The following is a 56922-nucleotide window of genomic DNA, read 5'->3' on the forward strand; positions in this document are numbered from 1 at the left end:
GAATTAATCCTGCGTTGCTGCCTGCCTTGTGGGTGGCCGGATGGCCGTGGAACGGGTGGCCGGATCATCGTGGAATCAGTGGCCGGATGTTCATGGAATGGGTGGCCGGATGCCCGTGGAATCCGCACACCTTTGTCCCAGCGTGTTTGTCCATGTCGGCGCCGATGTAGCTAGGTAGTTTCTTGGCAGCGTTGACCCATATGCTTTGGTGAGAACGTTCGATCAGGCCTCGCGCCTGGCTGTTGTATGGCAAGGCATGGGTCATGGTGCCTCCGAGGCGATCGACTACTTCGCGCACAGTATCGTTGGCAAAGCCTGAACCGTTGTCGACATAGAAGAATGCGAACATGCCGTGCTTCATCGCATCGCGCAAAGCGTCCATGACACCGATGGTGGACTCGGCTTCACCGACGGAAATACCGATGGCTTTGCGGGTGGCGACATCGAGGACAGTGGTTGCTTCCGGGCGGTATGGCTTTCCGGTGCGCGGGTTCAAAACCTCTGCATCGAACTTATGGCCGTCGGCGGTAAACACGTCGCATGGGAGCAGGTTTTTAGTGGTCCGGCGCTTGAAGGGTTGCAGGGCCTTGAGCTCCTGCGGGGAGCGACGGCCGCGCTCACGGGCCTCGGCGCTCAACTTATTAAGAAAGCGGCGGACGACATGAATACTCGGGCGGTCGGCTGGATGCTTGAGGGCGAACTCGGCATAAGCCGCTTCGACGCTGGGCTTGGTTGGCCGTTGATAGCAGCGCAGAAAGTCCGCTGCCCACTCCGGTACGTTCACGTCAGCCTTGCGGCGGGCCGGCGCCAAGCCAGCCTCGCCGTGCTGCTTGTAGTCGGCAAACCATCGTTTTAGTGTTCGCTCGGATAGATTGCGGTCGCTGGTTTTGCGGTCATTGGCACGCTTCAGGCGTTCAGCTAAGTAAGGGGAAAGCTCACCGGTCTTCGCCTGGGTAAGTAGCAGCGTGATGGCCTGGCGCTGCGAAGTAACTTTGCTCAGGTGCTCGATCTCTCGGATAAAAGCCAGGCGTGCGGCCATGACTGAGCGTTGCTTATCGTTCAAGCGTGACGACGAATGCGCGTCACGCTCTGCAATTTCTGACGTTTGGGAAGTGCCTATGGCTTTGGTTAGCAAAGCCTGCTTGGTCTCGGCTGGAAGGGAGGCGAAGGAGTATTCGCTGGCCTTGCTACCAATCCTACGCTGGTTGCTCCAGTCAGCACGCTGGGCGAAGCTGCGGATTGCACGGGGCGTGGTGGGCAGTCCTGGCAGGCCAGCTAGTTCCTGGGCGGTGTACCAAATATTCATAGGCACCTCTATCTGTGCCTGCCGGCCCAACCAGTTGGCAGGGCCGGCATGGGCAATCAGGCTGCTTGGTGGGCGGCTTGGAACAACGCTTCGGCGTCATCAACCAGCAGGAGAAGCGCACGGGATACCTGGGCAACATCGCGGCGCCCGCCATCCTCGCTAGTGCAGGTGCTGAGAACGGTCAACAGCTCCTGAACCGCGCCAAGTCGCCATTCGGCGGCGTCCATCAGCTCACGCTGCGGGGCGCTATCGTCCACATACAGCACAGGTTTGCCGCAGCCTTGAGAGCCGGACTCCAGAGGTTTGAAATTAGCCATGGGCCACCTCCTGAACATCCAGGGCGCGGGCCTTGTCCATCGCGGCGTTGTAGCGCTTCAGGCGAACGGAAAGGGACGAGTCTGCGCACAGAGCTGCAAGAGCAATGGCGCGGAATGCAGCGGCGTGGGTGGCGCTGGTGGACGGATTGCGGACATGTTTCATGGGTACGGCTCCTAACGTTGAGGAACCGCCACGTTCGTGACCAAACGAATAGGTGGCGGCTGTACGCGGGTTGGTCAACCGGGACGTTAGGCACCCGGCGCGCTCGAAAGCGCCCCACGCACAGCCACCATAAAACGAAGTTGCAGGCATGAAAAAAGCGCCAGCTTTCGGGACGGTGGCGCTCATGCGCCTAACGATGTTCGGGTGACCAAACCCGGCCGCTGAATTTGCAGCGACGCCTAAACTCTAGCGGGTTGTTTGGCACAGAGCAAGAGCTAACGTGACCAAGAGCACAGTAGAAGATGGATAGAAAAGAACGTTAAGGCGTTTCGTTTTGTTCTATCGGGCGGTTGTTTGGGGCTATTCGTATCTATCTGATTTTGCTTGATAGTTTAGAAACCGAAATTTCGCATTTCTAAATGCATGGAATTTCGTTTGGTAGGAGGAAGAAAACGAAATTGTCGGTAGCTCCGCTGGCGCTGGGAGGTGCTTTTTTACCGCGCTGTTGCAGCTCCCAAACAGGTGCACAAAAGGAAGTACGGACGCTCCACTGTCGAAGTAAAATCCATTTTAATACATTGGTTTACGGGCAATCGGAACTAGCGAAACGGAAGCACAAGGCAGTGCCGTTTGTATTCGAGTGAAGCGGAACTGAGTTAGGAGGTCTGAGTTTCTTTTAGGTAAGCTCGATTGATGGCCTTTAGCTGACAATTAATTTTTTAAAAACAATAAGTTATAGGTGGTAGAAAGAAAGGAAACTGGGCTCTGGAGCAGTTTCCTTTCCGGTTGGCAGAAAAGAACGTGTTTAGCACACATGGCGGTATGAATCGGATGCTTTGAAGAATCTGCTCACATCCGATTCCCACAAGACCTCTAGCTTGCAGTTTTCTGGGTAAACTCTATTAAAATCAGTTGGGTAGCTGGATTCGGATGAATCGGATGCGAACGCACGTAAACATCCGATTCATAGGCATCGAATCGGATGCCTCCAGGTTGTGGAGTCAGGCAGGATTGATGGCACAAAGGGAAAGAACTTGAACGGTTGGCAGGTTTCAAGTTTGATCAAGGTGGGCGTTCAATCTTCTCAAGGCATATCGACGGATAAGCCTTTAAATACAGTAGGATGAACGATCTTTGACGGCTCTTGAAAAACTTGAAAGCTCGGTCAATCTTCCTTTCAAGTTATGTGACTGTCCTTGAAAGGAGCTGGACGCAGGCAGGGCGATCCGTATGGTGCTTTCAGGCCTTTTAGTAGGTCAGGACGCAGTGCCAAAGAGCCTGCAAAACCCATGTTTTTAGACCGGTTTTTGCTATTTATTGATTTGCGGTTCTTTGGCATCAGTTTTGCCCACGATCAGGATGGGGGCTGCGCGCAAAGCCACGGTTTGCCTGGCTTGTCACGTATTGCCCTGCATAGTCCCACTTCTTCCCATCGACTCCTGTCCCGGTGCCAAAGCTGGCACTAACTCACAATTGTTTGGGTCTCGGTAAATATGCCGCTTGAGCGGCGTTCGACTCTCGTGCCCTTGGGCAGTGGTATTAGTGCAAGAGTTTGAAGGTGCGAAGTCGCTTGTTAAAGTGAAGCGAGCTACTAGCGATGGCTATAGGCAGTGCGGAGCTCACTGTTGCTAGTGAAATGGTCCGGGAATCGCTCAGGCTCCGGTACAGTCGTCGGATATACATGGTGTCATCGGGAGAGGTGCGTGTTGATGGGGGTTATGAAGTTCCTGATGATGAAAGCACCAATTATGCCCTATGCCCTCCCATCGGGCCGGTGCGCGATTTCGGCGGTTTGGTCATAGGTGGGGTCGTCAGCCTGCTGGGGAGGCAGCGTGATGGACTGAATGAAGAGTTCGGAAAGATAGCCGATGGTCTGTCTTATTTCTGAAAGCGGTAGAGGTTTGCTCACCGGATCCGCATTGAGGTCTGCATGTCTGGCTGTAGGGCCTGAGGAAATGTTGTTGCAGGTTTGTTTTAGACGAGAAAGTTTGTTGTTGGATATGGCCCGGGGCAACTCTGGGGCGACTGACTGAATGAGTTCGTAAATTTTATACAACCCTTCGTAGGACTCTGCATTTGGTTGTCCCCAGTAATCCAGCAAGGTGGCCAATATCGAGAGCTTGACCGCACTGATCCTGGAGAAATCAATCGATGCGGGCTCCGTCGGACCAAATCCGCTGAGCTTGGTGACTTTAAGGGCCACTCGCAGTGGAATGGCCAGAGACCTGTTGTTTTGCGCGTCGTATTCGACGTGGTGAGTCATTTCGATCAGGCCGGGATGTCCGGCGCTGACAGCAATACCGTTCATTCTGACAATTGCCTGAATGGCCATATCGAGTTGCTTTTCGAAATCCTCTTCGTGTTGTTCGTCGGGTAAGAATACCTCCCACTCGAGGTGCTCAGTCGACAGGCTCAATGACCACCAAGGCGTGATCTGAGGCAGGCACTCTAAGGAGGAGCGTGGCCCTTTGACGAGAAACGCCCAATTGCATATCTTCATGCGACACATACCTACTTGAGCTTAAGAGCTCACATGAAAAGGTTAAGAGTTTTTGACGTTGGGCTAATTTACCAGCGAATACCCGTATCGGGGCATAGGCTGGAGATGTCTACGATGCTGGGGGCAGTCCATTGAGCTCGCAAGGTGTCTAGAGAGTCCGAGGCGATTCAGTCCAGTTGTCGTATCTGGGGCGGGCCGACAGTCAGCTCACACTCAATGGTCATCGGATCGAGTTTGACGAAATCAACCTGCGTCTCGCGGCTTTGCTGGGGCCGGTGGAGGTGTTCACGGTCATGGCCCATCCGCCGGGTGCTGTTGCGCACCATCAGGGAGTGATTCAGTGCCTATCGGGCCGGTTGTTTAAGGACGGGTCATGACTCAACGGTTACTTCAACTTGATCAAGTGTCGTACAACCTGCCCGACGGGCGCGTTCTGTTCGATCAATTGACCCACACCTTCAGTACCAGGGCCACGGGCATCGTGGGCGCCAATGGCTGTGGCAAGTCGTTGCTTGGCCGACTCCTGACCGGGGAGCAACTGCCCACCAGCGGCATCGTTCGTCGCGAAGGGCAGGTTTACGCCGTGGCGCAGTTACTGGAGCCCGAGCGTTATCCTAGCGTTGCTGCACTGGCCGGTGTTGACCATATTCTGGCAACGCTGGATCGCATTGCCTTGGGCAGCGTTGACGATGACGACCATTCGCTAGCGGTTGACCAATGGGATTGCGCCACACGCCTTCAGGCGGAGCTGGAGAAGATCGGTCTGGGCCGTTTGAATGCAGACTCCCGTACCGACGCCCTCAGTGGAGGCGAGCGGCAGCGTGTGGCTCTGCTTGGGGCGTGGTTGTCTCGGGCCGACTGGCTCATTCTGGATGAACCCAGCAACCACCTAGATATCGATCAGCAACACAAGCTTGCGCAGCAGATTGATCGCTGGCCCAACGGCTTGGTGTTGATCAGCCACGACCGCGGACTTCTGGAGCACGTGAACGAAATTGTCGAGCTTTCGCCCATGGGGCTGTCGGTTTATGGCGGTAACTACAGTCAGTATGCTGCGGCACGCGAGCAGGAGCAGCAGTCGTTCCAGTCGGCATTGCAGGGGGAGCGGGCGCAGGCCAAGCGTGAGCAACGTGAGATGGTTGTGCAGATGGAGCGTCAGCAACGGCGCAATGCCCGCGGCGACCGCCAGGCCCGTGACGGCAATCAGACCAAGCTGCTCACCAACGCCCAGAAAGAGCGAAGTGAAAACAGTCAGGGAAAATTGCGCCTCAATCAACTGGTAGCCCGGGAACAGCAGCAACAACGGATTGCTGAGGCCCGTGCGCGGTGCGCGCCGGACGTTCAACGAATGATGTTGTCCCCGGAAAGCGTAGTGCCCAATGGCAAGTTGATTGTGCAACTCAACGACGTGATTCTCCCGTTCGGTTACGCGGCACCGATCAATCTGACGCTGACCGGGCCTATGCGCATGGCGATCTTGGGCGCCAACGGCAGCGGCAAATCGACCTTGTTGCGAGTGATCGCCGGCCAACTGCCGGTACACGAAGGCGAAGTCATCCGCAGTTGCCATGTTGGCTGGCTGGATCAACACGCCGGATTGCAGTACCCCGAACGCACGGCAGTGCAATGGCTCTACGGGAGTAATCCGGAGTTGCCCGAGGCCGAGGCGCGGACCCGCCTGGCTCAAATGGGAATTGATGCGAATCGTGCGATGCTCAAGACCTGCCAGCTAAGCGGTGGCGAACGGCTGAAAATAGCCTTGGCTACGCAGCTGTATGCACAACGCCCTCCGCAATTGCTGTTGCTGGACGAGCCGGATAACCATCTGGATCTGCCCAGCAGAATCGCGCTGGAGCAGATGCTGATTCAGTACCAAGGGGCATTGATCGTGGTGTCCCACGACGAAGTTTTCTTACAGGGTATTCGTCTGGACAGCGAATTTCATCTCAAAAGCTAGGGATGCTCCGATCAACTTGCCGCGTTGCGGCGGCAAGTCGAAACTTTCCCGACACTCATCGCTATCAGCCGAAACGGCCCGATATATATCGTGTTTTGCGGGCGCTTTCGCCCATACCCATCAGCCTTTTTCGAGCCATCCACAGGTTTGACAGAGCGAACAGCGTAGTCAACTGAGCTGTGTTTCTCACCAGACCGCGAAAGCGCACTTTCACGTCACCAAATTGCCGCTTTATCACCCGAAATGGATGCTCAAGCTTGGCTCGTGTCTGAGCTTTGCAGTACTCAATCTTGCGCTTGGCTTTGTAAAGCACACTGCGTTTATTCAACTTGGAATAGGTGCTGCGGCGCGCCGCGATTTGCCAGATCACCTCACGACTTTCATGTTCTTCACGCTTCTCGATACCGGTGTATCCAGCGTCCGCGTACACCGCATTTTCTTCGCCATGCAACAGCTCGGCCACCGTGTAAGCAGCCAGATCCCATCGGAAGTTGTATTTGGCCTTTGGATCATCGGCGAGTCAGTTTACTGGGCGCATGGCGATTCCTCGCCCGTCGTTCACCAGTCGGCTGATAGGTGAGTTGTGGTCATCAAATGAGCGGGGCCAGGCAAGTCAAAAGTTATGAGGAGGAGGGGCGGACAATGAGGCGTCTCGATCAATTCCTCGTCCTCGAATCAAGCGGGAGCGCGCACCGCGCCTGGGTACCTCTTGCGCAAGACGCAACGCGACGTTGCGTCCTGACCATATTCTCTCAAGATGCAGTGCCGCCTATGTTGTTGACCTGGAAAACATCAATGCGCGTGACCTTTTCTGAAGAGTCACCGCTGTCGAACCTCAGGAGTCTATGGCATGGGCGTTTCTACAAGAGATACAGCAGCGACGATACAAAAAGCGTCGATGACAAAGGGTCTCGTGCTTCTGTTTGCTTTTTGTTGCGGTGCCATCGTGGCCAACATCTATTACGCTCAACCGATTATCAGCTTGATCGCCCCGGATATCGGCATGTCGAGTGGAAGCGCGAGTTTCATCGTTTCGCTGACTCAGATTGGTTATGCGCTCGGATTGTTTTTCCTGGTGCCCTTGGCGGATCTGGTAGAAAACCGTCGGCTGATGATCGCGACAATTGTGATTACGATCTTCAGCCTGGTAGCCGCCGGTTTGTCCAAGCAGCCAAGTGTATTTCTAGCGGTGTCGGCACTCATCGGTTTCAGCTCAGTCTCCGTGCAGATGCTTATCCCGTTGGCGGCACATCTGACACCGGAAGAATCTCGCGGTCGGGTAGTTGGCGGGATTATGGGTGGCTTGCTGCTAGGGATTCTGCTTGCGCGGCCGCTGTCGAGTCTGGTTGCCGATCATTTGGGCTGGCGGGCGGTGTTTATCGGGGCCGCCGCCTTGATGCTCGTTATCTCCATCGTGATTGGCATGACCATGCCTAAATGGCAACCGACCCATCGCGCGTCGTATGGTCAATTGCTGATGTCCCTGGGACAACTGTTTTGTCGCGAGCCCGTGCTGCGTCAGCGCGCGCTTTATCAAGGGCTGATGTTTGCGGCGTTCAGTTTGTTCTGGACCGCTGTGCCGTTGATATTGAGTCGTGAGTTCGGCCTCACGCAAAGTCAGATTGCGATTTTCTCTCTGGTCGGCGCCATCGGTGCAATTGCCGCACCTATCAGTGGTCGACTCGCTGATGCAGGACATACTCGACGAGCGTCGCAGTTGGCCATGGTGCTGGGGGTATTGAGTTTCCTACCGGCCTTCATCAATCCCTTTTACGGTGTGATTGGATTAGCGGTCACCGGTATAGCGCTGGATTTTGCAGTGCAAATGAACATGGTGTTGGGTCAGCGAGCCGTCTACGCCTTGGGCATTGCTAACAGAGGCCGTCTGAATGCGTTGTACATGATCAGTATCTTTATCGGTGGTGCAATCGGTTCTTCGGTGGCCAGTTCGCTTTATGAACATGCCGGCTGGCTGGCGATTGCTGCGGTGGGAAGCGGATTGTCACTGGTCGCTTTGGTCGTCTTCTCGGTGGTTTCTCGTCGGACCCGAACTGGCGCAATGCTCAAGATGAACAACGGGTGAGTCAAGGAGTGTCATGGACAAGCTGCTCGCATTGAAGATGTTCGTCCAGGCTGTGGATTCGAAGGGCTTTTCTTCTGCCGCTCGACAGTTAGGCCTGGCGACGTCTTCTGTGACTCGGATGATCGATGGGCTTGAGGCGGAACTAGGCGCTGTCTTGCTTAATCGATCCACGCGTCAAATCTCATTATCAGATGCCGGGGCCGCCTACTACTTGAAGGCGCGGGAGGTGCTGAATGCTGTCGCCGAGGCGGATGCCTCGGTCACTGACCGCGGAGAACTCCCTGCGGGTCATCTTCGTATTTCCGTGCCTGTAGCGCTGGGGCGCCGTCTGATTGCGCCGCATATTGCCTCGCTGTTGAAGCGATACCCTCAACTTGTGTTGGACATGACGCTCTCCGATGACATCGTCGAATTACTGGGGGAACGCGTCGATCTGGCGATCCGATTGGGATCGGCAGCAGCCATGGATGGTGTCGTCAGTCGTCCCGTCGGTCATTTCAGACGCCGGGTTGTGGCCAGTGCCGAGTACCTGAATGCACATGGTTTTCCTGAACATCCCATGGACCTCATGCAACACGAGTGTCTGCGTTTTAGTTACGGCCCAAAGCAGCAGGTGTGGACTTTCTTAAAGGAAGGTGAGGAGACTCGAGTACCGATTGAGGGGCGCTTCAAAAGCAACAATGCGGAAGTTTTACGTGAGGTTGCGCTGGCGGGTGGCGGGGTGGCTCTGTTACCTGACTGGCTCGTCAACGACGATATTGGTAGCGGTGATTTGACGTCATTGTTCGAGTCCTTTGTTATCAATCCGAACGATGCCAGTTCGGCCATTTCTGCGTTGTATCTTCCCAATCATCGTGGCTCCAAACGCGTCAATGCGTTTATCGATTTCATCAGCGAATTGCTCGGGCCTGAAGGCTTGGCCGAGCGCTGATCGCCTCATTGCTGTTTTCGCATGTTTGATCCACGACGTAACGAACCTCTTTCGCCGTGTGGCACGGCAGATCCCGGAGATTTGAATGAGCACTGCGACATTGCATTACGTCTACGACCCGTTCTGTGGCTGGTGCTATGGGGCGGCGCCGATGATCACGGCGGCCACCGCTATTCCTGGCCTGGAAATTCAGGCCCATGGCGTGGGCATGCTCTCGGGGGACAAAAGCAAGTTGATGTCGGGTGAGTGGCGCGATTTTGTTCGTCCTCACGAAGCCCGGATTACGGCATTCAGCAAACAAACCTTCGCGGACGCCTATGTTCAAGGCGTACTGGAACATGAAAATGTCCAGTTGGACTCTTCACCACCGATTGCAGCGATGTTGACCGCTCAACAGCTGTCCGGACGTGGCATCGAAATGCTCAAACGCCTGCAAATTGCCTACTACCAAGAAGGTCAGGCCATTGCTGACCGAGGGGTAATCGCCGGCATTGCCAATGAGCTTGGGTTTGAACCCGAATCGTTTATGGCAACTTTTGATTTGATCACTGCAGACTCATTGCAAGACCACATCGAGCACAGCAACGAGATGCTTGAAGCTCTGAATGCGCGCGGCTTTCCGGCATTTGCGCTGGAGATCGACGGCCAAATGGAAGTGTTGGCCATGGGGCATTATTTAAGCCGACCTGCGTTGTTCAAGAAGGATATTGAAAGTCGTCTGGCCAAATAGGTGTGGTTCATAGCCAGTGCATTCTTTTGTTTTGTATGATGCCTTAATGAAGCTCCAGCGAGGCGTTATGCAAGACTCAAAAGATAGAGACGAGAACGAGTCGGGAAAATCAGCGAAATCAACAGACCCCGTCAAATCGACGACTCGACGCCTTTCGCCTGAGGTCAGGGAAAAGCAAATCGTGCAGAAAGCTATCGAGCATTTTGCGACGTGCGGATTCTCGGGCAGTACCCGTGAGCTGGCGCGACAACTGGATATTACCCAACCGTTACTCTATCGATATTTCCCCAGCAAAGAGGCACTGATAGACCGCGTGTACGACGAGGTATATCAGTGGGATTCCTCGTGGGAGGCGATGATCAAGGATCGCTCCGAACCCCTTCAGTCTCGCCTGGTTCATTTCTACACCTCATACGCTCGTGTGATTCTGCGGCGAGAGTGGATTCGTATCTTCGTATTCGCCGGGCTGACACGTGAAGGTATCAATGATCGGTATCTGGCTAAATTGCGTGAGCGGGTCTTCATCCCTGTCATTGCAGAAATCCGCCAGACTCATGGATTGGCGCCATCCTCAGGTGACACGATCAATGAAAAAGAGCTCGAGCTGATCTGGAGTCTGCATGCCAGTATTTTCTATATCGGTGTTCGCAAATGGATTTACGATCTTCCAGTGACTGAAGACATAGATGCGCTGATCGAGCAAATGGTCGATGCGTTCCTTAACGGCAGTCCCCACGTACTGCAGCAAGTCGATAACGATTTGGGTAAGAAGCCTCGCTTGAATTGATCGTTAGTTGCTGCATGAACTCCAGGCGCTCACGAGTGTGCGCCTGGCTACCGATTCAGACGTTTCGCCGGAGTCGGGTGGCTTACTTTTGGCGGAAGGGCATAACGTCGACACCGCCCGGATCGGTCATGACCCCAGCGCATCCTGCCAGCCACGTCGTGCCAGGGGCAGATCGAGCAAGCGCTTGCCGGTGGCATCGTTGATGGCATTGCCCAGTGCTGCGGCCATGGGGCCCTGGACGATTTCTGCGGCACCCAGAAATGGCTGATCCGGCTGATCAATCATATGGACCTCGACCTGTTGCGGTAAATCCGGAAAACGCATGATCGGATAGCCGCTCCAGTCGAAGCTGTGCATGCCGCTGGCGTCATAGAGGATTCGTTCATAGAGCGTCCAACTCGCGGACTGCACGATGCCCCCCTGGATCTGATTGAGCAGCCCGTCGGGGCTGACAATTTGCCCCACGTCGACGGCGGCGACTACGCGATCGATCATCACTTGCCCGGTCTGGCGCTGCACATGCAACTGCACGGCGATCGCGCAGTAACCCATGATGTTTTTGTAGCGGGCAAAGGCGAAGCCAATTCCGCTGCCGGGTCCCGTTGCTTTGTGCGGCCAGCGGAACTCAGCGGCCACGCGCTCCACCACCGCCCGTGCTCGCGGATCGCTCAAGTGATTCAGGCGAAATTGCACCGGGTCGATGGTGGCCCTAGCCGCCAGTTCATCGACGGTGCTCTCGATGGCGAACACGTTGATATGGGCACCGAGCGAACGCATGGCCGAGGTCCTGAATGGCATGGTCAGCACAAAGTTCATGTCGACCTTCAGGTTGGGTATCTCATACAACGGAACGGCATTACGGTCGCCGTCACCTTCGGGCTGAGCAATCGGGACTGAAGGGGCGGGGGTGAAGGGGTTGGCCAACAGCCACGCCGGCAACAGGCGCCCGGCATTGACGATACGTTCGTTGTGCGGGGTGCTCCAGAGTTCGTATTTCCAGTCACGAAGACGCCCACTGTCGTCCAGTCCCGCTTCCACCTCGGCAAGCATGGCCGAGCTGTACGGCTCCCAGAGGTTTTCCTGTTCGCGCATCCATTGCACCCGAATCGGCTTGCCGGGAATGGCCATGGCAATCAGCGCTGCATCGGCGGCGGCGTCATCGGCGCCATTGTGGCCATAGCAACCGGAACCTTCAGCGTGGATGCAACGCACCTGAGCCACTGGCAGGCCGACCATCTCGGCGATACCCGCGCGCAGAGGGTAGACACCTTGGGTATGGGTCCAGACGGTCAATGTTCCATCCTTGAACCAGGCCACTGCGCAGGAGGGCCCGATGGAGCCGTGCATCAGGTATTGCTTGGTCACCCGGGCCTTGTAAGCACGCGGCAGCGGTTGCGGGAGGTCACCCTTGGCGCTCACCGGATAGCGCCGCGCCGGTAATTCGGTGAGGAGTTGATGGATGTGTGTCGAGTCAGGCAGCGGGTTACCTTCTGTCCAGCGGGCCTTGGCGTAGCCTTCGCGCATCGCTTTGACCGCCAGCCATTCATCGGTGGCGACCACGGCGAGGTAGCTGCCATTGCGGACCAGTTTCACCTCGCCGGGAAGTTGCCTGAGGGCGGCCTCGTCGATCTCCAGAAGCTGACTGCCGCGCCGGGGCGGGCGTATCACCCGGGCGTGCAGCATATCGGGCAGCCGCATGTCCTGCACATAGGCCGCACCGCCGCTGACTTTGGCTGGGATGTCCAGCCGAGGCAACGATTTGCCGATCAGGGTGAAGCTGCCAGCTGGCTTGAAGGGCGAGTTGGCCGACGCAAAGCGATGCAGTTGAACCCCCACCACTGCCTGTGCGTAGGTCATGCTGCGGCCTTGTGTATCGTAGATCACCGCATCCCGCATGGTCAGGCTGTCGATGCTGCGCTGCCATTGCCGTGCTGCGGACTCGAGTAACAACTGCCGCACCTGGGCCGCGGCGTTGAACAGTGCAGTGCCGCTGTCGACGATCGTATGGCTGCCGGCGGTGTAACCTTCATTGGGTGTCAGTGCGGTGTCGGCAGTGAGAAAACGGATGAGCCCAGGTGACACTTCAAGGCGTTCGGCGGCGATCTGCAGGAGCGCAGTTTTAACACCCGTGCCCAGCTCCACTTTGCCGGTGTAGACGGTGATGCCATCTTTCGCATCGATGCGGATCCAGGCGTCCAGATAGGGCGTGGCCCGCAGGCTGCCGGGCAGATCAGGCGCCAGGATTGTCGTACCCAAGGTGTCCGCCTCGGTGTCAGCGAAGGCACGGGGAATACCTGGAAGCATCGCGAACCCCATCACCAAAGCCCCGTTTATCACGAAGGCGCGGCGGCTCAGATTGACGTTTTGCGTGGGGGTTTTCATACCTTGCCTCCCTGCGCGACAACCGACTTGATCGCGGCGAAGATCCGCACGTGGGTGCCGCAGCGGCATAAATTCGGTGCCATGTGGCGGCGGATCGTTTCATCGTCCGGATGAGGGTTGGCCTCCAGCAGCGCCTGCGCCCTCACGATCATTCCCGCGATGCAATAACCACACTGGGCGGCCTGTTCATCGATAAAGGCTTTCTGCAACGGCCCCGGTTGGTCGACGCTGCCCAGGCTCTCGACGGTGCGTACCGATTTGCCTGCCAACGCGCCGCACGGCGTCAGGCAGGAAAACACCGGCTTGTCGTTCACTAACACGGTGCACGCGCCGCACTGACCCAGGCCGCAGCCGTATTTGGCGCCATTGAGCCCCACCTGGTTGCGCAAGGCATATAGCAGGGGCATGTCGTCCGCGATGTCCAGTTCGTGAGTCTTGCCGTTGATGTCAAGTGTGATCACGGTTGCTGCTCCTGAGCCCGAATACTTTTGATTGTCTTGTCGAGATCCGTCCAGGATCGGTTTGCACAGCTTTCATTGCGCAAGTACTCGGCAAGTGCGGCCACATGGGTGTCGTCCAGGTTGTGGGCGAATGCAGGCATGTAGTGGCTGGAAGCGGCGCTGGACATCGGGATGCCCTGCAGGATGGTCTGGATCAAATTGCGTGGCGAGTCCGCCCTCACCGCCGAGGTGTTCGCCAGTGCCGGCCGCGATTCAATGACGCGCATCGGCGCCGCGCGGCCATGGCAACTCGCGCAGGCCCCCTCGAACAACGCGGCGCCCCGCAGCGCCGTGGCGCTGGGCTTGACCCCAGAGGTGCAGGGCGGCGATGGGGCATCCGATGAAGTTTTCTTGAGGTCAAGAATGTACTGCGCGATGGCATGCGCGTCTTCCGCCGGCAATTGCGCGATGCTCAGGCTGACCGGCAACATCGGGCCCGCCGCTGCGCCATGTCCTTCGGCGACCTCGCCCGTCAGATAGGCGACCAACTGGGTTTCATTCCAGGGGTGTTGTGCCTCGGTCATTCCGCGCAGGGCAGGAGCTGTCCAGCCGTCGACGACGCCACCGTTGAACAGTTCGCTGCCTTTCTCCCCACCAATCAGATTCAGGGGCGAATGGCACGACGAACAGTGCCCCGCGCCCTCGACCAGATAACGTCCGCGGTTCCATTGTGCTGATCGGTTGGGAAGTGGTTCCAGCGGATCCCCATGCAGGAACAGTAAGTTCCAGAAAGATACCAGCGGACGGAAGTTCATGGGGAAGACCATATGATTTTCCGGTGCGGTGTATTTGATCGGGTCCACGCTCATCAGGAAAGCATAGGCGTCGGCAATATCGGCATCGCTCAGCTTCCGGTAATGCACGTAGGGGAAGGCCGGATAGAGAAAGTGGCCGTCACGCGCGATGCCTTCACGCATGGCCCGTTCAAAGGCGTCCAGCGACCACTGACCGATACCGGACTGCGGGTCCGGGGTGATGTTGGTGGTGAAGAGGGTTCCGAAGGGCGTTACCAGCGGCAAACCGCCGGCCATGTAGGCGCCCCCTGGCCGTGTGTGACAGACCGCACAGTCGCCCGCTTCGACCACGCGGCGGCCTCTGTCCAGCGTCTCGCGATCAGCATTCAGGTGTTGGCTGGCAGTGGCAATTTCCGGCCTCCACATCATCCAGAACGCAAAGCCTAACCCCGCGACGCCGATTGCCAGAACGGCACCGATGATCGTCTTGCGCTTCATCGCCTTACCTCTCGAGCTGAATTAACGACAGATTTTTCAATCCGCCGCGTGCGATGGGCGGCGATTTTCCATGTCGTGAGCTTAGAGAGGGCGCTTGTGATGGAGTACCCCATCAAGGCGCAACGCTACATTGCGCCAGGCGCAACGGCGGCAGAATTAACAACCGTTAACTCGCGCAGGGTGCGCCGATGTCCAAAGATAGGCGCTCAAGGAGCGTAATGACGGAAGGGGTTTCATGGACAAGCTGCTCGCACTGAAAATATTCATCCAGTCAGTAGATTCCAAGGGCTTTTCGTCTGCCGCCAGGCAACTCAATCTGGCGACCTCGTCAGTGACCAGAATGATCGACCGGCTTGAGGATGACCTGGGTGCCGTGCTGCTGAATCGCTCTACCCGGCAAGTCACGTTGACCGATGCCGGTAGTGTGTACTACCTGAAAAGCCGGGATATTCTGAGCGCCATGGCTGACGCCGACGAGTCAGTTTCGGACCGCGGTGAAGTGCCCGCGGGACAGTTGCGTATCTCCGTGCCCGTGGCGTTTGGACAGCGTCTTATTGCCCCTCATATCGGCGCGCTTTTAGCGCGCTATCCCCTGCTCGTACTGGATATGACGCTATCGGACGACATCGTCGATCTGCTCGGCGAACGCATCGATCTATCGATCCGGCTGGGGTCGCCAGCGGCGATGGAAACGGTGGTCAGCCGCTGCATCGGCAACTTTCGCCGCCGCGTAGTCGCCAGCGCCGAGTACCTGAACGCTCGAGGATTTCCCGACCGGCCCATGGACCTCATGCAACACGAGTGCATGTGCTTCAACTATGGCGCGCCACAGCAGTTCTGGACATTTACAGAGCAGGGCCAAGAGCTGCGCGTGCCCGTCGAAGGGCAATTCAAGAGCAACAATGCCGAGGTCCTGCGCGAAGTGGTGCTGGCCGGATGCGGGGTGGCGCTGTTACCCGATTGGTTGGTCAATGATGACGTCGACAGTGGTCGACTCACTTCCTTGTTTGACGCTTTTGTCGTCAATCCGAACAGCGTCAGTTCAGCGATCTCGGCCTTGTACCTGCCCAATCATCGCGGCTCGAAACGTATCAATGCGTTCATTGATTTCCTCACCGAATTGCTCAAGTCGCAAACACAGCCGACGACGTGATCGGTGCATCGTTGCGTTTTGCGAAAAGCAACGTTGTGCAGCAGGTGGATTCTCTGTCGGCGCTCCGGCACCTACCTTGGGGAGGTGAAACATTCAACCACGGAGACCGTCATGAGTTTGCATTCATCCAAAATTCAGGTGACTTACGACTTCATCTGCCCATGGTGCTGGATCGGTGAGGAAAATCTTGAACGCGCGCTGGCCGCTTCGGGTTTTTCAACGGACCGCCCAATCAGTTTCCTGCCTTATCAGTTGAACCCGGACATGCCGGTTCGAGGCATGGATCGCAAAGCCTATCGCTCTGGCAAGTTCGGCAGCTGGGCGCGTAGCCAGGCCATGGACGCACAGGTCACCCACGCCGGTAAGGCCGTCGGCCTTGAGTTCGATTATGAGCGAGTCGAAAAAACGCCCAACACCCTGGCCGCGCATCGGTTGGTATGGCGCGAGCAACAGGCGGGTCGAGACGCTTCCTTGCTGGTCAAGGCCATTTTCAAGGCGTACTTCAGCGAAGGGCGGGATATCGGCGACCTCACTGTGCTGGCCGACATCGCTGCCGAAACCGGGCTGGACCGAGAGGTCATTGTCGACTTTCTCAAGGCCGACGAAGGCACCGCTGAAGTCTTGAAGCTCGAAGCCCAAACCAAGGCGTCCGGTGTGCGCTCGGTGCCGAGTATCCAGATCGCAGATGACGTGATCAGTGGCGCGCAGCCCATCGAAATAATGATCCAGATACTGAAGCGAAGCCAAGCCGCCTGAGGCGGTTTTTCAATCCCTATCCATTCAGGACATCATCATGACTCATCACTTGTTCAGCCCTCTCAAACTCGGCCAATTCACCCTCGATCACCGCGTCGTCATGGCGCCTCTGACTCGCTCGCGAGCGGGGCAACCTGGCAACGTACCGACATCGATGAACGTTGAGTACTACCGTCAGCGTGCCAGTGCTGCATTGATCATTACCGAGGCTACACAGATTTCGCAGCAGGGCCAGGGTTACGCCTGGACGCCCGGCATCCATAGCGACGAGCAGATTCAGGGCTGGAAGGCTGTCAGCGAGGCCGTACACGCAGAAGGCGGGCGCATTTTCCTGCAGCTCTGGCATGTGGGGCGAGTGTCGCACCCGGTGTTCCAGCCTAACGGCGGCTTGCCGGTGGCACCGACCGCGCAGCCAGTGCCCGGCAAGACCTTCATCCTGAATGAAGAGGGCGAGGGCGTATGGGGTGATGTACCTGTCCCTCAGGCGCTGGACATTCCTGGGATCGAAGCGATCGTTGGCGACTTCCGAAGGGCCGCTCGCAACGCGATTCTGGCCGGTATGGATGGTGTGGAAATTCACGCGGGCAATGGCTACCTGCTCGACCAATTCATCAACAGCGCCAGCAATCAGCGAAGTGATCGCTACGGGGGAAGTATCGAAAACCGTGCGCGGTTGCTGCTTGAAGTCGTGGAAGCCGTGACCGCGGAAGTAGGTGCCGAACGCGTTGCTGTCCGCCTGACACCGATGGGACGTTTCATGGGAATGGGCGATGACACCCCGGAACAAACCTTTGGCTACATCGCATCCCGGCTCAATCACTGGCATCTCGCTTACCTGCACCTGGTAGAACCGATGATGGTCGGCACAGTGCTCGATGACAGTAACGATCCACGCTGGGACGCGATCATCAAGCAACTGCGTACTGACTTCCACGGCGTTCTGATGTTGGCGGGTGGCTACTCCGGCGAAACGGCCGAACAGGCCATTGCGCAGGGCCGTGCAGACCTCATTGCGTTTGGTCGCCCGTTCATTGCCAACCCCGACTTACCGGCTCGCTTGCGTGGTCGCAACGAACTCAACGTGGCTGACGGCAACAGCTTTTTTGGCGGCGACGCCAAGGGGTACATCGACTATCCGGTGTTGGCATAACGCAACGGTAAACCGCAGCTGCGGGAATCACCCTGCAACGAGGAGAAAGGTAATGAAGAGTTCAGGCGTTCCAAAGGCCTTGGTCATTGGTGGTTCCCTGGGCGGGCTGTTCGCCGCCACGGCGTTACGCGCGATTGGTTGGCAGGTCGATATTTACGAGCGATCCCCTGCGGCGATGGATAGTCGTGGCGGGGGCATCGTTCTGCAAGCGGACGTCCTGCACCATTTTCGTTATGCGGGCATTCATCCGGCAGGTGCGCTCGGCGTCCGCTCCCACGATCGTCTCTATCTGGATCGAGAGGGTAGCGTCGTGCATAAAGAGCCGATGCCGCAAACCCAGACGTCCTGGAACACACTGTACAGCTCATTATTTTCTGCATTTGCTGCTGAGCATTATCACCGTGGCAAGACGTTGGTGGATCTGACTCAGAATGAACATCGGGTGACTGCGATTTTTGCCGACGGCAGCACTGCCGAGGCAGACCTGCTGATTGGCGCTGATGGCTCGGGTTCAACCGTGCGAAGCGTGGTGTTGCCTGGAACAGTACCCAGCTATTCGGGGTATGTGGTGTGGCGCGGGCTGGTCGATGAAGAGCAACTTCCAGACTTCGCCAAAATGCAGCTTTACGAGGACTTTGTTTTTCAACAAGACCCTGAATCGCTGATGCTGGAATACATGGTGCCGAGCGTGAATGGCTCCGTTAATCCGGGCGAGCGTCGGTTCAATTGGCTGTGGTATCTGAAAGCTGCGCAAGGGGCGGAACTGGACGCTGTGCTCACTGACAGCGATGGCCGTCGGCGTAGTCACTCCATTCCACCCGGAGCCTTGGCCACTGGGCAGGATGCTTACATACGGGGAATGGGGGAGCGGCAGGCGAACCCGGCTTTTCGGGAACTGATTCGCCAGACCCAAGATATTTTTGTGCAAGCGATCCTTGATCTCAAAGTTCCTCAGATGGTGTTTGGCCGTGTGCTGTTGACTGGCGATGCCGCTTTTGTGCCGCGTCCTCATACCGCCGGAAGCACGGCCAAGGCAGCCCGCAATGCACTGGCCCTGGCGCAAACAATCGACGACATCGGCGACCTCGATAAAGCCCTGCTTGCCTGGCAGCAACAACAACTTGCAGAAGGCATGCGTATGGCGGATTGGGGGGTGAGTATGGGCAATCGGATTATGGGGATCGCCCAAGCCTGATGGAGCGGCTCACATCGGACTTATTGGCGAGAGCCTTGCGTTGGCGGGATGAAAGTGGGCTGTGATCGTTGGGCTGTTGCAGTCTTTCTAGACTGAATATAAAAAGAGGAGATTAGCTTCAGATCGAAGCGGTCTCCTCTTTTTTAGCACCTGTAAACTTTGAAGTTTTAACCATTCTGGCAAGCGCCACCGAGTATTTTGTATTGCAGGTCGTGCGTTATACCCTTGTGATCCACATACACCATGTGCGCGTCCACTGGGCCACAAGCGTTGTTTGTGTCCTCGGCTGTAGTGATGTCGATGACCTTGGCGATATCCAGGTGTTCGGAATAATTGTACCGCTCAGGTTCAGGGGCAGAGGCATTGTTGTTGGCGCCATCATGGGCTGAAGCGTATACGCTAAACATCATGAGTGAGGCGAGCATTGCATATTTCATCAGGGTGTCTTCCAGTAAGAATGAGAGAGGGAACAAAATCTCTTTGTTTGCTTCTGGAGCTGATTATGCTGTCGCCAGGTTGTTTGTAGAAATGCTCAGGCGGGATACTGATTATTACCGAAAATGATGTTTATCCATGTTTGTCTACAGATGGGCCAATATAATTTGAGGGGTGTAGTGCTTGCTGTCGGCAATGCGGGTCGGTTGGTTTTTTATAGTCTTTTGACTGATTTATTTAAAGCTGTATGGGCCCATGGTTATGATTGATCAGTATTTGTTTATTCGGTTCGATCATCTTGGCTGGGGTCCCGAGCGAACGGCAGAGACGATCTGGTGAAGTCTTGAACGGTTCGCAAAAAAAGGCCGGTCAGGCCGGCCAAAGGGAAATCGAGAGTTTCGCCAACGCTATACGGGGAGTTTCAGGATTCTGGCCGCGTTGGCGCCGAGTACTGCCGCTTTCTCGCGCGGGCCCAAGCCTACGCTTTCGACAAAACGCACCGGCTGTTCATAGCCCATGTCGAAGCAGTAGTCGCTGCCCAGGACCAGATGGTCGATACCGACGTTGGCGATCAAATAGTCCAGCACCGGCCCGGAGTGCGACACGGTGTCGTAGCTGAATCGCGTCAAGTAGCTGCTCGGCTTCTGGGCCAGGCGTCGTGTCTCAGGGCGTGAGGTCTACCCGGCATCGAGACGTCCCACGAGTATTGGCAAAGCCCCACCGGCGTGAGGCAATGACACATGCAGTTGAGGGTATTGATCCAATACTCCGCCGAGGATCAGGTGTGACGCCGCGATAGCTGTATCGAACGGGTTGCCCAGCAAGTTGCTCAAGTAGTAGTTGCTCAGACGGTTGCCGCCGACCGTTTGTTGCGGGTGCAGGAATACTGGGAGTCCGAGCTGTTCTATACGGGCAAAGACGGGCGCGAAGCGCGGATTGTCCAGGTCCAGGCCGTTGATGTTTGTGCCCATGTACACCCCACGAACCCCAGGCAATTCGGCGGCGCGTTCCAGCTCGGCGATGGCATCGTCAGCCTCTAGCATCGGCAACGTGGCCAGCACCACAAAACGTTGTGGATGTTGGCGATGGACCATCGACGCAGCATCGTTCCAGGCACGTGCAGGCGGGCATTGAGTTGTCGATCTGCCCAGTACACCATTGGCACGCTAAGGGACAGCGCCTGTACGTCGACGCCGGAATGGTCCATATCGAGCAAACGCGCCTGCACGTCGATGAATTTCAACGGCAATGGCCCCAATCCTCCGGCCGGGGTGGAGAAGCTGAAAGTAGTCTCCTGGCGGGTATAACTTGCACCGAACGTTTTGCCCTCACTTCCCAGGAGGTGTAAGAACTCTTCAGGGTAGTAATGTGCATGGATGTCCACCGATCGCACCGGGACATCGGCACCTTTCTTGATCGGTGCCGCCGAGGCGGGTGATAAACGGGTCAGAGCGACCGGTTCTCGCCGTGGCATGTACCCGCTTCGAGACGCCGCTCTATTAATCGATCGATTATTTGATCAAATCTGATTATCATCCGATCAATAGGGAGATCGCAAGCCTCCTTAATCAATCAGGCCATTGAGCACAGCCATGCAAGACTCCCATTGCCTGGTCATGCACAGTCGCTACTTTTACCTTTCGATCTCGGAATCTGTGCATGGACAAGTTGCTGGCGCTGAAAATGTTTGTCGAAACGGTGCGCTGTGGGGGTTACTCATCTGCGGCGCGTAAGCTCGGCATCTCCACATCGTCTGTGACACGGCAGGTCGCGGGGCTGGAAAGTGAGTTGGGCGCCAGCCTGCTCAACCGCACCACGCGCAATACGAGCGTCACGGTGGCGGGGCAGCACTATTTCGATAAAGTCGTGGCGATCCTTGAGGCCATCGATGGCGCGGATGCCGTCGTTGCCGACCGTGGCAGCGAAGCTCAGGGGCGTTTGCGGGTCAGTGTCCCGGTGGAATTCGGCCGGCGAATCATCGCCCCGCACTTGGGGCGGTTGCTTGAACGCCATCCCGGTCTGGAAATCAGTCTCTCGCTGAGCGACGAGGTCAGTGACCTGCTCAGCGAACAAATCGATGTGTCAGTACGTCTTGGTTCATCGGTTGTCAGTGATGACATCGTCAGCAAGCGGCTGGGCTATTTCCAGCGTTGGGTGGTGGCGAGTCCCGAATACCTGACACGAACCGGACTGCCGCGACACCCTCGCGACTTGCTCGAGCACCCGTGCTTGCGTTTCGATTACCATACGGGCCACCACGACTGGACATTCCTGGGCGATGAGGACGTCATCCGCGTGAATGTGCAGGGACGGCTGCAAAGCAACAATGCCGACATTCTGCGCGAGGCTGCCTTGGCCGGTGGCGGGGTGACGCTATTGGCCGATTGGCTGGTACGTGAGGACGTCAGTGCAGGTCGGCTGACGCGGGTGCTGGAGCAATATGAAGTCAACCCAGGCAGTGCAAGCACCTGCATCAATGCGCTGTATCTGCCCAACCACCGTGGTTCCAGCCGCATCAGTGTATTCATCGCGTTTCTTCAGGAAATACTCGCGCCCTAAGCACGTCCTGCGTATCAGGCAAGATCGCGTTGCGCGTCGCTTTTGATCGAATTGACTGCCAGCCAATACCAGCGCTGCGTGCGAATACCCTCTTCCTCACCCGCAGGCCCACAACGTGTCCGGTTAGATCGGACACGATCCTGGGTAAAGGCAATGGAGCGATTTCGATGAACACACAAGAGAATGTCCAGACGGTGAAGTTTTTTTTGCAGCCATGGGCCGCGGTGAGAAGCCAGGGTTACTAAAAATCACGAGGGCACAATTTCCGAGCATTGTTGTGCTGGCTTCTTGTTCCTGAACGGTTGTTGCCAAGCGAGCTGTGCTTTGACTTCCGCCACGGCATCGAGGACTTTCTGTGCCCAGCGCTCATCCTCCGGATGCACGACAACAACGCGAAAACCGTGATCACGCCCTTCAGTCCGCACGCCTTCGGAATCGTCGACATGTAAGTCGATATCGAATGCCGGCGGAAATTTCGAGGGCGCGTTCGACAGGCCATGCACCGTCAGGGCACGGTTATGCAGCATGCTGTTGACCACACCGTCGACGCGGATGCCGTACAGCAATAGCCAACGCCTGATGTAGGACGGAGTGCGACCGGACGAGGTGTAGACCCAGATACTGCAGCCCTGGCGACGTAACTCTTGGGTCAGGGAGCGTGTGCCGATACGCAGTGGTTCACCCAGCCAACGGTGCACACAGGCCGGCAGCCGGCTTGGCTCGACTGCGCAGTGGTGGAGTTGGCAGGCCAGGGTGTCATCGATATCGAACGAAATGCGTATGCGCTGACGCCTGAATACGTGCATCGGGACGGCGCGCCGCATGGCGTGCCATACCCGGCTGCCGGAAGCTCGGCATTTAGCGAGCGTGGGATACCGGCTCATCGATGACCCTCCTGTAAAAGGGGCGAGGCCTTGTCGTTGAGAAGAAATTTCATTGAATCAGATGCCTGATCTTCCAGGAAGGCTGCATACTTTTTCTTGATCTTGGGCAATTCATACAACGCCTTGACGCCATGCTTGGCGGAGTTGCGTATGACCGATGACGGGTTAAAGTAGCCCTCGGCGTTTTTCAGCGTCAGCACGAATGGAGGCAGACCTGCGCGCATGAGCAAATAGCTGACGATGAGCGACCCACTGCGGTTATTGCCTTCAATAAACAACTGCGGCTTGCTGAGGATTCGCACGTAGACACCGGCTGCACGTTTCCAGACGGATTCGCTGCGATACGCACAGTACCAATTGAACAAGTCTTTTATCCCCCCCTCGACGTTGTTGAAGAAGTGTTCCTCGGTCGCCGCCAGATGTTGAGCGTATTCCCGTCGGCGTACCGGGTCCCGACCACAGAGCACGGTGGCGTTGATCTCCAGCATCAGGTTCAGTTGCTGAAGGTCGAACAGGTCTACGCCGCTTGCGACATAGCTGTCAATCAACGCATAACCTTCAAGTACATTGTGCAGCACTTCGTCAGTCAAGGGGTCGCGCGGCTCGGTAAAGTGCCTGCTGAGCTCGGAAAAGCGGCTCTGCACCTCGCGTAGCGCGCGTTCGATTGCAGGTAAATCAAGACGACGGGGTGCAGGCATTGGCAATCCTGGGAAACGGTAGATAAGCAGGTAAAACGACCGGATGCCCGCTAAAGCACCTTTGGCACTATAGCGGTATGCGGTCTTGACTGGACGTTTGCTGTTTAGCTGAACTTGCCGCTGATGTAATCCCCGGTCATTTGTTCGCGCGGGTTATCGAAAATCTGCGCCGTTGGGCCCATCTCAACCAAATAACCGGTGCGCGTGCCCTGGGAAATATCAACCGAGAAAAACGCCGTCGTGTCCGCAACACGGATGGCTTGCTGCATATTGTGGGTGACCAGGGCGATGGTGTAATCCTTCTTCAGCTCAACCATCAACTCCTCGACCCGGCGCGTCGCGATCGGGTCGAGTGCCGAACAGGGCTCATCCAGCAACAGCACTTCAGGTTCGGTCGCGATGGCGCGAGCGATACAAAGCCGTTGTTGCTGGCCGCCGGAGAGTGACAGGCCGCTGACCTTGAGCTTGTCCTTGACCTCATCCCACAGCGCCGCGCCTTGCAGGGCGTGCTTTACACGGTCTCCCAGGTCGCCTTTGTAGCGATTGAGGCGCAGGCCAAACGCAACGTTGTCGAAAATGCTCATCGAAAATGGGTTCGGCTGCTGAAAAACCATACCGATGTAACGCCGCACGACCACCGGGTCAACGCCCTTGCCATAGACGTCTTGCCCAAGGAAATGCACGTGCCCTTCAAACCGAAAGCCTTTCACCAGATCGTTCATCCGATTGAGGCTACGCAGCACGGTACTTTTGCCGCAGCCAGAAGGGCCGATGAAACCGGTGATCTTGTTTTTTTCGATCGGCACATGGCTGTCACGTACCGCCATGAAGTTGCCGTAGAAAATTTTGTCCAGCTTGCAGTCCATGACGACAGGCGCCTGGGTGACAAACGGAGCGGCTATTTGCGCAGTTGATACGTTCAAAATTCAGATGCTCCCGTTCTCAATACTTGGGCTTGCCGAAAATGCGGCTGACAATATTCACGACCAATACGATCATCACCAGCACCAGCGAGGCTGCCCATGCGAGCTCGAGTTGGTTGTCGAAGGGCATACCGGAGAAGTTGTAAATCAGCACGGCAAGCGATGCCGTCGGATTCATGACTGCCAGGCTGCCGTCGTGAAAAATCCAGTAGTTGCTGAACAGCGCGGTAAACAACAACGGCGCGGTTTCGCCCGCGGCGCGGGCCACGGCGAGCATGACGCCCGTCAGGATTGCCGGCATGCCGGTAGGCAATACGATTTTCCAGATGACCTGCGAGCGGGTACAGCCCATGCCGTAGGCCGCATCCTTCATGATTTTAGGCACCATCCTCATCGACTCTTCAGCCGTCAGCACGACGATGGGCAACATCAGTACCGCCAGTGCCACGCCACCCGCCGGTGCTGAATAGGTACCGGTGGTCATCACCACCAGCGCGTAGGCAAACACCCCGGCCAGAATGGATGGCAGGCCCGTAAGCATCTTGGCGGCAAAGCGCGCGGCGTTTGCCAGCTTGCTGTCTGGCCCCAGTTCAGCCAGAAAAATGGCCGCCATGATGCCGACCGGCACTGCGATTGCCGCCGCGATACCGACCATGACGAAGGTGCCTGCCATCGCGTTGCCGAAGCCACCGCCGGTCTCGAAACCGGTTGGCGGCAGTTCGGTGAATACCTCCAGGCTCAGGCGTGCCCCTCCGCGCGTGATCAGCATGTAGAGCACGGAAATCAGCGGCACGCTGGCCAGTAGAGCACCACCCCAGACCAGTGTGGTCAACACCAGGCTGCGCAGGGCGCGGCCTTCAAACTTGCGCTGCAGGCTTGGTAAAGCGGCTGTAGAGGAAGTGATGTCAGTCATCATTTAGTACCACGTTGGGCATAGACCATGATCATGGAACCGATGATGTTCACCAGGAGCGTGATAAACATCAGTACCAGTGCGGCGTACATCAATACTTCGATTTCGTTCGGCCCGGCTTCGGGGAAGTTCAGCGCCAACAAGGCCGCTAGCGTATTGGCCGGGGCAAACAGAGAAAGCGAGATGTTGTTCGCGTTGCCCACCAGCATGGCCAGCGCCATGGTTTCCCCCAGCGCGCGACCCAGGCCGAGGACCAGGGAGCCGAAAATACCGGTGGCAGCGGATGGCACCATCACCTTCAGAATCGCTTCCCAATGGGTCGTCCCCATGCCGTAGGCGGCTTGCTTGGTTTTCATCGGGACACCGGTGAGGGCGTCCTGCGACACGGCCGCAATGGTCGGCAGAATCATGATGGCCAGTACCAACGCCGCAGGAAGCAGCCCCGGCCCGCTCAAGGTCGTGCCAAAAAAAGGTATCCAGCCCAGTTCGCTGTTCAGCCACGCCGTAAGCGGGCGAATCGTCGGGATCACCACGTAAATCCCCCACAGGCCATAAACGACGCTGGGGATGGCCGCGAGTAATTCGACGATGGTTCGAAACACGGCTGCCAGCTTCGCCGGCAGGAAATCCTGGGTCAGGAAAATCGCCATGCTGACGCCGAAAAAGCCTGCGATCAGCAGTGCGATCAGGGCGCTGTAGAGCGTGCCCCAAATGGCCGGCAAAATGCCGTACTTGCCTTGGTTAACGTCCCAGACGCTGCCGAGAAGTACATCAAAACCGTGCTTTTCCATGCCTGGAAGGGCCTTGCGTCCCACCTCGAATACCAAGGCGAAGACCAACGCCAGAATCAGAATCACCCCTATTCGTGCGAGCGCACGGAAGGTGCGATCAACCAGGAAATCCTTTGCAGAGGGTGGTTGGCAGGCAGAATCCTGGTTAACCGGTACGACAAAAGGTGTGCTCATAGGCTAACTCCGGAACAAGGGGGAAACGCTCCCGGTATGGCTGAACGCGCATACCGAGAGAGGCCTCACGTGCGTTACTGGATGTTGGCGGACGCTTTGCGAACCTCATCCACAACCGATTTCGGCAGCGGGATGTAACCCATCGAGTCGGCGATTTTCTGCCCTTCGGTCAGGCTGTATTCGACCATTTCGCGCATCGCCTTGGCCTTGGCCGGGTTCTCGTTGTGCTTGCGGAAGATCATCCAGGTGTAGGACGTGATCGGGTAGGACTTGGCGCCGTCCGGATCCGGCAGCCAGGCCACCAGGCTTTCCGGCATTTTCACAGCCGCGAGGGCCTCGGCACCGCTTTCTGCGTTAGGGACAACGTACTTGCCGGCCTTGTTCTGCAGTTGGGCAAAGTCAACCTTGGCCAGCTTGGCGAAACCGTATTCGATATAGCCGATAGCGCCCGGAGTCTGGCGCACGGTCGCTGTCACACCATCGTTCTTCGGCGATTTGATGAATTTGTCGCTGGCAGGCCAGTTGACAGTGTTGCCTTCACCCAAATCTTTCTGGAACTGTGGGTTGATCGTCGCCAGATGCTTTGTGAATACCGCAGTGGTACCACTGGAGTCTGCACGCACGACAACGGTGATCGGCATATCAGGCAGTTTCAGGCCCGGGTTGGCAGCAACGATTTTCGGGTCGTTCCACTTGGTGATCTTGCCCAAGAAGATGTTGGAGTAAACGTCGCGTGGCAATTTAAGTTCTTTAGGATTGCCCGGCAGGTTAAAAGCCAACACGATTTCACCTGCCGTCATCGGCAGCAACTGCACGCCTTCGGCAACCTTGGCGATATCTTCGTCTTTCATTGCCGAGTCACTGGCGGCGAAATCGACGGTTTTGTTCAGGAAGTCCTGCACACCGGCGCCACTGCCCTTGGATTGATAATCCACAGTGACACCTGCGGTTTTCTTACTGAAATCCTTGAACCAGGTCAGGTAGATCGGTGCCGGGAAACTAGCGCCTGAGCCGCTCAGACGAACGCTTTCCTCAGCAAAAGCCATGGAACTTGCACAAAGAGAAACCGCAACGGCGAGTGCAGCAGACTTCATCAAATTTTTCATCGAAGGAACTCATTGTGATAACGGGCTCCCGAACTCTGCAGCACTTTCGTTAAGCTTTTATGAAAGTTGAATGGCGGGTCGCGCCAATCGCGCCAGGCGCTAGGGCCTGGCCGTTGTGCATTAGGTGGTCTAGCCTTGTTTCGCCCTTTGCTTTTTGGGGGAGGGGCTGAGGGGGCAAAGTCTGGGCCTTGCCCGCTCCTGACAGACGATCAGAAAGGGGAGTGATGGCCTCTGGCAAAGCCCAGGCCGCCGCACCTAGACCTTGAAACGCTCCACCAGCCGTTCCAGCTCATGTCCCAGCCGCGCCAGCTCGTTACTCGACGCGGCGGTTTCCTCGCAGGTGTTGGCCGTCTGGTCGGAGATGTCGCGAACGTTGATCACGCTGCGATTGATCTCCTCGGTGACGGCGCTTTGCTCTTCCGCCGCCGTCGCAATCTGCTGATTCATGGCCTGAATGATCGAGACCTTGCTGGTGATGTTCTCCAGCGCGCTGACGGCACGGTGAGTGCATTCCACGCTGCTTTCGCTCAGCAGCAGGCTGCTTTCCATGCCCGAGGCCACGGCTTGGGTGCCGCTTTGCACACCGGCGACCAGGCTCTCGATTTCTTCGGTGGAGCTTTGGGTGCGCAGGGCGAGGTTGCGCACTTCGTCGGCCACCACCGCAAAACCACGGCCGGCCTCTCCGGCGCGGGCGGCTTCAATCGCGGCGTTCAGCGCCAGCAGGTTGGTTTGCTGGGCGACGGCTTTGATCACATCCAGGACACCGCCGATTTTATCGCTCTGTTCCTGGAGGTAGCGCACAGCGTCTGCCGACTGGTTGAGTTCTGTCGCCAGGCGCTGGATCTGCTCGATGGCTTCACCCACGATCTGCTCGCCCTCGCTGGCTTGCTGATCGGCGGCCGACGCGGCGACGGAAGCTTCCTCGGCGTTGCGTGCGACGTTGTGGACGGTGGCAGTCATCTCGTTCATTGCGGTGGCGACATGATCCGTTTCGGCTTTCTGGGTGCTGATCCCCGAATTCGTTTGCTCGGTCACCGCCGACAGTTGTTCGGCCGCGCTGGCAACCTGAATGACGCCGGATCGAATGCCATCGATCAGCTCATGAAGGTTGAGCATCATCTGCTGAAGGCCCGACTGCAGTTGGCCCAGCTCATCGCGCCGGGTCACCGTCACATGCTCGGTCAAATCGCCCCGGGCAATGCGGTTCACCGCCTGGAGTGTGTGTTGCAGTGGATTGACGATTTGCCGTGTGATCACCCATGCGGCGAGCGCGCCCAGCAGCAGCGCCAGGGTCGCGACGAGGCTCAGCGAGGCCTTGGCGGACGCGGCATCGGTATCGCGTTTGGTGTTTTGCGATTCAATCAGCTTTTGTGTGGTGTCGAGCAACACGTCGCCCAACTGGCCCATCCGTTTAAACAAGGGCGCCTGGTCAATGTTGGGGGTGGCCAATTCATGCAGCAGTTGCCCGTACCCTTTGACTGCATTTTCCTGCTGTTGAATCAGGTTTTGATCCTGTGGGTCGACGAACGTATCCCCGATACTGTCCAAGTGGGCTGCGAGGCGATCCAGGGTTTGCTGCAGCGGTTGATAGGCATCCGGTTGGGTGCTCGTACCGATGCGTAGGCGAATGATTCGCAAGTCTTTGGTGTAATCGCTGACCTGAGCAATTTCCTCAACCTTGAGCCCGCGGTCGGTCAATGTCACCACTGCGTACCAGCCGGTCGCGGCCAGCAACAACGCAAGCCCCAGTACCAGGCCGAATCCCAAACTTAATTTAGCACTGACTCGGATATTGCTGATCCAGCCGAACATATGGACTCCAGTGAGTAACTCAGGTTGATTGATCCTCTATCACCTGAATGTCGACCATCCCTCCCAATGCTTTAGCACTAGTGTGACGGTCAGGCTGATCCAGATGGCAAATCGGGCCATGTATGAAAAATATCAGGATGCGAGGGAGATTGATTGGCGGTGCGACTGAAAGGATACAGCTCCACGTCTGTCGGGCGTTGGCGGAGTTGTCGGCTATTCAACTAAGGTGGCTTTTTCGACACGCGTAGTGCGGCTTTGTACTTTAGTCGAATATTCAGCTGGCCCGAGTTCTGGCGGGCGCTGTTTTCGGCGCGCGAACGACCGAAAAGAGTGCAGGGCCGTACTGATAAGTCTAAATCTTGATCGCTTTTTTCAGATAGGAAAACAGCTGGTCCTGGCAGGCCCTGTATTGATTTTCAAGGTGTTCGACTTCCCACATGCGAGCCAGCCATACCTCATCACAGGCCGCTTCCAAATGATTGACAGTTGTCATCCAGGCGGTTTGGGCGTTAGCCGTCGCTTGGAGTAATTGCAACAGCTCCTCATTTATCGGAAGGGTATTCGGTGAAGAGGGGATGGGCGACATTCAAAGTACCGGGAATCAATTTTAATAGTGGATGGTTTTTCTATTACACACTATAAAACGCTGTCCGCGAAAGGCAGTATTCGACTAATGGCTAACGGGTGAGGCGGTAAAGTTCAATTCCTTTGGGGCGCATATTCATGCGATTTATAATGTTGCGCGCGCACTTATAGTATTTTCTCGGATTAAGCCAGTGATTCGATTCAGTCGGTAAGTTGGATATTATTTAGCCTTTATCTAATAACGTGCCGCGCGGGTACTTGTATCTTGGCGGCCCGGGTGATCAACGGTTGCCACGATGGCCCGCGAATGCCCACGCCTGCCAGGCACGACCGAAGCGTGACGTTGAACCCTGACAGGCGTGTTTCACGCACGCCTGGAAAGTCGGGAATCCGCGCTCACGATCCAAGCGCTTTGACCAGCAGGGCCACCGCCACCAGCATCGACACGGCGGCAAATCCGCGTTGCAAGTGCGGGCCTGCCAGCCGCGCCGCGATCAGGCGCCCGCCGGCCATTCCAAACAAGGCGCCCACGGAGAACGGCAGGGCCACGGCCCACTGCAAATGCCCGGCCGCCGAGCTGGCGGCCACGCCGGCCATCGACACCAGCGCAATCACCGCCAGAGACGTCGCCAGCACCGACTGCGCGGTCAAATTGGTGTAGCGCTGCAGCGCCGGCACCATCACAAAGCCGCCACCCACGCCGAGCAACCCCGAAAGCCCGCCCGCGATCACGCCCGACACCGTGAGCGCCCAGGCGCACGGCGCCGTCCAGTTCAGCTTGCCGCGTTGGGCGTCCAATACGCAGGGCGGCGGTTTGGTCGCGACGGCGGCCTTCGACGCCGGGGACGGCGGCAACGACCGTTTGAATACCCGGAACGCCACGTACATCAGCACGCAGGCAAACAGGATCGTCAACGGACGATTCGGCGTGCGCTGCGCCAACCACAAGCCCAGGGGCGAGCAGATGATCCCGGCGGTGGCGATCAATAGCGCCGCTTTGTAGCGGACGGTGCCGTTTTTCAGGCCCATTACCGCGCCCAGCGTCGCGGCCAGGCCCACCGCCAACAACCCGATGGGCCCGGCCTCGGCCATGCTCAAGCCCGCCCCAAACACCAGCAGCGGCACCGCGAGTATGCCGCCGCCGGCGCCGGTCAGGGCCAGAATCACGCCGACTGTCAGCCCGAGCAGTAAGACGATGATCATCTCAGTCTCCTTGCGTTCAGCGCTGATTTCATTGGTCGGTCAACTCGGGTTTCGCCAGCCATTCGCGGCCCTTGAGCATACCCTTCCAATACAGCGGCGGAAGAATCCGCTCTTTGAGCAGCCACGCCAGCCGGGAAGGGCGGGTGCCGTCGATCAGCCATGACGGGAAGCTGGGGGCGACCTTGCCGCCATAGGTGAACTCCGCCAGGACGATCTTGCCGCGCTCCACCGTCAGCGGGCAGGAGCCGTAACCGTCGTACTGCGCGCAGCCGTTGGCCTTGCCCATGGCCGCCAGCACGTTATGCGCCACCACCGGCGCCTGCTTGCGCGCGGCGGCCGCGGTCTTGGCGTTGCTCGTGTTGGCCGCGTCGCCCAGCGCATGGATATTGGCAAAGGTTTTGTGACGCAGCGTGGCGGGGTCGACATCGATCCAGCCGGCCGCGTCAGCCAACGGGCTGACCCGAATGAAGTCCGGCGCGACCTGCGGTGGCACCACATGCAGCAAATCAAACTCACGGGTCAGCACACGGGGGCTGCCATCCGGGTTCACGCCGCTGAACGTGGCCGTCCGCGCCGGGCCATCGACGCGGGTGAGGGTGTTGCCGAAATTCAGGTCGATGCCGTAAGCGGTGACGTATTCCATCAGCGCGGGCACATAGTCGGGAACCCCGAACAGCACCGCGCCGGCGCTGTAGAACTCGATCTCGACGGCATCCAGCACACCGCTGCGTTTCCAGTGGTCGGCCGATAAGTACATGGCTTTTTGCGGCGCCCCGGCGCATTTGATCGGCATCGGCGGCTGCGTGAAAATCGCCCGGCCACCCCGCAGTTGCTGGACCTTTTCCCAGGTATAAGGCGCCAGGTGATACAGGTAATTGGAGGTCACGCCATTGCGGCCCAGGGTCTCCGACAACCCCTCGATGGCATGCCAATCGAGCTTCAGGCCGGGGCACACAATCAGTTGCTCGTATTTGACGACCCGGCAGCCATCCAGAATCACCGCATTTCGCTCAGGTTCGAAAGCCGCCACCGCCGCCTTGATCCAATGCACTCCGCGGGGCAGGGTGGTGCCCATGGTGTGCGCCGTTTGGCGCGCATCGAACACACCACCGCCGACCAGCGTCCAGCCGGGCTGGTAGTAATGCACATCGGCCGGGTCGACGATCGCAATGTCGAGCCCCGGCGCGCGGGCCAGCAGGCTGGAGGCGGTGGCGATACCCGCCGCGCCGGCGCCGATGATGACCACGGTATGTTGTGCTTCGGCCACTTCGACCGGCGTGCGGCCCTGGTTCGCGATCCGCCGGATCACGCCTTTCATATCGAAGCCGGCTTTTTTGGCGCTTTCGACGATGTGCGGCAGGTCGTGCTGACCTGCTTGCGACAGCGCCCACATCGTTGTCGAGCGCATCCCGGACCGGCAATAAGCCAACACCGGCTTGGGCAGCGTTTCCAGAAACTCGCCGAAGGCAATTCCCTGCTCGTCGGTGACTTTGCCCGACTCGGCGGGAAGGTAGTGCGCTTCGATGCCGACCGCGTCGGCGGCGCGTTTGATTTCGGCAAACAACGGTTGGTCACTGCCTTCGCCATCAGGGCGGTTGCAGATGACGGCACGAAAGCCGGCGGCTTTCAGTTCGGCCAATTGGCTGGGGAAAATCTGTTCTGATACTGATAAAGCAGGCGCAAGGCGGCGGATATCCATAAGTGTCTCCGTTATGGGTATTTTTCTTATGATTTTTTTAGGGTGGGGGAATGTCAGGCGACGTTGAGTGGAATTTTCAGGTAGCGAATCCCGTTCGATTCAGGCTCGGGCAAATGCCCGGCTCGCATGTTGACCTGGACCGAGGGCAGGATCAGGGTCGGCATGTCCATCGAGGCATCTCGCTTGGTACGCATCGCCACGAACTCCTCCTCACTGATGCCATTACGCACATGCACGTTCTGCTCGCGCTGTTCGGCAACGGTGCTGACAAATTGCACCTCGCGGCCACCCGGCTGGTAGTCGTGGCACATATACAGCAATGTATCCGCCGGCAGGCTCAACACTTTGTTGATTGACTGGAACAGCGTGCGCGCATTGCCGCCGGGGAAGTCACAGCGGGCGGTGCCGTAGTCGGGCATAAACAGCGTGTCGCCGACGAAGGCCGCCGTTTCGCTGCCATCGCTGACGACATAAGTCATGCACGCCGGCGTATGGCCGGGTGTATGCAGTGCGGTGCAATGCAGCGTGCCAATGCTGAACGACTCGTCGTTGACGAACAGGTGATCGAACTGACTGCCATCGCGGGGCATATCGCTACCGGCATTGAACAGCGTACCGAAGACCTTTTGTACCGTCGAAATCTGGCTGCCGATGCCGATCTTCCCGCCGAGCTTTTCTTTCAGGTAGGGCGCGGCGGTCAGGTGGTCGGCGTGGACGTGGGTCTCGAGAATCCACTCGACCTGCGCATTCAGCTCGCTCACCCGCGCGATCAGGCGGTCGGCGGACGTGGTGGCGGTGTGGCCGGATTTAGGGTCGTAATCCAATACGCTGTCGATGATCGCGCAGTGGAGGGTGGTCTCGTCCAGTACCAGATAGCTGACGGTGTTGGTAGCAGAGTCGAAGAAGCCTTCGACGTGAAGTTTGACGCGCATGAACTGTCTCCTTAGGGGGGGCTTTTTTTCGAGCCGCTTAGACTAAGGACTGACATAGCAATAAGTTTGCCAGGCCATGGTTTTGCCGAAATAGCCTAATATCCAATTGATTTTATTGGGCTTTGTGTTTCTGTATAGGGGTATTCAGGCCTGTATCTGGGGGATTCTTCTGCCATTGGCAGTGCCTTGACAGAGGTGGCAGTGCCACAACAGGATGGAAAAATGGATTCCAGGAGCCATGATGAAGACTTTTCTGCCTACCCCAGCCAACGCCGTCCCACACCCGGATCAAGTGCAGTCGCTTGTTTCGTTTCTGGAACACGAACCCAATCCGATGATCGTGCTCGATCCGGACTACAACATCCTGGCAGCCAACACGGCCTATCAGCGCCAGTTCGGCAGCGCTGACAAACCCTTTATCGGCCATAAGTGTTATCAGATCTCACACCATTACGACGTCCCTTGTGACCATGCGGGTGAGAATTGCCCGATGAAGAAGGCCCAGGAAAAGCGCGGGCCGGATCGTGTCTTGCACATCCACCACACGCCTCGGGGGCCTGAGCATGTCGACGTCGAATTACGGCCGATCCTCGACGAAAATGGGGCGATCACCGCTTATGTTGAGCGCCTGACGCTGGTGCGCAGCGCCTCGGCGCGGCCGAGCAACGAAGGGCTGGTCGGCTGTTCACCGGCCTTCAACCTTGCCCTGTCGGAACTGCAGCGGGTGGCGCCGTCCATGCTGCCGGTGCTGCTCCTGGGCGAGTCGGGTACCGGCAAGGAGCTGTTCGCGCGCGCCGTCCATGAAACCAGCGAACGGGCCAGCGGGCCGTTTGTCGTGGTGGATTGCTCGGGCTTGACCGAAACACTCTTTGAGAGCGAGCTGTTCGGCCATGAAAAAGGCGCCTTCACCGGCGCCATCAGCCGCAAGCCCGGCTTGGTCGAAACCGCCCAGGGCGGCACATTGTTCCTGGATGAGATTGGCGATGTGCCGTTGGCCATGCAGGTCAAACTGTTGCGCCTGATCGAATCGGGCACCTATCGCCGGGTCGGCAGTGTCGAGACCTTCCACGCCAATTTCAGGTTGATTGCCGCCACCCACAAGCCGCTGGAAAAAATGATGGAAAAAGGCGAGTTCAGGCAGGACCTGTACTACCGCATCAGCGCCTTCCCCATTCATTTGCCGCCCTTGCGCAACCGGGTAGAAGACATCGCCTTGCTGGTGAATTCATTCCTGCAACGGCGTGGTGCCGGCAAACGTCGACTGACCATCGATGCCGAAGCCCTGGCAGCCCTGCAGCAGTACTCATGGCCAGGCAATGTGCGTGAGTTACGCAACGTCCTGGAAAGGGCGAGCCTGTTCGCTGACGATGGGGTCATCCGCGCCATCCATTTACCCCAGGCCACCGTGGCGCCGCCACCTCAGGCTGCGCCTGCGCCTGCGGCTTCGACGCCGTTCGACGGCAGCACACTGGCGCAGGCCCTGGCCACATTCAAAGGCACCCGCAGTGAACTGGCCAAGCACCTGGGGATCAGCGACCGGACCTTGTACCGGCGCCTGAAGGAACAAGGCCTGGCCTAGCCCTCTACGACTGCCAGTGACTGCCAAGCTGCCAGACTGGCAGCGCATTGACCAGCAGCGGTGCGCCAGGGCTACCGCTAAAAAACCAATAACCAATTGTTTTATAACGATAAAAATAGAAGATCTGGCTTTGGCATGCCCTGTGCTTACTGCATAGACATGACTATTTCCGACAAACGCCTACTACGCCATCTACTCACCGCGGTGCTGATCAAGCTCGTGCTGCTGAGCGTGCTGTGGTGGCTGTTCATCCGGGATTCGCACGTCAGTGTCGACCCGAACATCGTCGGCAACCGTTTCGGTGTACCCACCTCGACTCAAGGGGCAAGCAAGTGATCTCAGAACAACTGGTGGATTTGTCACGGCTGCAGTTCGCAGCTACTGCGCTTTACCACTTTCTATTCGTACCGCTGACGGTTGGCATGGTCTGGCTGCTCGTCATCATGGAAAGCGTCTATGTGATGACCGGGAATGTCATCTGGAAGGACATGACGCGCTTCTGGGGCAAGTTATTCGGCATTAACTTCGCCCTGGGTGTGACAACCGGTATCACCATGGAATTCCAGTTCGGTACCAACTGGGCGTACTACTCCCACTACGTGGGCGACATCTTCGGTGCGCCGCTGGCCATCGAAGGCTTAATGGCGTTCTTCCTCGAATCGACCATGATCGGTCTGTTCTTCTTTGGCTGGGATCGCCTGAAGAAAGAGCACCACTTGCTGGTCACGCTGCTGATGGCCATCGGTACCAACCTGTCGGCGCTGTGGATTCTGATCGCCAATGGCTGGATGCAGAACCCGGTTGGCTCGGAATTCAGCTACATCACCATGCGCATGGAGATGGTCGATTTCTGGGCGGTGGTGTTCAACCCGGTGGCCCAGGCCAAGTTTGTGCACACGGTGTCGGCCGGTTATGTCACCGGTTCGATGTTCGTGCTGTCGATTTCCAGCTGGTACCTGCTCAAGCGTCGTGATGTCGAGTTTGCCAAACGCAGCTTCCGGGTGGCGGCGGCGTTCGGCCTGGCGTCGGTGCTGAGCGTGATCGTGCTGGGGGATGAATCGGGTTACACCGTGGGTGAGGCGCAGCAAACCAAGCTGGCGGCCATGGAAGCCATGTGGGAAACCAAACCCGCGCCGGCGGGCCTGACCTTGCTGGCCAGCATCAACGAAGCCGAGTCCAAGAATAACTGGGAAGTCGATGTGCCCTGGGTGATGGGCCTGATCGGCACACGCTCGATCAGCAAGCAGATCCCAGGCATTCATGACATCAAAGCGAAAAACCGCGCGCGCATCCTGCGTGGCATTACCGCCGTCAATGCGCTTGAAGCCCTGCGGGCCGATCGCACCGATAAGGCGGCGTTCGATACCTTCGAAGAGTACAAAGCGGACCTCGGCTTTGGCCTGCTGCTGAAAAAGTACGTTGAAGACGTCAACCAGGCCACGCCGGAGATCATCGACAAGGCGGTGAACGATACCGTACCGCACGTGACCCCGATGTTCTGGTCGTTCCGGGTCATGGTCGCGATGGGCTTCGCCATGCTGCTGCTGTTCGGTCTGGCTTTCTGGAGCACCTTGCAGTCGGCCTGCACACGCCGCCGCTGGCTGCTGCGTTGGGCCCTGTGCATGCTGCCTGCGCCTTGGCTGGCCTGTGAGTTGGGCTGGTTCGTCGCTGAATATGGCCGTCAACCCTGGACCATCTACGGCGTGCTGCCCACTCACATGAGTGTTTCCACCCTTAGCGTCAATAACATCTATGGCTCGCTGGCAGGATTCGTCGGTTTCTACACCGTGCTGCTGGTGGTTGAAATGTTCCTGATGGTCAAGTTCGCCCGCCAGGGGCCGGGTAGCCTCGGAACCGGCCGTTATGCCCACGATGCCAACATGAAGGAACTCCACCATGTTTGATTACGTCACCCTGAAACTTATCTGGTGGGCACTGGTCGGCGTACTGCTGATCGGCTTCGCCATCATGGACGGCCACGACATGGGCGTCGGCACCTTGCTGCCCTTCGTCGGCCGCTCGGACGTGGAACGCCGCGTCGCGATCAACACCGTGGGGCCGCACTGGGACGGCAACCAGGTGTGGTTCATCACCGCGGGCGGGGCGTTGTTCGCCGCGTGGCCGGTGGTGTACGCCACCGCGTTCAGCGGGTTCTATTGGGCGATGATTCTGGTCCTGTGGGCGCTGTTCTTCCGCCCGGTGGGGTTTGACTATCGCAGCAAGATTCACAATGCCAAATGGCGCAGCACCTGGGACTGGGGCCTGTTCATCGGCGGCGCCGTACCACCGCTGGTGTTCGGCATCGCGTTCGGCAACCTGCTGCAAGGCGTACCGTTCCACTTCAGTAACTTGCTGGTATCGACATACACCGGGAGTTTCTGGCAATTGCTGAACCCCTTCGCCCTGCTGACCGGTGTGGTGAGCAGTGCAATGATCACCCTGCAAGGCGGTACCTACCTGGCGCACCGCACTGAAGGCGTGATCCAGGCTCGCGCCATCAAGGGCGGGGTTGGCGCGGCGCTGGTGCTGATGTGTACATTCGTCATTGCCGGGGTGTGGTTGCAGTCGATCGACGGCTATCGCATTACCTCGGTGGTGGACATCGCCGGGCTGCCGGACATTCTCAACAAGACCGTGGTACGCGAAGCCGGCGCCTGGATGGCCAACTATGGTCATTATCCAGCGCTGTGGCTGCTGCCTGCGCTGGGCCTGGCGGGCGCAGCCGGTGCCGCATTGTTGATGCTGATGCGCCGTACGCTGGCTGCGTTTGTCGCCTCGTCGCTGGCAGTGGTCGGGGTGATCAGCACCGCTGGTGTGTCGATGTTCCCGTTCGTCATGCCGTCGTCGACCGTACCGGCGGCAAGCCTGACCGTGTGGGACAGCGTGGCCAGTCATCTGAGCCTGGCGATCATGTTCTGGGCCACGTTGATCTTCATGCCACTGATCGTGATCTACACCTCGTGGGCCTATCGTGTCATGCGCGGCAAGGTCACCGTGGCACAGATCAAAGCCAACGAACATTCGGCCTACTAACGCCATCAGAGGAGCAAAGACTATGTGGTATTTCGCCTGGATGCTGGGAGTCGGTTTCGCCTTGTTGCTGGCCATATTGAATGCGATGTGGGGCGAGAACGAAGCGGGGCGTGCCCTGAGCGACCGTGAGGAGCCGCGGCCATGATGCCGCGTGTCGCCGAGGCTCCGGCGCCCTCACGCATTCACCCGCTGAGCTTGCTTATCGCGATCGCGATCATGCTGGTGTGTACGCTCTATCCGCCCCTGATGGCCACCCCGGACGGCAAAGCTGATCATGGGCTGGCAATGGCCTTGTTCGCGGCGATGAGTGTGGCCTTTGTGCGGGGCGTGGGGTTCGTGCCGCGTGCGCGCGTGTGGCGCTGGCTGTTCTCGGGCTGGACCTGCTTTGCCGCGCTGGCACTGGCTGGCTGGTTGAAGTTCCTGCACTGAGAACGGACGATCCCGAGGCCACCGTGGCGGCTCTGTGCGGCGCCGGGATCGTCGAGTCAACCTGTCGGTTGATTGAGCCTTAGTGGTTATTTGCTAGAAAAAGCGCGGAAGTCTGTCCCTTTTTTTCACCTCGCCTGTCATTCCAGGTAAGTGAACAAAATCGAGAGCTTCCGCCCATGCCCGCCGTCCGCCCCTTGCTCAAACTGAGCCTGATGCTGAGCCTCAGCGCCAGCCCACTGTTTACCCCGATCAGCTATGCCGAAGACACCGCCATCCGCCGCAGCTACCAAGTGCCGGCCGGTAGCCTGGGTGCCGCGTTGACCCGTTTCGCCGGGTTGTCGGGGGTCAACCTGGCGGTGGACCCGGCGCTGGTCAGTGGCCGCGGTAGCAGTGGTTTATCCGGCGAGTACGCGGTGGAAGAAGGTTTTGCCCGCCTGCTGCAAGGTTCCGGCCTGCAACTGCAGCCGATGGGGGAGCAGGCCTACATGCTGGTGCCGGTGCCGCAGGGCAGCAGCCTGCAACTGGCGCCGACCGCCATCCTCGGGACCCGCAGCGAAGCCGACGGCGATATCTACGCCGGTGGGCAAGTGGCGCGACGCGGTTCGCAGGGCCTGCTGGGCTCGCGGGACTTCATGGACACGCCCTTCAGCATGACCACCTACACCCAGGCGGCAGTGAAGAACCAGCAGGCGCGGACCCTCGGCGACTTGATCGCCAGCGACCCGTCGGTGCGCGCCACCAACCCGGCCGGTGGGCGCTATGAACAGTTCACCATTCGCGGGTTCAGCCTGTTCAACAGTGATGTGGCCTACAACGGCCTGTACGGCGTGTTGCCGACCTACACCATCGACATGGAAATGGCCGACCGCGTCGACATCGTCAAAGGCCCCAGTCAATTGATCAACGGCATCTCGCCGCGCGGCAGTGTGGGCGGCGGGATCAACGTGGTGCCCAAGCGCGCCACCGACAAGGACATCAACTCGTTCACCGGCACCTGGGCCTCCGATAGCCAGGCTGGCGGCGCGGTGGACGTGGGCCGGCGCTTCGGCGAGGACAACAAGTTCGGCCTGCGCTTCAACGGCGTGAAACAGGCTGGCGACACCGAGTGGGACCATCAGCGTGTCGACCGTGAAATGGCCGTGCTGGGCCTGGACTTTCGCGGTGAGCGCCTGCGCCTTTCCAGCGATATCGGCCACACCGAGCGCGACACCAACGCCCCGCAGGAGCGCGTGCAGGTGGCCGCCGCGGCCCCGGTGCCGAGTGCCAGCGATGTACGCCGCAACTACGCGCAATCGTGGAGCAAGGCCAGCACCAACGACACATTCGGCACGCTCAATGCCGAGTTCGACCTCAGCGATAACCTGATGCTCTACGGCGGTGTCGGCGCGCGCAAAAGCAACCACGACTTCCTGCGTCACGCCGTTTCCGTCAGCAACAGTGCAGGGGATTTCAGCGTGCAGCCGCGCGACTTCAGCCGCGATGAAAATGTGCGTACCGCCACGGCAGGCGTGCGCAGCGGGTTCCATACTGGGCCGGTGAGCCATGAGGTCAACCTGGCGGCCAGCTACTTCTACATGGACTTCACCAACGGCGGCGCACGCTATGCGGCGCCGCCGAGCAATCTTTACAACCCGGTGCAAACACCGACGCCGTCCACCGCCATCCGCCAGGATGCGCAGGTATACACCGAGAATAAATTCAGCGGCGTGGCGTTGTCCGACACCCTGGGCTTTTTCGACGATCGCCTGCTGCTGACCCTCGGCGCACGCTGGCAGCGGGTGAAGGTGGATGACTGGACCAACAACGTCAAAGGCGACACCGCCTACGACGAAGAAAAAATCTCGCCGTCCGGCGGCATCCTGTTCAAGGCCACCGACGCGCTGTCGCTGTACGCCAACTACCTGGAAGGCCTGAGCCAGGGCAAGGTCGCGCCTTCCACCTCGGTCAACGAAGATGAAATCTTCCCGCCGTTCATCAGCCGCCAGGTGGAAGTCGGCGCCAAATACGACGCTGGTGCGTTCGCCGTGACCGCCGCGGTGTTCCGCATCAAGCAACCGGCCTATGAAACCAACGGCACCTCGCGGGTGTTCGGCCCCAACGGCAAGCGCCAGAACGACGGCGTGGAACTCAGCCTGTTCGGCGAACCGCTCAAGGGCCTGCGCCTGCTGGGCGGCGTGATGTACATCGACAGCGAATTGACCCACACCACCAACGGCACGTTCGACGGCAACCGCGCCCCGGCCACGCCCAAGTACAACGTCAACCTCGGCGCGGAATGGGACGTGCCACGCCTCGAAGGCCTGACCCTGACCACGCGCGGCATCTACTCCAGCTCGCAATACCTGGACCAGGCCAACGCCAAGGAAATCGACGCCTGGAACCGCATCGACGTGGGCGCGCGGTATGCGTTCAAGGTCGATGACAAACACATCACCCTGCGCGCGAATGTGGAAAACGTCGCCGATAAACGCTACTGGAGCTCGGCGGGTGCGTCGGACGACAGCGAACCGGGGCTGACCTTGTCGACGCCGCGGACTTACCTGTTGTCGGCGACGGTCGACTTCTGACTGGCCGATCGTCTGTGTTTGCTACCGCGCGGCAAACCCAGCGTTCAGCGGCAATGAAGATCAATAACAAGGTTGTTTGAAAGTTTGAGCTTGATGCGCGTCGAGGAAAAACTTCGGCGCCAGGCTCTGATTGGTGAAGTGGCTAATTGCAATTAGCTGAATCCTTGGGTGTCGGCTTGGAGGCTTTAAATCAAGGCTTTCGCGGCTGTTTAAAGGCGGTTGCAGGCTATTCTTTTCAGTTTGTTTCCCCGCTTCAGGAACTAGCGCTGGAACTTCCAGTCGATTAACCCAGTTAACTCCGACTGCGGCGTGGCGAACTAATGGCATTTTATTTTTATATCCAGTAGTTCCAAATAGCCATACTTTCTCGCAACTAGACACCCCACTATGTCGTCAATGCCCATCGATGCCTGCCATACGCAGATACCGCACACCGACCGCGTGTGCGCGTGGCTGATGCAGCACGCCGGGCTGAAAACCGTCGACCTGGAGCGCGCCCGACGCTTGTCCCTGGACGGCAGCGACCTGCTCGGCCTGCTCACGCGCCTGGGGCTGGTGTCCGAAGTCGAACTGGCGCGCGCCTGGGCCGAGTTGCTCGGCGCGCCGCTGTTACTCGCCGATGCCGCGCCGCCGTTACTCGACCCGTTGCCCGCGCTCACCGAGCGCTTCATGCGCCATTACCAAGTGGTGCCCATGGGCTGGGCCCACGGCGGGCTGCGCGTGCTCGCGGCCAACCCGGCGCAGCATTATCCCTTCCAGGCCCTGGCCTACGCCTGTGATGTGCCGGTGTGGCTGGCCATCGGCCCGCGCACTGAAGTCGAGACGCTGATCGAGCGCTATTACGGCCAGGGCCGTTCCGCCATGGGTACCCTGATCGAGAACCTCGATGAGCAGGGCGGCGCGCTGGAAGATATCGAACACCTCAAGGACATGGCTTCCGAAGCGCCGGTGATCCGCCTGGTCAACCTGATCCTGCAGCGGGCGGTGGAGCAGCGTGCGTCGGACATCCATATCGAACCCTTCGAAAACCAACTCAAGGTGCGCTACCGCATCGACGGCGTATTGCACGACGCCGAAGCGCCGCCGGCCAGTTCGTCGGCGCCGGTGATCTCGCGGGTGAAGATCATGGCGCGCCTGGACATCGCCGAGCGGCGCTTGCCCCAGGACGGGCGGATCATGCTGCGTATCCAGGGCAAGGCGCTGGACTTGCGGGTGTCCACGGTGCCGACCAGCTTCGGCGAGTCGGTGGTCATGCGCCTGCTCGACCGGCAAACCGTGCAGTTCGACTTCCCCAGCCTGGGCTTCGACGGCGAGCGCCTGGCCGCCTTCCTCGACGTGCTCGAACGGCCCCACGGCATCCTGCTGGTCACCGGGCCCACCGGCTCCGGCAAGACCACTACGCTCTACACCGCGCTGGCGCGGCTCAACAGCGCCGAGCGCAAGATCATCACCGTCGAAGATCCGGTGGAATACCAGCTCGAAGGCATCAACCAGATCCAGGTCAAGCCGGCCATCGGCCTGGACTTCGCTGGCGCGCTGCGCTCCATCGTGCGCCAGGACCCGGACGTGATCATGATCGGCGAGATCCGCGACCTGGAAACCTGCCGCATCGCGATCCAGTCGTCGCTCACCGGCCATCTCGTACTCTCCACCCTGCACACCAACAGCGCCGCCGCGAGCATCACGCGCCTGCTGGACATGGGCGTGGAAAGTTACCTGATCGCCTCGACCGTCAGCGGCATCCTCGCGCAGCGCCTGGTGCGGCGCCTGGACCCGGCGACCCGCGTGGCCTTCGAAGCGCCGCCGGAGTTGATCGAGGAACATGGCCTGCAACGTTTCACCGATGAGCGCCCGATCTTGCTCTACCGCCCCGGCGCCGAAGGCGGCTACCACGGCCGCAGCGCGATCACTGAATTGCTGGTGATGAACGACGAACTGCGCGGCCTGCTGATGCGCCACGCCGATGCCGCGACGCTGGAGCAGGCCGCCCGACGTGCGGGCCTGCGCACCTTGCATGAAGAAGGCCTGCGCCAGGCAGTGGCGGGCGTCACCTCGCTGGAAGAAGTGCTGCGCGTCACCCGTGGAGATGGCGCGTGAGTCTGTTCACCTTCCGTGCCCTTGACAGCCAGGGCGTGACCCAGCGCGGCACGCTGCAAGCCAAGGATCAGAGCGCCGCCATCGCGATCCTGCACAAGCGCGGCTGGCTGCTGTTGCAGATCGACGCCGCCGGCCGCCAGGGCCTGCGCCATGCCTTGCGGCGCGGGCCGTTGACGGGCGCGGCGTTGGTGAGTTTCACCCAGCAGTTGGCGACGTTGCTTGGCGCCGGTCAACCGCTGGAACGTTCCCTGGGCTTGCTGCTCAAGCAGCCCGGCCAGCCTCAAGTGCGTGTACTGATCGAGCGTATCCGTGACCACGTCAAGGCGGGTAAACCGTTATCCGCCGCGCTGGAAGAAGAGGGCAGCACCTTTTCCCCGCTGTACCTGAGCATGGTGCGTGCCGGTGAAGCCGGCGGCGCGCTGGAAAGCACCCTGCGCCAACTCAGCGACTACCTCGAACGCAGCCAGCGGCTGCGCGGCGAGGTGATCAATGCGCTGATCTATCCGGCGTTCCTGGTGGTCGGCGTGCTCGGCTCCCTGGCGTTGTTGCTGGCGTATGTGGTGCCGCAGTTCGTGCCGATCTTCCAGGACCTGGACGTGCCGATTCCGCTGATCACCGAAGTGATTCTGGCCCTCGGCCAATTCCTCGGCGCCTACGGCCTGCTGCTGTTGGCCGGGTCGAGCGTCGCGCTGGGCACCCTGGCGGCACGCCTGCGCGACCCCCGGCGCCGCGAACGCTACGACCGCCGCCTGCTCGGCCTGCGCGTGCTCGGCCCGCTGTTGCAGCGGGTCGAAGCGGCGCGCCTGACACGCACCCTGGGCACCTTGCTGAGCAACGGCGTGGCCTTGCTGCCTGCGTTGGTCATCGCCCGACAGGTCTGCACCAACCGCGCGTTGCAGGCCCAAGTGGCCGAGGCCGCCGAGTCGGTGAAAGGCGGCGGCACCCTGGCCAGTGCGTTTGGTGCGCAACCGCTGCTGCCCGACCTGGCCTTGCAAATGATTGACGTCGGCGAACAGGCCGGTGAGCTGGACAGCATGCTGCTCAAGGTCGCCGACATCTTCGACATCGAAGCCAGGCGCGGCATCGAGCGCCTGCTCGCCGCGCTGGTGCCGTCCCTCACCGTGGTCATGGCGCTGCTGGTGGCCGTGATCATGCTGGCGATCATGCTGCCGCTGATGAGCCTGACCAGCCATATATGAACCTTCAAGGAACCCGATCGATGAGAACTCAACGCCGTCAAAGCGGTTTCACCCTGCTGGAAATGCTCGCGGTAATCGTGCTGCTGGGCATTGTCGCGACCATCGTGGTGCGCCAGGTCGGTGGCAATGTGGACAAGGGCAAGTACGGCGCGGGCAAGGCGCAACTGGCCAGCCTGAGCATGAAAATCGACAGCTACGCCCTGGATGTCGGCTCACCGCCCAACAGCCTGCAGCAATTGGTGGACAAGCCCGGCAACGCCAGCAGTTGGGCCGGGCCGTATGCCAAGCTGTCGGAGCTGAAAGACCCGTTCGGCCATGCATTCGGCTATCGCTTCCCGGGCGAACACGGCGCCTTCGACCTGATCTTCTACGGCCAGGACGGCCAACCGGGCGGCGACGGCTACAGCGCCGACCTGGGCAACTGGGAATAACCCGCCGATGCCCCAACGCGGCTTTACCTTGCCGGAGATGCTGGTGGTCATCCTGTTGATCAGCCTCGCTGTCGGCTTGTTGGGGCTCGGTGTGCGCCAGGCCGTGCAGGCGGCGAACGAGCGCCGCGTGGTCGGGCAGATGGTCGACGCCCTGCGCGCCACGCGGGCCGCGGCGATTGTCGACGCGCGTGTGGCCAGGACCGAATTCGATCTGCAGCGCCTGACCTTCCAGGCCCCGGGCCGCGCCCTGCACGCCTGGCCGCCGCAGCTGCAGGTCACCGTGCATACCGCCGAACAGGTCGGCGCCGCCGTAGAGTTCTATCCCGACGGCAGTTCCACCGGCGGCCATCTGCTGCTGGCCAACGGCAGCCGGCGTTGGCGCATCGACATTGGCTGGCTGACCGGCAGCGTGCAGTCCAAGGCGCTGCCATGAAGCGCCAGGCCGGTTTCACGTTACTGGAAATGCTCGCCGCCCTGACGTTGATGGCGGTGTGCAGCACGGTGCTGCTGGTCGCCTTCGGCCAGAGCGCGCGCTCGTTGGCGCAAGCGGCTCACAGCGACCGCCTGACCCATGCCGCCCTGAGTGTGCTGGACCAGGAAGCGGCGGGGCGCCTGGTCGAAGGTGTCAGCCAGGGCGCGCTGGACGGCATCCACTGGCAACTGACCTGCGTGCGTCAGCAAGCCCATCTGTATCGTCTCGACCTGATCGTCAGCGAGGGGCCGCGCCAGGCCCGGTTCAGCACCCTGAAGGTACGCCAGTGAGGCGCCGCGAGCAGGGCTTCACCCTGCTGGAAATCCTCGTGGTGCTGAGCTTGCTCGCGGTGCTGCTGGCGCTGCTCAGCGGTGCGTTGCTCGGCGCCAATCGCGCGGTGGCCAAGGCCCAACAGTACACCGTGAGCCTGGACGAAATGCGCGCCGCCCAGCAGTTCCTGCGCACCGCGATCAGTGAGGCGTTGCCGCTGGATGTCAGCGAAGACGACCGCCAGAGCGCCGGGTTTTTCTTAGGGGAGCCCGAGCGTCTGCAGTTTGTCGCGACCCTGCCCGGTGTGCTCGGCGGCGGGATTCAGCGCTTCACCCTGCAACGGGTCGCAGAGGATCTGCAGGTGGGGTTCTCGCGGTTGGAAAGGCAGGCCGATGCTTCCCGCGATGCGCCGCAAGTGCTGCTGACGAACCTTGCGGCGCTGCGGTTCAGTTATCGCGGCGTATCGCCCCTGGGCCAACCCACCGGATGGATCGACCAGTGGCCGTGGCCCCGACGCTTGCCCGCTGCGGTGCGGATCGCCGCGCATGTCGACGGGCCGGTGCCGTGGGTCACTCAGGTGATTGCCTTGCGCTTGAACCTGGCCAGCGGAGCGTCGGGCGAATGAGGCGGCAACGCGGGGCGGCGCTGCTGCTGGTGCTGTGGGTGTTGGCCTTGCTCAGTGTGTTGCTGGGCGGCTTGGCCGGTTGGGTGCAGCTGGAAAGTCGCCAGGCGCTGTGGCATCGCCAGCACACCCAGACGGTGCTCGCAGCGCAAGCCGGCGTCGCCCTGGCGATGGCCGATCGGCACTGGATCGCCGACGGCCGTGAAAGGCTCCTGACCTTCGATGACGCGCAGTTGCACGTCAGCCTGCGCAGCGAGCGCGGCAAGCTGTACCTGGTCAACGCCGAGGCGCACGACCTCACGCGCCTGGCCCTGGCCTGCGGCGCCAGCCCGGCGCAGGCCACGCAGGTGGCCAAGGCCTTGGACGCACGGCGCAAGCAGGGGCTGGCACCGTTTCGCGTGCTCGAAGAAGTGCGCCAATTGCCCGGCATGAGCCAGGCGCTGTACCGCCAATTGCTGCCCGAGCTCACCTTGTGGAGCGACCTGGATCGGCCCGCTCCGGCGTTCGCCAGCGCGCTGATGCGCCAGGCCCTCAACCTGCCGCAGCAGAGCGCACAGGGCGCCGACCCCGGCGAGGTGCTGGTGGTCGACAGCCGCGCACAACGCCCCGGTGGCTATGAAGCACGCCTGCAAGTCACGGTTTTATTGAGCCCAACGGAGGACGGCGCACAACCCTACCGGGTGTTGCGTTGGCAAGAATGAATCGACTGGAACCCATCGCCCGTTATTGGCGTGGCAGCCTGCTGCAACAAGGTTGGCGCCTGTGGCTCGCGGAGCTGCGCGCGTGTGTGCCGGCGTGGCTGGCGTTGCACGAGCCGCCCGAGCAGCGCTGGCACTGGCCGTTGAGCGAGCCGGTCGCGTCGGCGCCGGGCAATGCGCGGCATGTGCTGGTGCTCGCGGCCGACGCCGTGCTGCTGCAAACCATCCACTTGCCCGTAGCCGCTGCGCGCAACCTTAGCGCCGTGGTCGGCTATGAACTGGATCGCTACACGCCGTTCGAGGCCGACCGGCTGTACTTCGTCGCACGCCAGGAACGGCGCACGCCGACCCAACTGCAGGTGACGCTGGTGGCGATCCTGCGCGAGCGCCTCGATCAGATCCTCAGCGACTGCGCCGCCCTCGGCCTGCAGCCGCATCGCGTGGATGTCGGCGACCTGGGCATCGACTTGCTGCCCGCGCCTTTGCGCCCGCGTCCGCGTCCGCCGGGCAAGGGGTTGCAACGCAGCTTGCCGTGGCTGTGCGGCGCGTTGTTGATCGCGGCGATGCTGCTGTGGCTCAACGATCGCCAGCGCGTGCTCGACACCATGTACGACAGCGTCCAGCAGCAAAAGGCCCAGGTCGCCGAGGTGCATGCGCTGCGTCAGCAACTGCTCGCCACCCGCGGCGCGGTGCAATACCTGACCCGGCGCAAGGTGGCCCAGCCGCCGCTGGTGGCGCTGCTCGACGACCTCACCCGATGCCTGCCCGCCGACACCTGGCTCGACCAGTTGGACATCAAGGGCAGCGAGATTGCCTTCTCCGGCCAAAGCGCCAAGGCCAGCGCCCTGATCACCCGGATCAAAGGCTGTCACCGCCTGGACAATGCGCAGTTCGAAGGCGTGATTCAACCCGATGCGCGCAGCGGCAAGGATCAGTTTGCCTTGCGTGCCCACCTTCGCCCGGAGGCCGCCGATGCGCCGACCCCTCACACCCCGTGAACGCCGTGGCACGGCGTTGCTGATCCTGGCCTTGGTGCTCGGCGCGGCGTACTGGCTGTTGATCGACAGCTGGTTCGCCGGGCCCTTGCGTGCCATGGGCGAACAGGCCGAACAACTGCGCGAACAGCAGCAACGCTATGCCGGCGTGTTGCGCCAGGGCGATGCGCTGCGCGAGCAACTGGAGCAGGCTCGCCAGGACCCGGCCAGCCAAACCAGCCTGCTGCCGGGGGATGACCCGGATGGGGTCGCCGCCGACCTGATGCAACGCCTCGCCGATCTGATCAGCCGCCACGCCAACCTCGGCGGCGGCTGCAGCCTGACCCAGCGCAAACCCATCACCCCGGAGCAGGACGACGGCGAACCGTATCGACAGGTGCAGGTCAGCCTGACCCTCGATTGCGCCATCGAACCGCTGACCGCGATCCTGCATGAGCTGGAATACCAGCCGCCGTTTCTGTTCGTCGATGAGCTGCGCATCCGCCGTGGCAAACAGGCGCCGGCCAGCGGTGGGGCGGGGCAGTTGGTGGTGCAGGTGCTGGTGCGCGGTTACCTGCAACCGCAGGTGGCCCGATGATCGGTGTCTTGCGCCCCTTGGAATGGGGCTTGCTCGGCCTGGTCGGGGCATTGGGCCTGTTGATGGCGTTCATCCTGAGCAGCATCGGCGACGAGCCGCAGTGGCTGCCCGAACCGGCGGTGCGCGGGCATTCCTCTGCGCGGGTGCAAGTCGCCCCCAGCGTGACGTTGGACAGCCTCGCCGGCACCTGGCAAACGCCGTTGTTCAGCGCGGATCGCAGCCCCGATCGCGCCGTCGGCAACACCCAGGCCAGCAGCCTGGCCAACCTGACCCTGAGCGGCATCCTGATCACCGGCAATCTGCAAATGGCGATGCTCAAGCAGGCCGACGGCCGCCCGCTGACGGTACGCCTGGGCCAGGTGCTGCCCAACGGCTGGCGCCTGGACCACCTCACGCCGCAATCCGCCCGTTTCACCCTGGACGGCCGCACGCAAACCTTGAACCTGTACGCCAAGCGCTTGCCGCCGCCGTCGACCCGGCCACCGATTTCCCTGCCTCGCGAGCCCTTCCCTTGATCGATCTGCGCACCTCGTTGTTTTGCCTGACTACCGCCGTCTCCCTGGGCGGCTGTGGCTCACTGCCCGACCGCCTCGACGCGGACGACGCGTTACTCCACGAAGCCATGCAAGGCACCGGCGCGCAACGCCCGCCGAGTGAGGTGCCCGCCGCGCAAAGCCCGCAGCCCGCGGCGAAGGTAGCGCCCCAACGCCAGGTGAGGCGGGGCAGCCAGCAATTCGTGCGCCCACCCAGCGCCAGCCTGCCGGCGAAAGAGCAGGGCGGCGATATCGTGTTCAACTTCGCCGACCAGCCGATCGAAGCGGTGGTCAACAGCGTGATGGGCGAGCTGTTGCACGAGAACTACAGCATCGCCCAAGGCGTGAAAGGCAATGTCAGCTTCTCCACCTCCAAGCCGGTGGACAAACAGCAGGCGCTGTCGATCCTGGAAACCCTGCTGTCCTGGACCGACAACGCCATGATCAAACAGGGCAACCGCTACGTGATCCTGCCGGCCAACCAGGCGGTGGCGGGCAAGCTGGTGCCGCAGATGAACCTGGCGCCACCGTCCAACGGCCTGTCGGCGCGGCTGTTTCCGTTGCGCTATATCTCCGCCACCGAGATGCAGAAACTGCTCAAGCCGTTCGCCCGTGAAAACGCTTTTCTGCTGGTGGACCCGGCGCGCAATGTGCTGAGTCTGGCCGGCACCCCGGAAGAACTGGCCAACTACCAGGCCACCATCGACACCTTCGATGTGGACTGGCTCAAGGGCATGTCGGTGGGCGTATTCGGCTTGCAACGCGCGTCGGTGGCCGAGCTGATGCCCGAGCTGCAAGCCATGTTCGGCCCGGACAGCGGCATGCCCCTGGCGGGCATGCTGCGCTTTCTGCCGATCGAGCGGACCAACTCGGTGGTGGCGATTTCTTCCCAGCCGCAGTACCTCAGCGAGGTGGGTGACTGGATTCGCACCATCGACGAAGGCGGCGGCAACGAGCCGCAGATGTACGTGTACGACGTGCGCAACATGAAGGCCTCGGACCTGGCCAAGTACCTGCGGCAGATCTACGGCAACGGCGCGATCAAGGACGATACGCCGGCCAAGGTCGCGCCGGGGTTGCGCACCACCACGTTGTCATCGCTCAACAACAATGCCGGTGGCCTGCAGAACCCGCCGCCGCCTGCCGACGAACCCGAGCCCGTCGCCGAAACGCCCGAACCGGCACCGGATAAAAGCCTCGAAGCCGGCACCCGCATCACCGCGCAAAAAAGCAGTAACCAACTGCTGGTGCGTACCCGCCCGGCGCAATGGAAAGAGATCGAAACCGCGATCAAACGCCTCGACAATCCGCCGCTGCAAGTGCAGATCGAGACGCGCATCCTCGAAGTCAAACTCACCGGTGAACTGGACCTTGGCGTGCAGTGGTACCTCGGTCGCCTGGCCGGCAACTCCACCAGCACCACAGTCGCCAACGCCTCCGGCAGCCAGGGCGCGTTGGGCGGTGGCGGGGCAGGGTTGGGGGCGTCGGATTCGTTGTTCTATTCCTTCGTCAGTTCCAACCTGCAAGTGGCCTTGCATGCCCTGGAAACCAACGGCCGCACCCAGGTGCTGTCGGCGCCGTCGCTGGTGGTGATGAACAACCAGCCGGCGCAGATCCAGGTGGGCGACAACATTCCTATCAGCCAGACCACGGTGAACACCGGCGATGCCGACACCACCCTGAGCAGCGTCGAATACGTGCAGACCGGGGTGATTCTGGACGTGGTGCCGCGCATCAATCCGGGCGGCCTGGTGTACATGGATATCCAGCAGCAGGTCAGCGATGCCGAGAACCAGACCGGCAGCAGCGACACGCCGGTGAATCCGCGTATCTCCACGCGTTCAGTCTCGACGCAAGTCGCCGTGCAGAGCGGGCAGACCGTATTGCTCGGCGGGTTGATCAAACAGGACAACAGCGAGAGCGTCAGTGCCGTGCCGTACCTGGGGAAAATCCCCGGCCTGCGCTGGTTGTTTGGCAACACCAGCAAATCCAAGGACCGCACTGAGCTGATTGTGCTGATTACGCCGAGGGTGATCACCAGCAGCAGCCAGGCGCGGCAGGTGACGGATGACTATCGCCAGCAGATGCAGCTGCTGCGGCCAGCGAACTGAAGGCGCGCGGTCAAAATGCCGCTTCATGGCTCTTGTAAATCCAGTACGACTTCAAGCGTGTCATCGAGTAAAAAGCGGTTCGACCTGAGGGGAAATGCGGACACTGCTGACCCTTCCATTACTCTCGAAGCTCACTGTGAAGAAGCGAGCCTGGGGGGCACGAATCCATATTCAGGCTTTACGAGCCGCAGCCGGGCGTCTACGCAACCCTCGGTTCGCCGGCGCCAAAGTGGGTATCTGATCATTGCGGTATCCACGGCGCGGCCAGGTGTAGCTTGATGAGATAGCGTTCTTCAGTGGGATGTCGAACGTCCTTGAAGCGATTGACCACCATCATCACTTGGTATTTGTCCGCTGCTTGCCAATAGGACGTACCGCCCAGGTTCACGTTCCGCAAGCGGGCACGCCATTGAGGGGTGTCGGCGAAGGGTGGGTCGTCTTTTATATGGATGGGGGTCCAGCCACCTTTGCGCCACTGTTCCTGTAAGTCCAGCACGATTTCAAGCGTGTCATCGAGCAATAGCGGTTCGATTTGAGGGGACATGCGGATGCCATCGATTTGCTCATCATCGAAGCCTATCGTGAAGAAACGGGCCAAAGGAGTTATGAATCCATATTGAGGGTCTACGAGCCGCAGTCGGGCATCGGATTTGGGCGCCCTGAACCAGTGATGCCCCGGAATGGCTGGACCAATCTTTGCGCTGGAGCGCTGGCGCATATCTTCCCAGGGTTCGCCAGGCGTCAATGCAATCTCCGGTTCATCGGTGCCGAGACGTATCGCTAACCCTAAGAAAAGTACGACAGCGATCAGTCCTAGCCCAACACGTCGCCAACCGATCTGCGTGATCCGGCTCATCGGACACCCCGGTCTTCAGCGATGTCTTCTAGCGCCTGTTCGATTCGCTGCCGCTCATTGCTACGCAGCAGTGCATCAAATTTCGCCGCAGCCTTGAGCACGAAGGCCATGCGTTGATCGATATCGGCCAGGTTAGCGATAGGGCTGTTGCTGAATTCAATGGTTCGATCATCTTCGACGGGGCGGCATTGATTTGCCAGCGTTAGCTCAATGGCTTGCGCGGCCCCGGACGGTATGCCTGTGACATAGGAAAGATGGTTACTACGCAGCAGGGCTACCAGCTTTTGGTCGGTATACATGGCTGGCTGAAGGATGTTTCTTTGTTCGTGGTCAGCGAGATACTCAACACTTTTGGCGATATTGCCAGCTTCAATTGCCTCGAAAGCCTTCAGGATTTCACTGTGATTCGTACCAAACTCTAGTGTCTCGTTTCCGATGGGCCATAGCACGGGTGGCTGAGCCTTTTCATAAATGTTCTTGCGCGACCGAAGACAGGTCTCAAGCAACCCCAACCCCCGCTCCTTATAAAACGCATGCAACGGAAACACATCCAAAAACAGCGTGGTATTGCCCATCGCCATCATCTCGTACACATGTTGATAAAGCTGCTGCACGCTCGATAACGGTTCACCCTCGCGCCGCCAATCAACATCAGGCACCGAGTTATTACGGCTGGCCTGTTCATACTCCCGCAGGCGCCGCTCGTACTCCCGCAGCTTTGCCTGCCGCTCACGCTCCTCGGCGCTGAACAACCCCCAAACCCCTTTCCGGGCACTCTTTCGCAATTGCTCCGCCGCTTCAAATTCCGCCTGAATTTTCTCGATGGATTCTGCCGCGTGCAGCAAACCGCACCCCACTTGCTTGGAGGCAAACGCCGCAAGGCCAGCCCACTGAAAACGGTTATCGAGGCGCCAGAGCTGGGCGTAAGCCGAGTTGATGAGCCGGTTGCGCAACCTGGGGTCGGCGATCAGCTTGCCGCCGGGGGCGATCAGGTCTTCTGCCTGCTTCTGGTAGAAGCGCCAATTGCGCTCGCAGGCTGACTCGAGTATTTCGCTGAAAGCGGAAGGCGTTGAGCTCGGGGCGGAGTTTTTCGCGGGCGCTGGCGCTTCCGATGCAGTCGCGCTTCGGCGGTGTACCGCGGAGTCTTCGGCGGTAAGGGTCTGAAACCGCTCGAACTGGTCGGCCAGCAGGCGAGGGGGCGGGTCGCATTTACAGCGGCAGAGATCGTCCGAGAGCGCCACCCGTCGCCCTCGTGCCCACTGCTCCAGGCGCGGGCCAACACAGACTATGACTCCGGTGGTTTTGCATACCGGGCAACGCACCTCATGACCTTCAAGGGCGATGTCCACTTGGGTGATGCGAAAGCCCGTCAAACCGCCGACGACGGTCCCGCCAGCGGTGGTCTTGGCTCCTCGGGTAATGAAATAGCGCCGCATGCCAGCGGTGTCCTTATTGTGGGCGGGACCAGCAGGCTAGGCATGGCAGGCGAGGGCGAGAAGTCAGATGCTTCCGAGCCGGATGTAGGTTGCTTCGGTTATCGGGTTGGTGAGGCCGAAAGTCGGTGGTGTCAGCAACCGAGCGGGTTACCACCATCTCCAGCGGCCTTGTTTTTTCAGGGTGGCGATGATGGCTTCGCGCTTGTGGCGGATTTCTAGCATCTTGTGGCGCAGTTCGCGGCAGCGCTTGCTGTTGAGGATCAGGAGGCCGATCAGGGGGCTGAGGAGGGCCATGGAGTAGAGATAAGCGTTGGGGCGGTAGGCGATTGCGGGAAGTGATACCAGCAGGCAGATGAGGTATATCGCCATGTTCAGCCAGACCCAGTGGATGCGTCCGTATAACACTTCGTATTTGGCAAGGGCAAATACTGCACCAAGCCCCGTAGCGCCGAAAAATGATGTCTTGGTAGCAAAACCAATGGGGGACGTCGAGAGATAGGTGAGCATTGTCAGGATCGCCGTCAATCCTATTGAGGTGCATGCGACAAGAATGTCTGCTCCGATTACTGGCATGTACCGCTTGATGAATTCCCAATGGTTTTCAATAAAGATGCCTGCTGATGATGGCCTGCGCGACCGGCAAGCATTATCCCGAAGCAAGACTGGTAGTGCGCAAGGCGGGCGGTTCCAGCCCGGTGGAGTATCTGGTGATCACCCTGAAGGAAGTCATGGTGGTGTCCTACGGCACCGCTGCTGAAAGTAAGGATGAGGCGCTCTACGACAGCATCGCCTTGAACTTCGCCAGCGTCGACGTCAGCTACCAGCCGCAGAAGGCCGACGGCGCCAAGGACGGTGGGCCAGTGAAGTTCGGCTGGAATATCCGGCAGAATGTTAAGGTCTGAGCCTTCGCCGTCACTTCTGCAACAGCAATACCCGCTGCTTCAGCTCACACAAGGCACGACCGCCTTGCACTGGGCCTCACAGATATTATGTCCGGTCCGGACGAAATCCCCCCTCCGCGAATCAAGGCCGCCATACCGGCGACAGCTGTTCATCAAGGGCCCAATGCGATTGGCCGGGCCTCAGGCAAACACCGCCGACCCAGCGTTCATGGCTGGCGTGGTCCAGCCAATAAGCATCGCCGCCCAGCACGGTGTGCCCCAGCGCTGTCAGCGCCAGCACCCGCCGAGGCCATTCAAGATGGGCCTCGGTTTCCGTCAACAAAGGATGCTCGCCGTCGATCAACGGCCGCAGCAGTGCATGGAACATCATGTCGCCGAGGAACGGCAGCGGTTCGCGCTTGGCCATCAGCTCGGCATACACGCGCCCGAACGCTACCGGCCCCGCTTCGGCGATGTAGGCCAGGGACAGGCGTTCGGTCAGTGACAAGCCATCCTGACTGCCGGGCAACTCCTGCAACTGGCGCAGTAAAGCGCGTGCAAGAAAGGGCAGCGCCGTGTGCGTCCCGTGGGCCAGTTCCGCCCACTGCACCGGGGAACTGGCGCAATACGCCGACCACGCCTGTTTGGCCAACTGCACCGCCTCGTCATCGATCAGGCGCCGCTGCGGCCATAACCACGCCAGTACATCGGGGGCCAGTTGGCCAATGCCGATAAACCGTTCTACCCCCGGGATGCGGTCCACCTCGATCAGCTCCAGCTTGCGCGGTGCCTGGTCAAGAGCGGCCAGGGCGCGGATCAGGAACAGTTGGTCATACGCATCCGCCTCGCACCACAGCACGCTGTGTTCGGCGCTGGCCAAGGTTTCCAGTTGGTTGTATTCGTCGGCGACACGGCGCGCCACATCCGCTTCGCCCAGGGCAAAGGCGTGACTGATGAACCTGCTGCGCATGGCGCGGAATGCCTCGCGGGGCAGGTCGCGAACCGGGCCCATGCACAGCGGGTCGGTGAGCATCTGGAAGTGCCCCTTGAACCCCGCCAGTTGCAGGCTGTGGGCAATGTCGTTGCCACAGCGCCAATGGCTGGTGCGGGCTTCATCGCTGGCGGCGAAATCGGGATGGCGGGCGGCGAAGTCGATGGCGTCGACATGGGCCTTGAGCTGCGGCCAACTGCTGAAACCCAGCTGCTTGGCGATCTGCCATTGCGCCTGGGACAAGGTGGCGTCGGGGTTTTCGCTTTTCAGGCGCGGCAACAGTTCCTTGGCGCGCTTGCGCTGCTGCTCAAGGTTGAGACGGCCATCAGTGGTCGAGGATACGCGGCGTTGCGACATACGAGCTCCTTGCACACACCTTTTCCGCTTTAAGGTTGGGAGTCGTAGAAATGATTGAGTGCTTCACTGTCTTGGGCGCAGCCCTTTCCGCGGAGGGTGGCGTAGAGAGCGCCAGGCGGCAAATATAGGCAGGGCAGGGGGTGATTGCAAGGCGCCCGCCACGGGACCGGTCGCCATCGCTTGAACTTTTGCTATGAAAAGCCTGCGCGCCTGCTTCACCATTGCGCCTGACCGAAACATGAGGAGCCTCGCGTCCATGAGCGCACTGATCGAAACCCGCGCCCTGGCGCGCCGGGATGAGCGTCGCCTGGCGGTCTTGCTCCAGCCCACTGACTTCGCCCTGCACCGCGCCGACCGCGTGTCGATCACCGGCGCGTCCGGTTCCGGCAAGAGCGTGTTCCTGCGCGCACTGGCGTTGCTGGACGCGCCCACATCGGGGCAGGTCCTGTGGAATCACCGGCCGATCGCTAACGCAGACATTCCCGAGTACCGCAGCCGCATCTGCTACCTGTCCCAACGCCCGGCGCTGATCGACGGCACCGTGCTGGACAACCTGCGTTTCCCGTTCAGCCTCAAGAGCCTGCGTAAACGTCATTTCGAGCTGGCGACCGTCACCGCGCTGCTGCAGCATGCCGGCAAGTCGCCGGACTTCCTGGCAAAAAATGCCAGTGACCTGTCGGGCGGCGAGTCCCAGGTGGTGGCGTTGATCCGCACCCTGCAGCTCAACCCCGAGGTGCTGTTGCTGGATGAACCCACCGCCGCCCTCGACCCCGCGTCCTCGCGTGATGTCGAAGCGCTGATCGATGCCTGGTTCGCCGATGACCCGACCCGCGCGTATGTCTGGGTGTCCCACGACCTGGAACAGGCCCAACGCATGAGTGACATCCACCTGCACATGAGCGCCGGTGTGCTGAGCGGAGCCACCCAAGCAT

The 56922-nt window shown here is 59.8% G+C and carries 55 protein-coding genes and 3 pseudogenes (2 of these 58 cut by a window edge); 31 read left to right on the top strand and 27 right to left on the bottom strand.

The window, feature by feature from the left end; genetic code table 11:
- Positions 1-64: 64 nt before the first annotated feature.
- From INT12_RS20915 to INT12_RS20930, 4 genes are all read right to left on the bottom strand, one after another.
- Positions 65-1306, bottom strand: a complete 1242-nt coding sequence (locus INT12_RS20915) for a DNA-binding protein (RefSeq protein WP_193040707.1) — start codon at positions 1304-1306, stop codon at positions 65-67.
- Positions 1307-1362: 56 nt separating this feature from the next.
- Complete coding sequence (locus INT12_RS20920) at positions 1363-1623, bottom strand: hypothetical protein (protein WP_193040708.1); 261 nt, start codon at positions 1621-1623, stop codon at positions 1363-1365.
- Positions 1616-1786 carry a hypothetical protein gene (locus INT12_RS20925; RefSeq protein ID WP_193040709.1) on the bottom strand — a complete coding sequence of 57 codons (171 nt, stop codon included), beginning with the start codon at positions 1784-1786 and terminating at the stop codon, positions 1616-1618. Before INT12_RS20925 ends, INT12_RS20920 begins: the two co-directional genes overlap by 8 nt.
- A 1753-nt stretch (positions 1787-3539) precedes the next feature.
- On the bottom strand, positions 3540-4202 hold the full coding sequence (locus INT12_RS20930; protein ID WP_126586341.1) for a hypothetical protein: 663 nt from the start codon (positions 4200-4202) through the stop codon (positions 3540-3542).
- 457 nt (positions 4203-4659) lie between these two features.
- Here INT12_RS20930 and INT12_RS20935 point away from each other — a divergent pair, with 457 nt between their 5' ends.
- Positions 4660-6243: an ABC-F family ATP-binding cassette domain-containing protein gene (locus INT12_RS20935; RefSeq protein WP_193040710.1), complete on the top strand. Its 1584-nt coding sequence runs from the start codon at positions 4660-4662 to the stop codon at positions 6241-6243.
- Between the two features lie 64 nt (positions 6244-6307).
- Here the strand turns inward: INT12_RS20935 and INT12_RS20940 are convergent.
- Positions 6308-6706 (bottom strand): annotated as a pseudogene (locus INT12_RS20940) (transposase); the annotation flags it as partial.
- A 387-nt stretch (positions 6707-7093) separates the two neighbouring features.
- Between INT12_RS20940 and INT12_RS20945 the strand changes: the two are divergent.
- The 4 genes from INT12_RS20945 (at position 7094) to INT12_RS20960 (ending at position 10774) form a co-directional block, all read left to right on the top strand.
- The gene (locus tag INT12_RS20945) at positions 7094-8326 is read left to right on the top strand and encodes an MFS transporter (RefSeq protein WP_193040711.1); all 1233 of its coding nucleotides are present in this window, start codon (positions 7094-7096) and stop codon (positions 8324-8326) included.
- 13 nt (positions 8327-8339) lie between these two features.
- A complete protein-coding gene (locus INT12_RS20950) occupies positions 8340-9257 on the top strand; it encodes a LysR family transcriptional regulator (RefSeq protein WP_017847603.1) in 918 nt (305 codons plus the stop codon).
- A gap of 85 nt (positions 9258-9342) precedes the next feature.
- Positions 9343-9987, top strand: coding sequence for a DsbA family protein (locus INT12_RS20955; protein ID WP_104902782.1), 645 nt, complete (start codon positions 9343-9345; stop codon positions 9985-9987).
- A gap of 67 nt (positions 9988-10054) precedes the next feature.
- The gene (locus tag INT12_RS20960) at positions 10055-10774 is read left to right on the top strand and encodes a TetR/AcrR family transcriptional regulator (RefSeq protein ID WP_126586333.1); all 720 of its coding nucleotides are present in this window, start codon (positions 10055-10057) and stop codon (positions 10772-10774) included.
- Between the two features lie 126 nt (positions 10775-10900).
- Here INT12_RS20960 and INT12_RS20965 read toward each other — a convergent pair whose 3' ends face one another.
- From INT12_RS20965 to INT12_RS20975, 3 genes are read right to left on the bottom strand one after another with little or no spacing between them, the layout of a single operon-like run.
- Positions 10901-13156: a xanthine dehydrogenase family protein molybdopterin-binding subunit gene (locus INT12_RS20965; RefSeq protein ID WP_193040712.1), complete on the bottom strand. Its 2256-nt coding sequence runs from the start codon at positions 13154-13156 to the stop codon at positions 10901-10903.
- Positions 13153-13617 carry a (2Fe-2S)-binding protein gene (locus tag INT12_RS20970; RefSeq protein ID WP_017847599.1) on the bottom strand — a complete coding sequence of 155 codons (465 nt, stop codon included), beginning with the start codon at positions 13615-13617 and terminating at the stop codon, positions 13153-13155. The genes INT12_RS20965 and INT12_RS20970 overlap by 4 nt, the downstream gene beginning before the upstream one ends.
- Positions 13614-14888 carry a c-type cytochrome gene (locus tag INT12_RS20975; protein WP_193040713.1) on the bottom strand — a complete coding sequence of 425 codons (1275 nt, stop codon included), beginning with the start codon at positions 14886-14888 and terminating at the stop codon, positions 13614-13616. Before INT12_RS20975 ends, INT12_RS20970 begins: the two co-directional genes overlap by 4 nt.
- Positions 14889-15123: 235 nt before the next feature.
- Between INT12_RS20975 and INT12_RS20980 the strand changes: the two genes are divergently transcribed.
- The 4 genes from INT12_RS20980 to INT12_RS20995 all read left to right on the top strand — a co-directional run bounded on the left by INT12_RS20980 (position 15124) and on the right by INT12_RS20995 (position 19142).
- Positions 15124-16041 carry a LysR family transcriptional regulator gene (locus INT12_RS20980; protein ID WP_193040714.1) on the top strand — a complete coding sequence of 306 codons (918 nt, stop codon included), beginning with the start codon at positions 15124-15126 and terminating at the stop codon, positions 16039-16041.
- A gap of 111 nt (positions 16042-16152) precedes the next feature.
- Positions 16153-16797: a DsbA family oxidoreductase gene (locus INT12_RS20985; protein ID WP_057005726.1), complete on the top strand. Its 645-nt coding sequence runs from the start codon at positions 16153-16155 to the stop codon at positions 16795-16797.
- 37 nt (positions 16798-16834) lie between these two features.
- Positions 16835-17947 carry an alkene reductase gene (locus tag INT12_RS20990; RefSeq protein ID WP_193040715.1) on the top strand — a complete coding sequence of 371 codons (1113 nt, stop codon included), beginning with the start codon at positions 16835-16837 and terminating at the stop codon, positions 17945-17947.
- Between the two features lie 52 nt (positions 17948-17999).
- Positions 18000-19142 (top strand): FAD binding domain-containing protein, encoded by a 1143-nt coding sequence (locus tag INT12_RS20995; protein WP_017847594.1) that lies wholly within the window; start codon positions 18000-18002, stop codon positions 19140-19142.
- A gap of 167 nt (positions 19143-19309) precedes the next feature.
- Here INT12_RS20995 and INT12_RS21000 read toward each other — a convergent pair whose 3' ends face one another.
- The 3 genes and pseudogenes from INT12_RS21000 to INT12_RS32050 all read right to left on the bottom strand — a co-directional run bounded on the left by INT12_RS21000 (position 19310) and on the right by INT12_RS32050 (position 21051).
- Positions 19310-19579: a DUF2790 domain-containing protein gene (locus tag INT12_RS21000; RefSeq protein ID WP_017847593.1), complete on the bottom strand. Its 270-nt coding sequence runs from the start codon at positions 19577-19579 to the stop codon at positions 19310-19312.
- A gap of 405 nt (positions 19580-19984) precedes the next feature.
- A pseudogene (locus tag INT12_RS32045) lies at positions 19985-20728 on the bottom strand (amidohydrolase family protein).
- A complete protein-coding gene (locus INT12_RS32050; protein ID WP_226926265.1) occupies positions 20614-21051 on the bottom strand; it encodes a hypothetical protein in 438 nt (145 codons plus the stop codon). The pseudogene INT12_RS32045 and the gene INT12_RS32050 overlap by 115 nt, the downstream one beginning before the upstream one ends.
- 185 nt (positions 21052-21236) lie before the next feature.
- Here INT12_RS32050 and INT12_RS21010 point away from each other — a divergent pair, with 185 nt between their 5' ends.
- The gene (locus tag INT12_RS21010; protein WP_046382743.1) at positions 21237-22136 is read left to right on the top strand and encodes a LysR family transcriptional regulator; all 900 of its coding nucleotides are present in this window, start codon (positions 21237-21239) and stop codon (positions 22134-22136) included.
- Positions 22137-22384: 248 nt separating this feature from the next.
- Here INT12_RS21010 and INT12_RS21015 read toward each other — a convergent pair whose 3' ends face one another.
- The 11 genes from INT12_RS21015 to INT12_RS21065 all read right to left on the bottom strand — a co-directional run bounded on the left by INT12_RS21015 (position 22385) and on the right by INT12_RS21065 (position 33856).
- Positions 22385-22960, bottom strand: coding sequence for a hypothetical protein (locus INT12_RS21015; RefSeq protein ID WP_104902788.1), 576 nt, complete (start codon positions 22958-22960; stop codon positions 22385-22387).
- Positions 22961-23016: 56 nt separating this feature from the next.
- Positions 23017-23718 carry a hypothetical protein gene (locus INT12_RS21020; RefSeq protein WP_193041034.1) on the bottom strand — a complete coding sequence of 234 codons (702 nt, stop codon included), beginning with the start codon at positions 23716-23718 and terminating at the stop codon, positions 23017-23019.
- Positions 23719-23822: 104 nt separating this feature from the next.
- Positions 23823-24584, bottom strand: coding sequence for a phosphate ABC transporter ATP-binding protein PstB (gene pstB, locus INT12_RS21025; RefSeq protein WP_017847588.1), 762 nt, complete (start codon positions 24582-24584; stop codon positions 23823-23825).
- Positions 24585-24660: 76 nt separating this feature from the next.
- Positions 24661-25554 carry a phosphate ABC transporter permease PstA gene (gene pstA / locus INT12_RS21030; RefSeq protein ID WP_026140105.1) on the bottom strand — a complete coding sequence of 298 codons (894 nt, stop codon included), beginning with the start codon at positions 25552-25554 and terminating at the stop codon, positions 24661-24663.
- A complete protein-coding gene (gene pstC, locus INT12_RS21035; protein WP_026140104.1) occupies positions 25554-26519 on the bottom strand; it encodes a phosphate ABC transporter permease subunit PstC in 966 nt (321 codons plus the stop codon). Before pstC ends, pstA begins: the two co-directional genes overlap by 1 nt.
- Positions 26520-26593: 74 nt before the next feature.
- Entirely contained in the window at positions 26594-27625 is a 1032-nt protein-coding gene (gene pstS / locus INT12_RS21040) for a phosphate ABC transporter substrate-binding protein PstS (RefSeq protein WP_026140103.1), read from the bottom strand.
- Positions 27626-27880: 255 nt separating this feature from the next.
- The gene (locus tag INT12_RS21045; RefSeq protein WP_017847584.1) at positions 27881-29437 is read right to left on the bottom strand and encodes a methyl-accepting chemotaxis protein; all 1557 of its coding nucleotides are present in this window, start codon (positions 29435-29437) and stop codon (positions 27881-27883) included.
- Between the two features lie 352 nt (positions 29438-29789).
- Positions 29790-29972, bottom strand: a complete 183-nt coding sequence (locus INT12_RS21050; protein WP_017847583.1) for a hypothetical protein — start codon at positions 29970-29972, stop codon at positions 29790-29792.
- A 446-nt stretch (positions 29973-30418) separates the two neighbouring features.
- Positions 30419-31225: a sulfite exporter TauE/SafE family protein gene (locus tag INT12_RS21055; RefSeq protein ID WP_017847582.1), complete on the bottom strand. Its 807-nt coding sequence runs from the start codon at positions 31223-31225 to the stop codon at positions 30419-30421.
- A 28-nt stretch (positions 31226-31253) separates the two neighbouring features.
- Positions 31254-32924, bottom strand: coding sequence for a bifunctional protein tyrosine phosphatase family protein/NAD(P)/FAD-dependent oxidoreductase (locus INT12_RS21060; protein WP_193058992.1), 1671 nt, complete (start codon positions 32922-32924; stop codon positions 31254-31256).
- 53 nt (positions 32925-32977) lie between these two features.
- Positions 32978-33856, bottom strand: a complete 879-nt coding sequence (locus tag INT12_RS21065) for an MBL fold metallo-hydrolase (protein ID WP_017847580.1) — start codon at positions 33854-33856, stop codon at positions 32978-32980.
- A gap of 241 nt (positions 33857-34097) precedes the next feature.
- Between INT12_RS21065 and INT12_RS21070 the strand changes: the two genes are divergently transcribed.
- The 7 genes from INT12_RS21070 (at position 34098) to INT12_RS21100 (ending at position 41464) form a co-directional block, all read left to right on the top strand.
- A complete protein-coding gene (locus tag INT12_RS21070) occupies positions 34098-35435 on the top strand; it encodes a sigma-54 interaction domain-containing protein (protein ID WP_193039997.1) in 1338 nt (445 codons plus the stop codon).
- 159 nt (positions 35436-35594) lie between these two features.
- Complete coding sequence (gene cydP / locus INT12_RS21075) at positions 35595-35771, top strand: cytochrome oxidase putative small subunit CydP (RefSeq protein WP_017847578.1); 177 nt, start codon at positions 35595-35597, stop codon at positions 35769-35771.
- Complete coding sequence (locus tag INT12_RS21080; protein WP_102618328.1) at positions 35768-37339, top strand: cytochrome ubiquinol oxidase subunit I; 1572 nt, start codon at positions 35768-35770, stop codon at positions 37337-37339. Before cydP ends, INT12_RS21080 begins: the two co-directional genes overlap by 4 nt.
- Positions 37332-38468, top strand: a complete 1137-nt coding sequence (cydB, locus tag INT12_RS21085) for a cytochrome d ubiquinol oxidase subunit II (protein ID WP_017847576.1) — start codon at positions 37332-37334, stop codon at positions 38466-38468. The genes INT12_RS21080 and cydB overlap by 8 nt, the downstream gene beginning before the upstream one ends.
- 22 nt (positions 38469-38490) lie before the next feature.
- Positions 38491-38613, top strand: a complete 123-nt coding sequence (gene cydX / locus INT12_RS21090; RefSeq protein ID WP_017847575.1) for a cytochrome bd-I oxidase subunit CydX — start codon at positions 38491-38493, stop codon at positions 38611-38613.
- Complete coding sequence (locus INT12_RS21095; protein ID WP_017847574.1) at positions 38610-38897, top strand: cyd operon YbgE family protein; 288 nt, start codon at positions 38610-38612, stop codon at positions 38895-38897. Before cydX ends, INT12_RS21095 begins: the two co-directional genes overlap by 4 nt.
- A gap of 176 nt (positions 38898-39073) precedes the next feature.
- Positions 39074-41464, top strand: a complete 2391-nt coding sequence (locus INT12_RS21100; protein ID WP_193039996.1) for a TonB-dependent receptor — start codon at positions 39074-39076, stop codon at positions 41462-41464.
- Positions 41465-41524: 60 nt separating this feature from the next.
- On the opposite strand, the gene INT12_RS21105 is transcribed toward INT12_RS21100, so the two are convergent.
- Complete coding sequence (locus INT12_RS21105; protein ID WP_193058993.1) at positions 41525-41791, bottom strand: hypothetical protein; 267 nt, start codon at positions 41789-41791, stop codon at positions 41525-41527.
- Positions 41792-41851: 60 nt separating this feature from the next.
- On the opposite strand from INT12_RS21105, the gene gspE reads away from it, so the two are divergent.
- Genes gspE through gspD form a run of 11 tightly spaced genes read left to right on the top strand, consistent with a single transcriptional unit; the run spans position 41852 to position 51469 of the window.
- On the top strand, positions 41852-43561 hold the full coding sequence (gene gspE, locus INT12_RS21110; protein ID WP_193058994.1) for a type II secretion system ATPase GspE: 1710 nt from the start codon (positions 41852-41854) through the stop codon (positions 43559-43561).
- Entirely contained in the window at positions 43558-44760 is a 1203-nt protein-coding gene (gene gspF, locus INT12_RS21115; protein ID WP_108526249.1) for a type II secretion system inner membrane protein GspF, read from the top strand. Before gspE ends, gspF begins: the two co-directional genes overlap by 4 nt.
- A 20-nt stretch (positions 44761-44780) precedes the next feature.
- Positions 44781-45191, top strand: coding sequence for a type II secretion system major pseudopilin GspG (gene gspG / locus INT12_RS21120; protein ID WP_156422917.1), 411 nt, complete (start codon positions 44781-44783; stop codon positions 45189-45191).
- Positions 45192-45198: 7 nt separating this feature from the next.
- Positions 45199-45624: a type II secretion system protein gene (locus tag INT12_RS21125; protein WP_193039994.1), complete on the top strand. Its 426-nt coding sequence runs from the start codon at positions 45199-45201 to the stop codon at positions 45622-45624.
- Positions 45621-45953 (top strand): type II secretion system protein, encoded by a 333-nt coding sequence (locus INT12_RS21130; protein ID WP_017847568.1) that lies wholly within the window; start codon positions 45621-45623, stop codon positions 45951-45953. Before INT12_RS21125 ends, INT12_RS21130 begins: the two co-directional genes overlap by 4 nt.
- The gene (locus tag INT12_RS21135) at positions 45950-46558 is read left to right on the top strand and encodes a prepilin-type N-terminal cleavage/methylation domain-containing protein (protein ID WP_193039993.1); all 609 of its coding nucleotides are present in this window, start codon (positions 45950-45952) and stop codon (positions 46556-46558) included. Before INT12_RS21130 ends, INT12_RS21135 begins: the two co-directional genes overlap by 4 nt.
- Entirely contained in the window at positions 46555-47256 is a 702-nt protein-coding gene (locus tag INT12_RS21140) for a hypothetical protein (RefSeq protein ID WP_046486560.1), read from the top strand. Before INT12_RS21135 ends, INT12_RS21140 begins: the two co-directional genes overlap by 4 nt.
- Positions 47253-48251, top strand: coding sequence for a type II secretion system protein GspL (locus INT12_RS21145; protein WP_017847565.1), 999 nt, complete (start codon positions 47253-47255; stop codon positions 48249-48251). Before INT12_RS21140 ends, INT12_RS21145 begins: the two co-directional genes overlap by 4 nt.
- The gene (gspM, locus tag INT12_RS21150; RefSeq protein ID WP_193039992.1) at positions 48226-48825 is read left to right on the top strand and encodes a type II secretion system protein GspM; all 600 of its coding nucleotides are present in this window, start codon (positions 48226-48228) and stop codon (positions 48823-48825) included. Before INT12_RS21145 ends, gspM begins: the two co-directional genes overlap by 26 nt.
- Complete coding sequence (locus tag INT12_RS21155; protein ID WP_046382760.1) at positions 48822-49340, top strand: general secretion pathway protein GspN; 519 nt, start codon at positions 48822-48824, stop codon at positions 49338-49340. The genes gspM and INT12_RS21155 overlap by 4 nt, the downstream gene beginning before the upstream one ends.
- A gap of 5 nt (positions 49341-49345) precedes the next feature.
- On the top strand, positions 49346-51469 hold the full coding sequence (gene gspD, locus INT12_RS21160; RefSeq protein ID WP_193039999.1) for a type II secretion system secretin GspD: 2124 nt from the start codon (positions 49346-49348) through the stop codon (positions 51467-51469).
- A gap of 241 nt (positions 51470-51710) precedes the next feature.
- Here the strand turns inward: gspD and INT12_RS21165 are convergent, their stop codons facing one another.
- The 3 genes from INT12_RS21165 to INT12_RS21175 form a co-directional block, all read right to left on the bottom strand.
- Positions 51711-52325, bottom strand: a complete 615-nt coding sequence (locus tag INT12_RS21165; protein WP_046486556.1) for a hypothetical protein — start codon at positions 52323-52325, stop codon at positions 51711-51713.
- Positions 52322-53761, bottom strand: coding sequence for a PAAR domain-containing protein (locus tag INT12_RS21170; RefSeq protein ID WP_193039991.1), 1440 nt, complete (start codon positions 53759-53761; stop codon positions 52322-52324). The genes INT12_RS21165 and INT12_RS21170 overlap by 4 nt, the downstream gene beginning before the upstream one ends.
- 147 nt (positions 53762-53908) lie before the next feature.
- On the bottom strand, positions 53909-54268 hold the full coding sequence (locus INT12_RS21175; RefSeq protein ID WP_226926266.1) for a hypothetical protein: 360 nt from the start codon (positions 54266-54268) through the stop codon (positions 53909-53911).
- A 110-nt stretch (positions 54269-54378) separates the two neighbouring features.
- Between INT12_RS21175 and INT12_RS21180 the strand changes: the two are divergent.
- Positions 54379-54663, top strand: a pseudogene (locus tag INT12_RS21180) (Hcp family type VI secretion system effector); the annotation flags it as partial.
- 121 nt (positions 54664-54784) lie between these two features.
- Here INT12_RS21180 and INT12_RS21185 read toward each other — a convergent pair.
- Positions 54785-55990 (bottom strand): DUF1835 domain-containing protein, encoded by a 1206-nt coding sequence (locus tag INT12_RS21185; RefSeq protein WP_193039989.1) that lies wholly within the window; start codon positions 55988-55990, stop codon positions 54785-54787.
- Between the two features lie 256 nt (positions 55991-56246).
- On the opposite strand from INT12_RS21185, the gene INT12_RS21190 reads away from it, so the two are divergent.
- On the top strand, positions 56247-56922 hold the 5' portion of the coding sequence (locus INT12_RS21190; protein ID WP_193039988.1) for an ATP-binding cassette domain-containing protein. Its footprint extends 2 nt past the window's final position; the window shows 676 of its 678 coding nt (coding positions 1-676); it begins with the start codon at positions 56247-56249; only part of the stop codon is in view: it crosses the right edge, with 1 base visible at position 56922.
- A protein-coding gene (locus INT12_RS21195) for an ABC transporter permease (protein WP_104902804.1) crosses the window boundary here: on the top strand, positions 56921-56922 show a 2-nt sliver of it. It continues 790 nt past the right edge of the window; only 2 of the gene's 792 nt are visible here; only part of the start codon is in view: it crosses the right edge, with 2 bases visible at positions 56921-56922; its stop codon lies beyond the right edge, outside the window. The genes INT12_RS21190 and INT12_RS21195 overlap by 4 nt, the downstream gene beginning before the upstream one ends.

It is taken from the genome of Pseudomonas sp. K8 (assembly GCF_014889455.1).
GTDB lineage: Bacteria > Pseudomonadota > Gammaproteobacteria > Pseudomonadales > Pseudomonadaceae > Aquipseudomonas > Aquipseudomonas veronii.

Bases quoted from the DNA above. Each gene is read 5' to 3' on its own strand.
- INT12_RS20915 (WP_193040707.1), bottom strand. From the start codon at position 1,306: ATGAATATTTGGTACACCGCCCAGGAACTAGCTGGCCTGCCAGGACTG.
- INT12_RS20920 (WP_193040708.1), bottom strand. From the start codon at position 1,623: ATGGCTAATTTCAAACCTCTGGAGTCCGGCTCTCAAGGCTGCGGCAAA.
- INT12_RS20925 (WP_193040709.1), bottom strand. From the start codon at position 1,786: ATGAAACATGTCCGCAATCCGTCCACCAGCGCCACCCACGCCGCTGCA.
- INT12_RS20935 (WP_193040710.1), top strand. From the start codon at position 4,660: ATGACTCAACGGTTACTTCAACTTGATCAAGTGTCGTACAACCTGCCC.
- INT12_RS20945 (WP_193040711.1), top strand. From the start codon at position 7,094: ATGGGCGTTTCTACAAGAGATACAGCAGCGACGATACAAAAAGCGTCG.
- INT12_RS20950 (WP_017847603.1), top strand. From the start codon at position 8,340: ATGGACAAGCTGCTCGCATTGAAGATGTTCGTCCAGGCTGTGGATTCG.
- INT12_RS20955 (WP_104902782.1), top strand. From the start codon at position 9,343: ATGAGCACTGCGACATTGCATTACGTCTACGACCCGTTCTGTGGCTGG.
- INT12_RS20960 (WP_126586333.1), top strand. From the start codon at position 10,055: ATGCAAGACTCAAAAGATAGAGACGAGAACGAGTCGGGAAAATCAGCG.
- INT12_RS20965 (WP_193040712.1), bottom strand. From the start codon at position 13,156: ATGAAAACCCCCACGCAAAACGTCAATCTGAGCCGCCGCGCCTTCGTG.
- INT12_RS20975 (WP_193040713.1), bottom strand. From the start codon at position 14,888: ATGAAGCGCAAGACGATCATCGGTGCCGTTCTGGCAATCGGCGTCGCG.
- INT12_RS20980 (WP_193040714.1), top strand. From the start codon at position 15,124: ATGGACAAGCTGCTCGCACTGAAAATATTCATCCAGTCAGTAGATTCC.
- INT12_RS20985 (WP_057005726.1), top strand. From the start codon at position 16,153: ATGAGTTTGCATTCATCCAAAATTCAGGTGACTTACGACTTCATCTGC.
- INT12_RS20990 (WP_193040715.1), top strand. From the start codon at position 16,835: ATGACTCATCACTTGTTCAGCCCTCTCAAACTCGGCCAATTCACCCTC.
- INT12_RS20995 (WP_017847594.1), top strand. From the start codon at position 18,000: ATGAAGAGTTCAGGCGTTCCAAAGGCCTTGGTCATTGGTGGTTCCCTG.
- INT12_RS21000 (WP_017847593.1), bottom strand. From the start codon at position 19,579: ATGAAATATGCAATGCTCGCCTCACTCATGATGTTTAGCGTATACGCT.
- INT12_RS32050 (WP_226926265.1), bottom strand. From the start codon at position 21,051: ATGCCACGGCGAGAACCGGTCGCTCTGACCCGTTTATCACCCGCCTCG.
- INT12_RS21010 (WP_046382743.1), top strand. From the start codon at position 21,237: ATGGACAAGTTGCTGGCGCTGAAAATGTTTGTCGAAACGGTGCGCTGT.
- INT12_RS21015 (WP_104902788.1), bottom strand. From the start codon at position 22,960: ATGCGGCGCGCCGTCCCGATGCACGTATTCAGGCGTCAGCGCATACGC.
- INT12_RS21020 (WP_193041034.1), bottom strand. From the start codon at position 23,718: ATGCCTGCACCCCGTCGTCTTGATTTACCTGCAATCGAACGCGCGCTA.
- pstB (WP_017847588.1), bottom strand. From the start codon at position 24,584: ATGGACTGCAAGCTGGACAAAATTTTCTACGGCAACTTCATGGCGGTA.
- pstA (WP_026140105.1), bottom strand. From the start codon at position 25,554: ATGACTGACATCACTTCCTCTACAGCCGCTTTACCAAGCCTGCAGCGC.
- pstC (WP_026140104.1), bottom strand. From the start codon at position 26,519: ATGAGCACACCTTTTGTCGTACCGGTTAACCAGGATTCTGCCTGCCAA.
- pstS (WP_026140103.1), bottom strand. From the start codon at position 27,625: ATGAAAAATTTGATGAAGTCTGCTGCACTCGCCGTTGCGGTTTCTCTT.
- INT12_RS21045 (WP_017847584.1), bottom strand. From the start codon at position 29,437: ATGTTCGGCTGGATCAGCAATATCCGAGTCAGTGCTAAATTAAGTTTG.
- INT12_RS21055 (WP_017847582.1), bottom strand. From the start codon at position 31,225: ATGATCATCGTCTTACTGCTCGGGCTGACAGTCGGCGTGATTCTGGCC.
- INT12_RS21060 (WP_193058992.1), bottom strand. From the start codon at position 32,924: ATGGATATCCGCCGCCTTGCGCCTGCTTTATCAGTATCAGAACAGATT.
- INT12_RS21065 (WP_017847580.1), bottom strand. From the start codon at position 33,856: ATGCGCGTCAAACTTCACGTCGAAGGCTTCTTCGACTCTGCTACCAAC.
- INT12_RS21070 (WP_193039997.1), top strand. From the start codon at position 34,098: ATGAAGACTTTTCTGCCTACCCCAGCCAACGCCGTCCCACACCCGGAT.
- cydP (WP_017847578.1), top strand. From the start codon at position 35,595: ATGACTATTTCCGACAAACGCCTACTACGCCATCTACTCACCGCGGTG.
- cydB (WP_017847576.1), top strand. From the start codon at position 37,332: ATGTTTGATTACGTCACCCTGAAACTTATCTGGTGGGCACTGGTCGGC.
- cydX (WP_017847575.1), top strand. From the start codon at position 38,491: ATGTGGTATTTCGCCTGGATGCTGGGAGTCGGTTTCGCCTTGTTGCTG.
- INT12_RS21095 (WP_017847574.1), top strand. From the start codon at position 38,610: ATGATGCCGCGTGTCGCCGAGGCTCCGGCGCCCTCACGCATTCACCCG.
- INT12_RS21100 (WP_193039996.1), top strand. From the start codon at position 39,074: ATGCCCGCCGTCCGCCCCTTGCTCAAACTGAGCCTGATGCTGAGCCTC.
- INT12_RS21105 (WP_193058993.1), bottom strand. From the start codon at position 41,791: ATGCCATTAGTTCGCCACGCCGCAGTCGGAGTTAACTGGGTTAATCGA.
- gspE (WP_193058994.1), top strand. From the start codon at position 41,852: ATGTCGTCAATGCCCATCGATGCCTGCCATACGCAGATACCGCACACC.
- gspG (WP_156422917.1), top strand. From the start codon at position 44,781: ATGAGAACTCAACGCCGTCAAAGCGGTTTCACCCTGCTGGAAATGCTC.
- INT12_RS21125 (WP_193039994.1), top strand. From the start codon at position 45,199: ATGCCCCAACGCGGCTTTACCTTGCCGGAGATGCTGGTGGTCATCCTG.
- INT12_RS21130 (WP_017847568.1), top strand. From the start codon at position 45,621: ATGAAGCGCCAGGCCGGTTTCACGTTACTGGAAATGCTCGCCGCCCTG.
- INT12_RS21140 (WP_046486560.1), top strand. From the start codon at position 46,555: ATGAGGCGGCAACGCGGGGCGGCGCTGCTGCTGGTGCTGTGGGTGTTG.
- INT12_RS21145 (WP_017847565.1), top strand. From the start codon at position 47,253: ATGAATCGACTGGAACCCATCGCCCGTTATTGGCGTGGCAGCCTGCTG.
- gspM (WP_193039992.1), top strand. From the start codon at position 48,226: ATGCGCCGACCCCTCACACCCCGTGAACGCCGTGGCACGGCGTTGCTG.
- INT12_RS21155 (WP_046382760.1), top strand. From the start codon at position 48,822: ATGATCGGTGTCTTGCGCCCCTTGGAATGGGGCTTGCTCGGCCTGGTC.
- INT12_RS21165 (WP_046486556.1), bottom strand. From the start codon at position 52,325: ATGAGCCGGATCACGCAGATCGGTTGGCGACGTGTTGGGCTAGGACTG.
- INT12_RS21170 (WP_193039991.1), bottom strand. From the start codon at position 53,761: ATGCGGCGCTATTTCATTACCCGAGGAGCCAAGACCACCGCTGGCGGG.
- INT12_RS21175 (WP_226926266.1), bottom strand. From the start codon at position 54,268: ATGCTCACCTATCTCTCGACGTCCCCCATTGGTTTTGCTACCAAGACA.
- INT12_RS21185 (WP_193039989.1), bottom strand. From the start codon at position 55,990: ATGTCGCAACGCCGCGTATCCTCGACCACTGATGGCCGTCTCAACCTT.